This window comes from Acinetobacter sp. YH12205, assembly GCF_013418125.1.
GTDB lineage: Bacteria > Pseudomonadota > Gammaproteobacteria > Pseudomonadales > Moraxellaceae > Acinetobacter > Acinetobacter towneri.
Map to the genome: position 1 here is coordinate 173,015 of NZ_VPCQ01000004.1, position 57,671 is coordinate 230,685.

The following is a 57,671-nucleotide window of genomic DNA, read 5'->3' on the forward strand; positions in this document are numbered from 1 at the left end:
ATCTTGCATGTCACTGTTTCCAACGGTTTATGCGCAAGAGAGTGTGGATCAACTGCGTGAACAAAGCATTCTTGCGATACGTTCAGGGCAAATTGATGCTGGCTTTCAGCAACTTGAGTCCTTGCTGCAGCAATATCCACAAAATCAAAAGCTTTTAGCAGATTATATTGTAACTGCGTATAGTCACAATAAAATTGGTCTGCATCAGCTGCCATACTTGAACGCTATTCAGGCAGCACAATTTCCTGAATATGGGCAAGTGAGCGCGATTAAAACTTTGCGTGATTTAAAACAATATCCTGCCGCTTTGGCGTTGGTGCAACAGTTTCAACAGTTGAAACCTGCTGAGTCTTGGCAAGTTTGGCGTGCAGTATTACATGCAGAATCTAGTCAAATTGAACAAGCCCGTCAAGACGTGAAAAGTATCCATCTAGCTACGCTAAGTGCAGATTATTTAGCACAATTGTCTTATGTTTACAGACTCTTAGAAATGCCAGTCGAAGCCTTACAAGCAGCAGAGGCATCTTTGGCGAAACAGGTGACCAGCAACGCGCAAGAACAATATGTTTTAGCACTTATGCTGAATGGGGACTCCCCACGTGCTGAAGCTTATATGCAAGAACATCAACTGAATCAAAGTAATTTAGTATTTACTGCAAAATTACAAGAACTTTCACAGAAAATTTTAAATGCAGTGCAGTTCTATAAATCTGCCAGTTATCGGAATGAGGGCGAAAAAGCCTTTTATCCTTTAGATGCTGTATTGGCAGAAATGAAAGCCTTATCTGCGGAACTGCCAGAACAAGCAGATTTACAACGCCGCTTTTATTATGAATATATCTATGCGCTAAATCAGCGTAATCGCTCTAAAGAAGTGTTGCTTGCAGTTCAACAGCTCAACATGAATCCGCAAGAGATGCCAGCTTATGTACGTCATGCCATTGCCGATGCATATTTGAAACTGCAACAACCTGCTAAGGCTGAACCGCTGTATTTGAGTTTGTTTAAAGAAAAGAATTATGTCGATTATTCGGTATACGCAGGTTTGTATTATGCCTATATCGAGCAGGAAAAATTTAAACAGGCCAATCAGCTGATTCAAGAGATGGATAAAACGCTGCCGACCTTTAGTTATAGTGATGCCAAAGGTGTAGAGCGAACCACACATTCAGATCGTTTGGAATATTTGAGTTTGAAAGGTTTGAATTATGCCTATCGAAATCAACATGCCAAAGCCGAGCAGTATTTTCAAGATTTGGTTGAACATGCACCTAGCAATGTCGCTTTCCAAAATAATTTGGCACTCATTCAGCGTTGGCGTGAAAAACCTTTAGATGCCGAACACACGGTTTCTCAATGGAACGGCATGACGCCAATTAGCCAAACCACGCAAATCAATCAGATGCAAAATGCACAGATGTTGGGTGAAATTGAGCGTTGGCGTGCCATTAATCAATATTTATACCAAACCGTACCTGATGATACTGCGGTGCAACGTAGCCGCAAAGAGTTGAATGATCGGGAACATTTTTCGATTCAGCATTCAAGTACTTGGTCGGAAAGTAAGTCTGATCAACAACAACTTTTAAATCAGCTTAAAGGCAGCAATGAACAGAATCATTGGACGCGTCTTAATAGTCCGTGGATGAATGATCATTATCGTCTGTTTGCCGATCATGCTTATCGCTGGTCAAAATACCAAGAAGGGAAAATAGATGATCAGCGAGTTGGTTTAGGTTTAGAGTGGAACAAGCAACGTAAAGCAGCCAGCATTTTGTTGTCAGATAGTGTGGACGATAGCCGTTTTGGCGTTGAACTCGATTGGACGCATGCCTTAAATGATCATTGGCAATATCGTCTTAATTTTAATACGCAGGCAAATATTCCCTTACAAGCTATTCGGGATGGTTACGAGGGCGAGTCGTATTTGGTTGGTTTGAACTGGCAACAGAATGAATCACGCAAAGCAGGCTGGCAATACCAATTGACGGATATTGATGATGGCAATACACGCCATGAAACATCGGCATTTTTTAGCCAGCGAATTTATTCAGCTCCGCATCATTTAACCACAGCAACTGTTGCAGGTTATTACGGTCAAAACGATAACATTGCGACCAATTATTTTAACCCTGAACGAAGCCACAGTCTTGAATTGCGCTTAGCGCACGATTGGATGACGTGGCGTAATTATGAGCATCATTTGAATCAGCGTTTTGAAGCGACTGTCGGTACCTATCAACAAAAAGGTTATTCAAATGATCCGATTTATAACTTTTTTTATGGACATGAATGGCAACTTTCCAGAACTTGGAAGTTGAATTATGGAGTGGGGTGGGGAGTACATCCTTACGATGGTGAGGATGAAGAAAAAACCTATGCAGTTTTAGGTTTTGAGGGACGCTTCTAATGAAAAAACAAATCAGTATTTTAAGTGCAATGTGTCTGGCATTGCTCAGTGGTGGCGCAGCTTCGGCATTTGCTAATAGTGCAACACAGCCTCAACCCAATGCAACTGACGCAGCTGCAACCAATATAGACAACCAACAAGCTTATTCGTTTGTCACCCTGACTTTTCACGATGTCCGTGATGATGTCAAAAAAAGAGGTGATCGTGATGTGTATGCGGTAAGCACCAAAAATTTTGCCCAATTTTTAGCGTGGATTAAGAAAAATGGCTGGCAGCCAATTCGTTTAGAAGATGTATGGCAAGCGCGTCAGTTTAAAAAACCGTTGCCTGAAAAAGCCGTATTAATTACGGTAGATGACGGTGCGCTCAGCAGCTATACCAAAATTTTCCCATTGCTCAAGCTGTACCAAGTGCCTGCGGTTTTTGCCATTCCAACCAGTTGGATTAATGGTAATACCCAAGCTGCCTATGAGGCTTATGGTTCTGGCAACTTAATGAACTGGGATCAGATGCGTGAAATTCAGCGCTCTGGTTTGGTCGAGTTTGTGTCGCACAGTGACAACTTACACTATGGTATTTTGTCGAATCCGCAACAAAATAAGCAGCCTGCGGCAATTGCGCGTTTGTATGATGAAAAAACCCAAAGCTATGAAAGCGACGCAGCATATAAGCAACGTATTCTGGCAGATTTAAAACGCTCTAAACAGGTACTGGAAAAAGAATTAGGTGTAGAAAGCCGAGCAATTTTCTGGCCTTACGGTGCAGCGAGTAAAGAAACCGAAGATATTGCAATAGAAGCTGGTTTTCCAATGTCATTCAGTTTGGGGAGTGTTTTGACCCTCGCTGATGCAGAAAAGACCTATCAACGCGCCTTGATTATGGATAACCCAACGCCAGAAGTGATTCATGAAGGCATGCGTGAATTTTTAACTTATACCCGTGCGCCGTATAAGCAACGCAAAAGTATTTTACGCTATGACTTGGCCGATATGGCTGCTGTAAGTTATGACCAAGCCGATCAAAAACTGGGGCAGCTTTTAAATCAGGTCAATGCACTTAAAACCAATACCTTGTTATTAAAAGTGGTAGCAGACAGCAATGCCGATGGCAAGGTGGATGTTGCGTATTTTCCAAACCGCCAACTGAAAATGCAGCAGAATTTACTCAACCGTACCGTGTGGCAAGCACGCACACGGGTTGGGCATCGCGTATATGCCGAGTTACCGCTCAGTTTGCAAACCCAACAGGGCTATAGCTTGGCAGACTTCACTACAGATTTGGTGAAAAATAATAGCTCGATTGAAGGTTTAATGTTAGATACAGGCTCTAGTCTGAATTGTGCTTTGGCGCAAGAGAAATGGACAGCAGAATGCCAAGCCGCTGTGCAGCAGATTATCGACATTAAAAACCAGACTAAAAAAGCGGCTAAATATTACACCAATATCAGTAACAACTACCAAACAGCTTTAAAAGTAGATGGTAACCAAACCTCATTTAAAGGCTTAAAACAAGTGGTTCAGCTGATTCCAGATCATGCCGATTTTATCTATATCAGCATTGATCCTGTTCAAGCTGCATCGCATTTTTCAGACCTCAAACATGCAATTGCGCATTTGAATGAACAAGAAAGACAGCATTTGATGGTGACTTTTGAAGTGAATCCTCAAGCGACTGCGCATCAATGGCAGCATTATCAAAATGCTTATGCTGCGCTCAGACAGTTGTCTATACAGAAATTAGGAGTAGAAAATTACCATTTGAATATGGGAGAGCAGGTTCATCAACACCTTTATGCGCCGCTCAGTTTAAACGAAAGCCCTTTGGAATATCGCGACCTATTCCAGACCAGAACAGGACGTTGATATTATGATGAACTTTGCACAATTTGATCTGAGTGATTTATATTTTGGCTTTGCATTTTTCTATCCGCTGTTTATGGCGTGGTTATGGATTGCAGGCGGAATCTGGTTTTATTTTAAGCGCGAATATCGTCAAAATGATTTGCCTGAACCTAGTCAGGAAGGCTGTAGTATCATTATTCCTTGTTTTAATGAAGAAGAACAAGTCCGTGCGACTATTCGTTACGCCATGCAGACGCAATATCCACTATTTGAAGTGATTGCAGTCAATGATGGCAGTAGCGATAGAACAGCCGAAATTTTAGATGAACTGGCAGCACAATATCCAAAACTTCGTGTAGTCCATTTGGCTGAAAATCAGGGCAAAGCCTATGCCTTGCGGGCAGGAACGATGGTCAGCCAATATGAGTTTTTGGTGTGTATTGATGGTGATGCCTTACTGCATCCGCATGCAGTATTCTGGATGATGCACCAATTGACCAGTTATCCGCGTGTGGGGGCTGTGACAGGAAATCCACGTATTATTAACCGTTCTAGTATTTTAGGTAAGTTACAAGTTGGTGAGTTTTCATCAATTATTGGTCTAATTAAACGTGCTCAACGTACCTATGGACGTATTTTTACTGTGTCGGGCGTGATCGCAGGTTTTCGTAAAACCGCTTTAGACCGCATTGGCTATTGGCGCGATGACATGATCACTGAAGATATTGATGTATCTTGGCGTTTGCAGTTTGACCACTGGGATTTGCAATACGTGCCGAAAGCTTTGTGCTACATCTATATGCCCGAAACCTTTAAAGGTTTGTGGAAGCAGCGTCTGCGCTGGTCGCAAGGTGGGGTAGAAGTCCTGTTTGCCTATGTGCGTAAGATGTTCAAATGGCGTTTGCGCCGTATGTGGCCGATTGCGATTGAAGCCATAATCAGTATTACTTGGGCATACGTAATTTTCGGGATATTCCTGTTATATCTGTATGGCTTATTTTTTCCTGTACCAACAGAATGGTACATCCAGACTATTTTTCCACAGTGGTATGGTGTAGTTTTGGGTGTGACTTGTTTGATTCAGTTCTTTGTCAGCCTCTGTATTGACCATCAATACGATAAAAGCCGTACATTCAGAACCTACTTTTGGGTCATTTGGTATCCATTATTTTTCTGGATTTTAATGATGCTGACGACAGTGGTGGCATTGCCTAAAACCATTCTGAAAAAGAATAAACGTGCGCGTTGGGTCAGCCCAGACCGTGGTTTTAGAGGAGAAGATGAACATGCCTAAATATGAAATGATTCAGGATGAATCTCAGCTCGAAATTCCTCAATATATTGATGAGCCAAAATATGTGCGCAATAAAAGTGCGGGCTATGGTCTATTCTTTTTAGGATGGCTGGTCTGGATTTGGCTGTTCTTGCCGCTGATTACCTTGCTGTTGTGGTGGTATGAAGGTTATACCGTTTATCACCACTTAATTATTGGCAATGGCCCAGATGGCCCGATCAGTTTGTTGCATATTGCTTTAGCCATCGACATTTTTATTCTGTTCTTGTTGGTGTGGGCAAGTTACAACTGGATTCGCTTTCGTAATAAAGAGCGTCGTCATGCACCGATCCCTGTGACTGCGGAACACATGGCGAAAAGTTTTGCTTTACAAGTTACAGATATTGAAACTTTAAAACAGGCTAAAAATGTGACTTTGCATTATGACGAAGACGGTGTTTTGCAACAGTACGCCATCAACCAAACTTTGCCAGTAGCGTCTGTCGCTACTGGGCTGAATCAGGTTCAGCCTCAAGCTGAAAACTAAGCTGCATGGGTTTGACTTGTGGATGCTGTGCAACAAAGTCATCAGGATAATAACCAATATGTTTCACACCATGCTGCTCTAAAAGTTGGATGCTGTGCTGCAATTCTTGAGTTGAAATTTTCTGCTGGTTGCGCCAATTGACCGTTTGTAATTCAAAAATAGTACGATCCAAATTTGGGTCGTATTTTTTTGCATGCTGAATTAAATCCAAATAGAATTTTTTATGGTTTTTGGCTTGCTCCATATAGGGCATGGCCATGATGGCATTGTAGTCATAATAACGATAGGTACTTGGCATGGACTGTGCAAACCATTGTTCACTTTGGGGTTGCGTGACCACAGGTGCATACATATTACGTGCTACCAATAAATTGGGTTGGTATTGCTTGAGTACTTGAGTAATACCTGCTGCCAATTGATCTAAATAAGCGGTTTTATATTTGGCTAAACGTGCCTGTTTGGGATGTCTGAGGTCTTTAAAAATACGATGTGAAAACCCCCATTGCTGATAATATTTACGTGCCAAAGCCGAAGAATCTTCATAATCTGACAAGGTCACATCATCATGGTACAACACACCATCGACAGGATTGTGTTGAATGAAATCACGGTAAATATCTACAATAATTTCTAGGTTTTTCTGTTCAAAAGGTGAAAGGCGAATATAGCCTTTTTGACCACCTTGACGATGTTGTACATAATTGAATTGCTGATTTTTCGGCAATTCCCACGCCAAAACAGGCAGCCATGCATAGACGTGCTGCACTTGTGTGTTTTGACGAATTTGCTGCAGTAGCTGTGGAAATAAGTTGTCACGCACAGGCACATAACGGTTTTCGAAATACACCTGATCTGCAGAGCCGTTGGCATCTGGGTCGGCAAAGGCCTGTAAAAAAATCGTATTTGGTCGAATGTTTTGAATGCGTTGAATCAAGGCTTGAATATTACGTTGTTGCTGGGCTTTGTCTGTATCGAAAACATAATCTAAATCAATATGCATAATCCGCATTTGCGCAATAGGCTTAATCTGTTTTGCTTTTTGTTGAGTCTGTTGTGTAGCGGGTTGTTCCAAGTTTTTTAGGACATTTTCAATAGGATGTTGAGTAATCACGGGTAAGCTTTGTGCATGTACCGCCATAGGCAGGGTTAGGCTGAATAGTCCAATTTGACATACTCGGTTCAAGGCTTGGCTAAATTTTTTTGGAAATACAGACATAAGACTTTCATCAAGCAGCACAGAATAGATTTACTCTAATCACAATAGCGGATAGTTCAAGTAATTTTTTGCATCTCGGGAAATTATTTTTATTGTTGTACAAGCTGTATAAATAGCTGATTCAAATAAAAAAATACGCAATGATTGGGGTGATCATTGCGTATGAAAAACGAATCTGCTTTCACAGCTTCGATAACGGAGAAATGTTATGAAATTAGGATTGCTCCTAAAGCATGTAAGTATACTAAACTGAGAATGAATACTATTCCGCAGTATTCAGGTTACGTGATGTTAAATCACGTAAGTAATAAGTGTTTTTTGTGAGTCGAGTCAGCTTGTGTTGATTTTTCACTCAAATAAAAAGTCTCTTATTCATGTGAATAAGAGACTTTAAAATATTTGTATCTACAAAATGCTTAGAAGCGGAATACACCCAAGCCAGCTTTCACTTCCTCTAAAGTTTGCTGGGTAATATCACGGCATTTGTCGGTGCCTGTTTTCAAAATATCCATAATGTAGTCAGGATCTTTAGCAAGTTCGATACGACGTTCACGGATCGGCCCAATCAATTCTTTTAGAATGCCTTCCAAACGCTTTTTCACCGTACCATCGCCCAAACCACCACGACGATAATGCGCTTTCAGTTCTTCAAGTTCTTCTTTGTTGGTATCGAAGGCATCTAAATAAGTAAATACTACGTTGCCTTCAACCTGACCTGGGTCTTCGATACGCAGGTGATTTGGGTCGGTGTACATTGCATTGACAGCTTTTTTAATGTCTTTGTCTGTGGCATCTAACACAATGGTATTGCCCAGTGATTTTGACATTTTCGCTTTACCATCAAAACCAGGTAAACGTCCGACATTTGACAACAATGCCTGACATTCAGGTAGTAAGTCATGACCAATTTGACGATTCACCCGACGCACAATTTCATTGGTCTGTTCAATCATTGGAATTTGGTCTTCACCTACAGGAACGACCGTTGCTTTAAATGCAGTAATATCGGCTGCTTGAGCTACAGGGTAGCACAGGAAACCTGCAGGAATATCACGCTCAAAACCACGCATCTGAATTTCAGATTTAATGGTTGGGTTACGCTCCAAACGTGCCACAGTCACGAAGTTTAAATACAACATGGTGAGTTCGTTTAATGCAGGCAGGCAAGATTGCACGCAAATGGTGGTTTTTGTAGGATCAATCCCCACCGCTAAATAATCGGTTGCTACCTCAATAATATTACGACGGACTTTTTCAAAGTTATCGGCATTGTCAGTTAAGGCTTGAGCATCGGCAAGTAACAGGTGTTGATGATGTGAGTCTTGTAAACCTACACGTGAACGTAAAGAACCCACAAAGTGACCTAAATGTAGTTGTCCAGTTGGACGATCGCCTGTCAAAATCACAGGACGATTATCTTGATTACTCATTTTTTATTCCAAGTCGTATCTACGACATCTATGTACCGATGAATTGCTACATTGTAAGGCATAACATTTTTCAATGTCACTTCCTTAAGTGAGTTGAATAGAATTTGCTGTAAAAAATTTTGCTGTAAAAATTAATGAAGTAAATACAGACCCTATATAAATTCAGTTTTAAAATAACTTGAAAATCATATAAGGATAACAACGCAATGGCGAGCAGCTTATTACTTTTATTAGATGACATTGCAACAGTTTTAGATGATGTGGCAGTTATGAGCAAAATGGCTGCAAAAAAAACCGCAGGGGTTTTGGGCGATGATTTGGCGTTGAATGCGCAGCAAGTCAGTGGTGTACGTGCAGAGCGTGAGTTGCCTGTGGTATGGCGTGTGGCTAAAGGTTCATTCATCAATAAGCTAATTTTAGTACCGCTCGCGTTATTAATTAGTGTCGTTGCGCCGTGGTTAATCAATCCTTTATTGGTGGTTGGTGGTCTATTTTTAAGTTATGAAGGTGTGGAAAAAATCATGCACACCTTACAACACAAAAAAGCCCAAACGGCTAAAGAAGCGCAACTTGAGCTAATTCAAACTGAGCAAGACCTTGCGGCTTATGAAACCGAAAAAATTAAAGGTGCTGTGCGTACTGACTTTATTTTATCGGCGGAAATTGTGGTGATTTCTTTGGGGACTGTGGCTGCGGCAGGCTTTCTAACCAAAGTGACAGTATTAAGTTTAATTGCGATTGCCATGACGGTGGGTGTCTATGGGTTCGTTGCGTTAATTGTCAAAATTGATGACATTGGTTTATACCTCACAGAACAAGCTGCCAATTTTAAACAACGTATTGGGAGTGGTTTACTGGCATTTGCTCCAATTTTAATGAAGACTTTATCTGTGGTGGGTACTGCAGCGATGTTCTTGGTTGGTGGAGGAATTATCAATCATGCTATTCCTTTTGTGCACCATTTCACAGAAGATACGGTAGAGTATGTACAAGACATCCCAACGATGGGCAGTATTGTAGGTTCAGTCACGCCAATGTTGATGAACCTTGTCGTGGGTATTTTGGCAGGCATCTTGGTGGTGATTGTGGTCGCACTTGTTCAAAAAGTGTGGTCAAAGTCTAAATCGGCTTAATCTATTATCAGAGTTTAAGAGAAGGATAAGAATAATGCGTTGGAAAGGTCGTCGAGTTAGCACGAATGTAGAAGACCGCCGTGGTGGCGGTGGAGCAAAAGCGGGCGGTATCAGTATTTTGGGCTTAGTGGTGGCCTTTGTTGCATGGAAGTTCTTTGGCATCGATCCGCAATCGGCTTATCAAGCGACCAAGCAAGTCACCTCACATGCGCAAAGTGCTGAAACTAAAGGTTTAGATAATCCAACTCCTGAACAACAAGAGGCGATGGAGTTTGTGGGCACTGTTTTGGCCGATACAGAAGATACGTGGTCACAAGTGTTTCAGCAGCAGTTAAATAGCCAATATATACCACCTAAACTGGTGTTATTTACAGGTGTGGTCAATTCTGGCTGTGGTACGGCACAATCGGCAATGGGGCCATTTTATTGTCCTGCCGATCAAAAAGTATATATTGATACTTCATTCTTCCAAGCCATGCGTCAGCAAATGGGCATTGGTGGTGAACAAAATCAGACTGAATTAAGCCGAAATGATCAGGCGGGCGATTTTGCTCAAGCCTATGTGGTGGCGCATGAAGTTGGTCATCATATTCAGACCATTTTAGGGATTTCAGAACAAGTGCATAAAGCACGTCAGCAAGTCAGCGAAGTACAGGGTAATCAGCTTTCGGTACGTCAGGAATTACAAGCGGACTGTTTATCGGGAGTGTGGGCGCATCATAACCATCAACGTACTCAATTCCTCGAACAAGGTGATATTGAAGAAGCAATGGATGCGGCACATAAAATTGGCGATGACTATTTACAAAAACGTGCACGTGGGCAAGTCGTGCCTGATAGCTTTACGCATGGTACCAGTGCACAGCGCGTACAATGGTTCCAGACTGGCTTAAAATCAGGCTTGATCAGTGATTGTGATACATTCAATGCCGCAATTTAACTGACTTAAAAATCAAGTTTTATAAACAAAAGGAGTGCTGCCAGTCGCTCCTTTTTTATAGGCTAAATGAATGCGAGTGGATAGATGCAAACAACGTTAAGCCGTAAACTGAGTGATGAATTAGCACACATGATTTTGAACGTGGTGTGTTTGATTCCAGCAGGTCAGGTTGCGACCTATGGGCAAGTGGCACGCCTAGCGGGTCTGCCCAAACATGCACGTTTGGTCGGTTATGTCCTCAGGCATTTATCGGCAGAACATACTGTGCCGTGGCATCGGGTGATTAATGCGCAAGGAAAAATTAGCCTAAGCAAACTAAACGCCCAAGGAGAAAATATACAAACTTTAAAATTACAGGAAGAAGGGATTGTGGTAATTGCAGAAAAGGTGAATTTAAAACAATACCAATGGCAGAATTAAACTGAGCTGCTAAATCGAGCGTTTAATATTGAGATATGGTGATACTGAGAAAATTTGCTGAATAGAGTGCTGCAAATAAAAATTTTAGAACAAACAAAGAAATCTAAATGAGAGGGGAAGTTCCTCACTTCCGTAGAAATGAGGAACACGCAATCTTATTGACGTACAACCAATACAGGTGTTGTACCTTCACTTAGGATGCTTTGCGCAACGCTACCTAAGAATAATTTTTTCAAGCCAGTGCGGCCATGTGAACCAATCACGATAAGGTCAGCATTTAAGTCTTTTGCAGCATTGGTAATTTCGCGTGCAATTACTTGACCTTCAAGTAGTTTAGTTTCAGCTTCAACACCTTGTTCAGTGAATTTTTGCTTTGCTTCTTCTAAAGTTTTTACGATAGAAGCGCGAGCGCGTTCAATCAAGTCATTGGTTTGGTTTGCAGTGATGTATTCTGCAGCAATATACGGGTCAAGTGTAAGTACTTGTACCACAGTGATTTTACTACCAAATGCTTTTGCAAGTTCAGCAGCTTTTGCAACAGCGGCAAAAGAAGTTTCAGAACCGTCCACTGGTACGAGGATGTTTTGGTAAGCCATGAGTGTTTCTCCTTATTGTAATTTCAATACTTTAATAAAATATTCGCTCTGAGTCCTGTCTTATCTTACGCTGAATTCATATAGAATAAAACCCAGTAATTTCATAAAGATAATTGAGTGCTGTAAGTCCTTATTTCACCTTAATTTAGCATGAAATTATGAAGCTGTGCTTTCAATTCAACTAAAGTTTTAGTCATTTTTTGTTTGCGTGTTTGTCAAAAAATCGATCAGTTGATTGACATCATTACTCTGCAATTGTTCGCGGATTTTCAGTAAATATTTTTCATCAAAATCATACAGTTTTAGCGCCAAAAGTTGAGCAATCTCTGTTTCACTAAAGCGGTATTTAATTACTTTGGCAGGCACACCTGCCACAATAGCGTAAGGCGGTACATCTTGCGTAACCACTGCACCTGTCGCCACAATTGCACCTTCGCCTAGTTCAACACCTTGCATAATCATGGCGCGACTGCCAATCCAGCAGCCATCGCCAATTGTGGTATCACCTGCCGCAACAAAACTGCGAGTATCAAACGGAAAAGCCGAAACCCAGTCACTGCGATGCAATTGATTGCCACCCATCATAATCACGCATTCCGCACCAAAACAGACAAAATTGCCAATATGTAATTGATCAATTGGCTTGTCTGCTGTTGCAGGTTTGTCATGTAAATAACGCACCACACAACGTTCAAAACCCTGATCCCAATAGGCTGAATAATAAGAGTAATTGCCTTTGATGTGGATGTTGGGGTTTTTCACAGTTTTGGAGATGAACTCAAATTCGCACCAGTGTTTAACAGGGGAATTAATCAGCGTTTCGGACATGGTTTTTTCGTGTGGAGAGATGAGGGGATTATATCTGAAATTTTGAACCTCTCCCTAGCCCTTTCCTAGAAGGAGAGGGAATGTTCAAAATATTAGTTGACCACTACACTTTAGTGATTTGAAAGCTTAAAGTATCTATCTTAAAAAATTCCACAAATACATAAAAACATTTTTAACACTGTTTGGAAATAAGAATCCCCAAATAGCAAAAAAGAGTGATGATGCCAATACGATACTGACAGGACTGGTTTGTGGATTGATAAAGAGTCCCCAGACTGGAATTAAAATCAGTCCTAACACAGCCCCAGAAAGCGCATAAACAAATGCATGAATGATGCGATTTTCCATCTTATTTTCCTCTATTTTTATCGCAGTATAATCTATAAGCTCGGCTGTATGATTTATAGACAATAAAAAACCCCTCAAAGAGGGGCATCGCGTGTAGTCATCTTTATTAAAACTTAAAGATATTCTACATTCACAATTTCATATTCCACTTCGCCTTGCGGAGTGACAATTTTGGCTTCATCGCCTTCATTTTTGCCCAACAAACCGCGTGCAATAGGCGAATTCACTGAAATTTTATTGATTTTAAAATCAGCTTCATCATCACCTACAATTTTGTAGGTTTTTTGCTCTTCGGTGTCTAGGTTTTCAATGGTCACAGTCACACCAAAAACCACACGTCCGTTTTGTTCCAATTCTTTAACATCAATTACTTGGCAAGCGCCTAATTTACCTTCGATGTCTTGGATACGACCTTCGCAGAAACCTTGCTGTTCACGTGCGGCATGGTATTCAGCATTTTCTTTTAAATCGCCATGTTCACGCGCTTCTGCAATCGCTGCAGTAATACGTGGACGTTCAACCGATTTAAGTTGTTGTAATTCTTGCTCTAAAGCGTGTTTACCTTCAGGCGTCATAGGATAACGTTGCATGTTGTCCCTCTTTAAAAATATTGAAGTCTATAAATGAAAAAAGCCCGCCACCCGAAAGGTGACGGGACTTTATTGAAATGTATTAACCTACAGTAAGATCTTGCAGGCGATATACATCCATTGGTAATTTAATCGCTAAGGCTTGGCATACAGCATCTGCGCCATTCAAGGTCGTGGTGTAATACACTTTACCTTGCAATGCAGAACGACGGATTGAGAATGAATCCTGCTGAGCTTGTTTGCCTTCAGAAGTATTGATGATGAGGTGAATCTCACCATTTTTCAAGCGGTCTACAATGTGTGGGCGACCTTCAGTCACTTTATTCACACGTTCACACTCAATACCTGCATCGGTGATGACTTTATGCGTACCACCCGTTGCAACAAGTTTGAAGCCAAAATCAGCCAATTGTTTTGCAATACGCGCCACATGCGGTTTATCTGACTCACGTACAGATAAGAATGCATGTTTTACTTCGCCTTCAGTTGGGATTCCTGGTAAGCGATCATTCGAGCCTAACACAGCTTTATAGAATGCTTCACCAAAAGTTTTGCCCACACCCATCACTTCACCTGTAGATTTCATCTCAGGCCCAAGCACAGGGTCTACACCAGGGAACTTGTTGAATGGGAACACAGCTTCTTTCACAGAGAAGTGTTGCGGAATAATTTCTTTAGTAAAGCCTTGTGCTTCTAAAGATTGACCTGCCATACAACGTGCTGCAACTTTAGCCAATGATTCGCCAATACACTTAGAAACGAACGGAACAGTACGTGATGCACGTGGGTTCACTTCCAAGATATAAACGTCATTGCCTTTCACTGCAAACTGTACGTTCATTAGACCAATAACGCCCAACTCTTTTGCCATTGCAACAGTTTGACGACGCATTTCGTCCTGTACTTCATCTGACAATGAATAAGGTGGAATTGAACATGCTGAGTCGCCAGAGTGAATACCTGCTTGTTCGATGTGCTGCATAATACCGCCAATCACCACATCTTTACCGTCAGATACGCAGTCTACGTCAACTTCAATCGCATCATCCAAGAAACGGTCTAACAGTACAGGTGCATCGTTAGATGCTTGAACTGCATCACGCAAGTAGCGTTTCAATTCTTCTTCGTTATACACGATTTCCATTGCACGACCACCCAATACATAAGATGGACGAACAACGAGCGGGTAACCCACTTTCGCTGCTTCTGCGATACCTTCTTCAGCAGATTTTACAATGCTGTTGTTAGGCTGACGCAATTGCAGACGTTGAATCATTTGCTGGAAACGCTCACGGTCTTCTGCACGGTCAATTGCATCTGGTGATGTACCAATAATTGGCGCACCTGCCTCTTCTAAAGCGCGTGCCAATTTCAATGGAGTTTGACCACCGTACTGTACGATAATGCCTTTTGGCTTTTCAGTACGTACGATTTCAAGTACATCTTCCAAAGTAATTGGTTCAAAGTACAAACGGTCTGAAGTGTCGTAATCGGTAGATACTGTTTCAGGGTTACAGTTCACCATGATGGTCTCAAAACCATCTTCACGCATTGCAAGCGCAGCGTGTACACAGCAGTAATCGAATTCGATACCTTGACCGATACGGTTTGGACCACCGCCAATCACCATGATCTTGTCTTTCGCTGAAGGATTCGACTCACACTCTTCATCGTAAGTTGAATACATATATGCTGTGTCAGATTCAAACTCTGCAGCACAGGTATCTACACGTTTATAAACTGGGGTTACGCCCAAGTTCCAACGGTGTTTACGGAATTGCTTTTGTGAAATACCCATCAAGTTCGCAATACGTAGGTCAGATAAACCTTTACGTTTGAACGAACGGATGTTGTCAGCGTTTAGATCACCAAAACCTAAAGTTTTGATTTCATTTTCAGTGTTCACGATGTCTTGAATTTGAATTAAGAACCAACGGTCAATTTTGGTCGCTTCAAAAACTTCGTCCAAGCTAAAGCCATGACGGAATGCGTCAGCCACGTACCAAATACGCTCAGGGCCTGGAACTTTTAATTCAACTAAAATTTTGTCGTGTGCGCCTTCAGCACCCACTTCAATTTGTTCGTCAAAACCACACGCACCAGTTTCTAAACCACGAAGCGCTTTATTTACAGACTCTTGGAAATTACGGCCAATTGCCATGACTTCACCTACAGATTTCATCTGTGTGGTTAAAGTCGCGTCTGCTTGCGGGAACTTTTCAAAGTTGAAACGTGGAACTTTAGTGACAACGTAGTCAATTGATGGTTCAAATGCCGCAGGAGTGGTACCGCCTGTGATGTCATTTTTCAGTTCATCAAGGGTATAACCCACAGCCAATTTCGCTGCAACTTTTGCAATTGGGAAACCAGTGGCTTTAGATGCAAGTGCAGATGAACGAGATACACGTGGGTTCATCTCAATCACAACCATACGACCAGTATTCGGGCAAATGCCGAACTGAACGTTAGAACCACCTGTTTCTACACCAATTTCACGAAGTACCGCTAAAGATGCATTACGCATCAATTGGTATTCTTTGTCCGTCAAAGTTTGCGCAGGAGCAACGGTGATTGAGTCACCAGTGTGCACGCCCATTGGGTCAAAGTTTTCGATTGAACATACGATGATACAGTTGTCGTTTTTATCACGTACAACTTCCATCTCATATTCTTTCCAACCAATAAGTGATTCATCAATCAATAATTGTTTGGTTGGAGAAAGATCGAAACCGCGTTCACAGATTTCAAGGAATTCTTCTTTGTTATATGCGATACCGCCACCAGAACCACCCATGGTGAATGATGGACGAATAATCACAGGGAAGCCAAAGCGAGATTGAATCTCAAGTGCTTCTTCCATAGATTCAGCAATTGCTGCTTTTGGACACTCAAGACCAATTTTGCGCATTGCTTCATCAAACAATTTACGGTCTTCGGCTTTTTCAATCGCGTCTTTGGTTGCACCAATTAATTCAACATTGTATTTGGCTAAAATACCGTTGGCATCTAATGCAAGCGCACAGTTCAATGCAGTTTGACCACCCATGGTCGGAAGTACTGCATCTGGACGTTCTTTTTCAATGATTGCTGCAACAGTCTGCCAAGTGATTGGCTCGATATAAGTTGCATCTGCCATTGCAGGGTCAGTCATGATGGTCGCAGGGTTCGAGTTTACCAAAATAACGCGGTAACCTTCTTCACGCAGCGCTTTACATGCTTGAGCACCAGAATAGTCAAACTCACAAGCCTGACCAATAACAATAGGACCAGCACCAATAATTAAGATGCTTTTAATATCCGTACGTTTAGGCATTATTTCGCTCCTTAATTACTTCTTAGCGGCTTCAATAAGTTCGATGAAATGATCGAACAAGAGTGCGCAGTCATGTGGACCTGAACTTGCTTCTGGGTGACCTTGGAAGCTAAATGCAGGCTTGTCTGTACGATGAATACCTTGGTTTGTGCCATCGAACAATGAACGATGCGTTGAACATACATTGCTTGGTAAGGTGCTTTCATCTACCGCGAAGCCGTGGTTCTGAGAAGTAATCATCACTGTACCAGTTTCTAAGTTCTGTACAGGATGGTTTGCGCCGTGGTGACCGTGCGGCATTTTCATTGTTTTTGCACCTGATGCAAGTGCAAGAATTTGGTGACCTAAACAGATACCAAATACAGGAGTATTCGTGGTTTCTACAATTGTTTTTACAGCTTCAATTGCGTAGTCACATGCAGCAGGATCGCCAGGGCCATTTGACAAGAAAATGCCATCTGGGTTTAACGCAAGGACTTTTTCAGCAGGGGTTTGTGCAGGAACAACGGTTAATTTGCAACCGCGGTCTGCGAGCATACGCAGGATGTTGGTTTTGACACCGTAATCGTATGCAACCACATGATATTTAAGTTCAGGTTGAGTAAAGCCTTTGCCAAGTTCCCATGAACCTTCAGTCCATTCAAAACCTTCAGGGTCGCAGCATACTTTTGCAAGATCTAAGCCGTTTAAGCCGCCAAATGCACGTGCTTTTGCAATTGCTTCTTCTTCAGTGATATTTTCACCAGCAAGAATACAACCGTTTTGCGCACCTTTGGAACGTAAAATACGGGTCAATTTACGGGTATCAATATCGGCAATTGCAACAACATTGTGTTGTTGTAAGTATTCGCCTAAAGATTGAGTAGAACGGAAGTTACTGTGTAATAAAGGCAAATCACGGATAATTAAACCGTTTGCCCATACTTTATGAATTCGACCTGACTCAACATCTTCATCATTGCAACCAGTGTTCCCAATATGTGGGTAAGTTAAAGTCACAAGTTGTTGTGCATAACTCGGGTCGGTCAAAATTTCTTGATAGCCAGTCATGGCAGTGTTAAAAACGACTTCACCAGTCGTGCTTCCCGTTGCACCGATAGACGTACCTTTAAAGATTGTACCGTCGGCGAGGGCTAAAATGGCGGGGGTGCTCAAACCAAAGCTCCTGAACTAAAACCACAAAAATAGGGCTGTAAAAAAGCGAGTAGACGAAAAAAAAGGAAGGTCAATATTTAAACCTACCCTCCTATGTCTGCTCGCTTGAACTTAACATTGCATTATACGCATGAACTCGCCAAAAGTCCATTGTGAATCTAACGAATATGTAAGATAAAAGACTTGCTTTTTTTGCTAGGTTTATGTTTTAGCGTGTAGTCCAAATGTAAGCAATCTACGATTGTTAGACAATCCAAAACCCATTTGAGTCTAAATTGCCTTATGCTTAATTTATAGACAACAACGACCTTGGGTAAAAGCGAATGACTGAACAAGATAAATCAGCCACTGAACCACAAAACAGTGCAATCAAAGCAGTAAGTGAAGGCGCTGAAAAGCTTGAAAAAGTAACGCATGATGCCAAAGAGCAGGTGCTTGATGTGGTTGCAGAAACGCAAGAAAAACTTCAAGCCGAAGCAAAACAACTCAATGCCAGCGTGCAAGAGCAATTGGGTCAGTTAAAGCAAGATGTGTTGCAAAAAATTGAAGCTTTAAAAGCACAATTTGGCAGTTCACCTAAAGATTTGGGCGAATTAAAAGACTTTGTAAAAACTGAATTTAGCGCAATTATTGAAGATCTTTCTAAACTTGGTAAAGAGTTGAAAGAAGATGTCAGCAGCATTTCAGTGAAACACAAAGACCAATTGGCTGAAACGTTTAAGCGTTCTAAAGAGCACACACTAGAAGCGTGGAAAAAAGTAAATCCATCAAAAACTGAAACTAATGATGAAACTGATCAAGCATAATCCAGTTTAATCTGTTGCTGATTCAGCCATAAAAAAAAGTGAGGTCATGCGCCTCACTTTTTTATTTAAATTTCTTGCTCAAACCAAAAACTAGTTGTTTCAATCTAAACTACTATTAATCACAGTTAGAACTGATGTAGCCAATCGCGCTTATTGTGAAAATCGGCGGCAGGGCTGCTGTGTTGCATGGCATAAAACTGCTCGCCCTGACTGGTTTTTAATACAGCTGTGAGCCCAATAAACAAATCTGTCCATTTCAGTTTATGTTTCAGTATAAATTCGGTTAAATCCAAACTGACATTTAAACCGTAATGCGTACGTTTTAGCTGATTCAACTCAATATCATAAGCGGCCACAGGTGGCATTTGCTCAGGATAACGATATTCTTCAAAGGCATAGGCTTGCCAAGCTTGAGAAGGGGAGAGATTGATTTCACGATAAAAATCTTCGCCCTGAACGCCAATGAAAATTTCAAAGCAGGTCTGTTCCCACAAAAAGTCCTGACGCGGATGTGAAGCTACCAATGCAGGCCATTCGACCCACTGATTCGGATCACGCAGCCAATAACCTACATTTAAGCTAAACGGACTTTGTTGTTCAATTGCACCGACCAAAGAAATCGCTTGAAACTGACGATCAAAGGCGCTGAGTTCGTAACTTGCCATATAAGCTTAGTTAGACAAATGAGCGTGACGAACTAAATTTGACAACTTGGCATTTTGTTTTGCTGCTTTTTTATAAAGTAAAGCAATTTTACCAATTGTTTGTACCACTTCAGAACCTGTTGCTGCAGCAATTTCAGTAATTACAGCTGCACGTACTTCACGGTCTTCACCACCAATTTTAACTTTAATCAATTCGTGATCGTTTAAAGCACGGTTGGTTTCTTCAATTACATTTTCAGTCAAACCTTGACCGCCAACCATCACTACAGGGTTAAGTGCATGACCAATTTGACGTAAACGCTTGCGTTCCTGAATAGAGAGAGCCGCCATAAAGATAACCTAATTTTAAAAACGGCTTAGTATAACAAAAGCCAATTTGAAACGCTGTAAATTCTATGCAAATAATCCGCGATCTTGCAGCAGTACAAAAATATCAAAATTGAACATTTGCTTAGGTTTATCCATTAGTGATGAGTGTGGTTTTTTATGCCACAGTACAGAAATAAGCGATGGATTTAATAGAAAAAACTTGTCAGTTATTGGCATTTAGATACAGATGTCTACTGCAAGCTTGCTAATTTTCACGTACAATCGCAATTTAGATGGCTATTCGTTACTAAGAGAGTTATGGCAACACGCATTACCAACCAAAAGTTATCCAAAAGTAGTCGTGCGTGGATGAGAGAGCACCTAGATGATCCCTTTGTGAAAAGAGCGCAAAAAGAAGGGTATCGTGCACGTGCTGCATACAAACTACTTGAGATTCAAGAAAAATATAAACTGATCAAACCTGGCATGACGGTGGTGGACTTGGGAGCAGCACCAGGCAGTTGGTCGCAAATCGCAGGGAAACTTGTCGGCGACAAAGGTTTGGTGATCGCTTCCGATATTTTGGAAATGGACGCATTACCAGATGTGACCTTTTTACAAGGTGACTTCCGCGAAGAAGAAGTGTTCGAAAAATTGTTAAATATTTTAAACGGACGCACGGTAGACGTTGTAATTTCCGATATGGCCCCCAATACATCAGGTAATAAAGCTGTAGATCAACCGCGTCAAATTTACTTATGCGAGTTGGCGCTCGATTTTGCCAACCGTGTATTGGGACCCAATGGCCAGTTTGTGGTCAAAGTGTTCCAAGGTTCGGGGTTTGACGAATTTCGTAAACAGGTCGTGGACAGTTTTGATGTTCTAAAGACAGCAAAACCCGCTGCTTCACGGGCGCGTTCCAAAGAAGTATTCCTTATTGGACAAGGACGTAAAAAAGCGTCTAAATAAAGTTTACTTGCCAAGCCGTTAAAAATTGTGCATTTTGTACGTTTTTAATGAATTGTCTAGCTGATCTTCAGCTTTTTGAATGAAAGGTCACCCAGTAACGGGCATGATCAAATTAGATTGATATGGGAATAAAGCTTTGAGCGATCTCTTCAAGAATGCCGTATTGTGGCTGATTATACTTGGTGTGCTGATTCTAATTTTCAGCAACATCAATAACAGTGAAAAGCCAACTGCAATGAACTATTCAGAGTTCGTTACAGCGGTGAATGCTGGTCAAATTAAGCAAGTCACAATTGATGGCGAAAGAATTAGTGGCGAAAAAGTCAACGGCTCGTCCTTTGAAAGCATTCGTCCAGCAGTTCAAGATCCTGAACTGATGCCGAATCTGATTAAAAACAACGTTGTTGTTGAAGGTACTGCACCTCAACGTCAAGGTTTGTTAATGCAACTATTGATCGCAAGTTTCCCTGTACTTTTAATCATTTTGTTATTCATGTTCTTTATGCGCAACATGGGTGGCGGTGCAGGTGGTAAAAACGGCCCGATGAGCTTTGGTAAATCTAAAGCCAAAATGTTGTCTGAAGACCAAATTAAAGTCACATTTGCCGATGTAGCAGGTTGTGACGAAGCAAAACAAGAAGTGGTTGAAATTGTAGATTTCTTAAAAGACCCTGCTAAATTCAAGCGTTTAGGTGCAACTATTCCTAAAGGTGTGTTGATGGTAGGTCCACCGGGTACAGGTAAAACCTTATTGGCCAAAGCCATTGCAGGCGAAGCCAAAGTTCCATTCTTCAGCATTTCTGGTTCTGACTTCGTTGAAATGTTCGTGGGTGTAGGTGCTTCTCGTGTTCGTGATATGTTTGAGCAAGCTAAACGCCATGCACCATGTATCATCTTTATTGATGAGATTGATGCGGTAGGTCGTCACCGTGGTTCAGGTACAGGTGGTGGTCACGATGAACGTGAGCAAACACTTAACCAAATGCTTGTTGAAATGGATGGTTTTGAAGGCAATGAAGGCATTATTGTTATCGCTGCGACAAACCGTGCCGATGTACTGGATAAAGCTTTATTGCGTCCAGGTCGTTTTGACCGTCAAGTAATGGTTGGCTTGCCAGACATTAAAGGTCGTGAGCAAATTCTGAATGTTCACTTGAAAAAACTGCCTTCAGTTACAGGTGTAGATGTCAAAGTCTTGGCACGTGGTACACCAGGCTTCTCTGGTGCGCAATTGGCGAACCTTGTGAATGAAGCTGCATTGTTTGCTGCCCGTCGTAATAAAAATACGGTGGATATGCACGACTTTGAAGATGCTAAAGATAAGTTGTATATGGGCCCTGAACGTAAGTCGATGGTGCTGCGTGAAGAAGAACGTCGTGCAACGGCTTATCATGAAGCAGGTCATGCGATTGTTGCTGAAATGCTGCCGGGTACAGACCCTGTGCATAAAGTAACGATTATGCCGCGTGGCTGGGCATTGGGTGTGACATGGCAATTGCCTGAACATGACCAAACTAGCCATTATAAAGACAAAATGCTGAACGACTTGTCTATCTTGTTTGGTGGTCGTATTGCAGAAGAAGTCTTTATTAATCAAATGTCGACAGGTGCATCGAATGACTTTGAGCGTGCGACTAAATTAGCACGTGCGATGGTGACCAAATACGGTATGTCTGACAAGTTAGGCGTAATGGTCTATGAAGATGATACACAACAATCATTCATGGGTAGTTTAGGTAGCCGTACCATTTCTGAAGCCACCCAGCAACAAGTGGATGCTGAAGTTCGTCGTATTATTGATGAGCAATATAAAGTTGCCCGCGATATTTTGGAAAATAACCAAGACATTGCCCACGCAATGGTAAAAGCATTGTTGGAATGGGAAACCATTGATCGTGACCAAATCCGTGACATTATGGAAGGTCGTGAGCCACAGCCACCGAAGGTGTATATTGCAGACAATCCTGTGATTGATGTAACACCAACCGATGGTCCAAGCACACCGCCACCATTACCAGCGAGCTAATCAGCTCACATGATGTTAAAAAAGAGTCTTTGTATAAAGGCTCTTTTTTTATTCGTGTGGTTTATGTGCAGTTGTGACCGGAATATTAGGGTCTGTTGACGCTCATCGAAAAGAATTCCACATCTTTAAAATTAGCCTTGTTAAAATAAGCTTTTCAAATTGAAAGGAAGACCAGCATGCAGCTAATGCCATTACCCAAACGTGTATTGCAATGTGGACGTTTGCGTTTAGATTTATCTCAGCCGCATGTGATGGGAATTCTAAATGTGACACCAGACTCGTTTAGTGATGGTGGGCGACATAATGAAAAAGATGCTGCTGTGGCGCGTGCTTTGGAAATGATAGCCGAAGGTGCAACCGTGATTGATATTGGCGGAGAGTCAACACGTCCGGGAGCTAGTCCTGTGAGTGTAGAAGAAGAAATTCGTCGTGTGGTTCCTGTGGTAGAAGCCTTATCTGCTTATGATGTGGTACTTTCGATTGATACGTCACAGCCTGAAGTGATTCGTGCTGCCGTAGCTGCGGGGGCGCATATCTGGAATGATGTACGTGCGCTGACCCGCCCCAATGCGTTGCACACAGCTGCTGAGTTAAATATCCCCGTGATTATTATGCACATGCGTGGTGAACCGACCACCATGAACAATTTAGATCAATATGATGATGTCACTGCAGATGTGATTGCAGAATTGCAGCAACGTGTCGCTGATGCTTTGGCGGTAGGGGTTAAGCCTGAAAATATCATGATTGATCCGGGTTTTGGTTTTGCGAAAAATGCACAGCAGAACTTGAAATTGTTAAATGAGTTGCATCAACTCAATGGTATGGGGTATCCAATGTTATCGGCATTGTCTCGTAAACGCTTTATTGGTGAAGCTTTAGGCGGAGCAGAGCCAACACAGCGTGCAGTCGGTTCAGTAGCGGCTCATTTACTCAGTATTCAGCAAGGTGCATGTATTGTGCGTGCGCATGATGTTAAGGCTATGTCTGATGCCATTAAAGTCTGGCAAGCAATGCAGTTGGCAAATTAATTGCAGTTTATAGATTTAGGGTGAAGCTAGAATTAAAGCCGTGCTTATGCTATATAGGCACGCTTGAATCTCTGTATTTTTGAGTGCCTGTATGTTTGCAGATTTACTTCTCCCGATGTTTGATGATGAGTTTTATCCTGATATTTTAGTTGCTGAGTTAAAACAACTGATTCAACAGTTTGCAAAACACGTGTCTAAATCCAATTTATCTGAAACGGATATTTATCATTTTGCAGATCAGACCGTGCAAGCCATTAATAAAATGAAACCACAATTTGAAGATCTGGATTCAGATTTGGACGATACCGCAGCAGATTATATTGCTGAGGCGATGATGATGGTGTTGCAAGATCAAGGCTATTTCGAGATTGAAACGGAAGAGTTGATTGCAACGAGAGAGTGGTGATAGACACTCTCTTTCAGCTTTCACTTATAGATGATTTAACAAATCATCCAAAACATCATTCAAATGGCAACTTTGCTGTGTATGTAGTTCTGCAATTTCCCGAACATTTAGCGTGTATTGACCATTGTGTTCACTTGGCTGTGCAATTAAATTGACCCAAAACTTTGTATTTTGTTGCAGCAAAGTTTTGAGTTGCTTTTCTTCTTCAGGATTTTGGAAATTTAATAAATATAAATTGTTGCCTAAGCTGCAACGACGTAATTGTAATTCTTGATTTTTATATTGCAATGTTCCTGCAAAAACATCATAAAATTCTGCATCAGTTTCAATTGGGTTTACGGATTCGGTTGCTGACTCAAGGCTGGGATTTTGTGCATGGCTTGCAAAACTGAGCAAGCAGCATAAACAGATCACCCATTTGAAAGAGAGGATAAAGCGTTGTAGAGACATTTCAAATCATCGGCACATAAGTGTTATCGTTTTCAATATTATTTTTTAGGCATAAAAAAACCAGCTTAATGCTGGAGTTCTTTATTTGCACCATTTGAATGATTTGATTCATTAAAATGGTGCCCGAGGCCAGACTCGAACTGGCACGCTTTGAGGGCGGGGGATTTTAAATCCCCTGTGTCTACCGATTTCACCACTCGGGCATGTGCGCAATAATAGAGGACGAAATAAATCTTGGCAAGTAAATTTATTTACAATTGCTTTCTTTTCAATCAATTCAACTTATTAGCTTGAAAAAAGTTCGGTTTGCAGCATATTTCTGCTGTTTGTCATCAATATTTCATGAATTTGAGATCAAAGCGAAATCATAAATTTCTATGTTGAGCGTTCAAGAAAAATAAAAGGAATATTCATGAACATTCGCTTAACTCGCCGCGAGCTGATTCAAAAAAGTTTGGCTGGTTTTGGGGCATTGTCATTGCCAGTCGCATTAACTGCATGTGGCGATGACAATGAAAATACAGTAGAAAATGCTTTAAAAGTGCAGTTTTTGCATGGTGTCGCCAGTGGTGATCCGCTGCATGACCGTATCATTTTATGGACACGTGTAACGCCAAGTGACATGGCAGCATGCATTGAAGTGGTTTGGGAAATTGCCAGCGATGAGGCGTTTAAGCAATTGGTAAATACTGGCAAAGTACAAACCAGCGCAGCGCAAGATTTTACTGTTAAAGTGGACGCAGATCGTTTACAGGCAGGGACTAAATATTATTACCGTTTCCGCTTTGGTAATACGGTTTCTGCTATAGGACAGACCAAAACCTTGCCACAACGCAGCGATCAAGTGAAATTTGCGGTCTGTTCTTGCTCGAACTATCCCGCAGGTTATTTTCATGTGTATAAAGAAATGGCACAGGAAAACAATCTGGATGTGATTATTCACTTGGGTGATTATATTTATGAATATGGACAAGGTGGCTACGCGACTGACGATGCAAAACAGTTAGGACGTACCTTTGCTGCAGACAATGATAAAGAAATTATCAAGTTAGATGATTATCGTAAACGTTATGCTTTATATCGTACCGATGCTGATTTGCAGACTGCTCACCAACGCCATCCATTTATTGTCATTTGGGATGACCATGAACTCAGTAATGATACTTGGGAAGCGGGTGCAGATAATCATCAAGAAGGTGAAGGCAGCTTTATAGAACGTAAAATTGCGGCATTACAGGCTTATTTCGAGTGGATGCCAATTCGTCCAGTTGCAGAAAATGATCATTTGAATATTTATCGCCAGTTTGATTTTGGTGGTTTGGTGAATCTGATGATGCTGGATACGCGTATTTTGGCGCGTCATAAGCAATTAGATTATGCTAACTATATGACGGCAGAAGGTATTGATGCTGCTAAATTTCAGGCAGATTTATTTAGTGATCAACGCACATTGATGGGTGGAGTTCAACGAGAATGGTTGCAAAAGCAGTTGGGGCAGTCTAGGGCTACTTGGAATGTTTTGGCTCAACAAGTGTTGATGGCGAAAATACTGATTCCACAAGAACTGTTATTGCCTTTAGCGAAAATCACCAATGGTGATCAGCAACCTGAAACACTTGCACAAATGAAGCAGAAAATTACAGAATTGGTCACGCTGAAATTGCGTTTAAAAGCGAATGATCCAACTTTGACAGCAGTAGATAAGGCACGTTTGTATGCGGTTGCACCTTATAACCTCGATGCTTGGGATGGTTATGCCTACGAGCGAGAAGTTGTGTATGGGACATTGCAGCAACTTGGGAAAAAAACAGTGGTGTTGGCAGGTGATACTCACAATGCTTGGGCTGCAACCTTGCATACACATGAAACAAATCATGAGGTTGGGTTGGAATTCGCGACCAGCTCGGTATCATCGCCCGGAATTGAGTATTACTTAAATGTGCCTGCAGACGAAATGGCAGCGTTGGAATATGCCTTTCAAGAACTGATTGATGAACTGGATTATTGCAACTTAAATCAACGTGGTTATTTAACGGTGACTTTTGATCGTGCGCAAGTGGTTGCAGATTGGAAGTTTATAGATACGGTTAAGGCACGTGAATACAAACTCGATGATACGCGTGGTCATCAACAGAAGTATGGTGTAGACTTAAAACCAATCATTGATGTCGCTAAAACTGCTTAAAATCAGTCTGATACTTACAGAAAACCGAGCCTAAGTTGCTCGGTTTTTTGATAATCTTTCTGATGTTTGGCGTGATGTTTTAATCGAGTTTATCTTGAATATAACTATCTAAATCTATGTACTTAATCCTTTTACATAAATTGTGTTCAGCCTGCATCAGTTGTTGATGTAACTGAATTGCATGTTGATATTGCTGATTCAATTGGGCAAAACGAGGGCTATTTTTATTGGAAAAATACATCCGATATTGAATTTTAGCAGCTTGACGATATGACCAATACGCAGCACGGCGAAATTGCGTTAAGCAATATTTTTGTTCAAGGCTTATGTGGTCACGGAACATATTCTCTTTATAGAAACGTACAAAACCAAAACTGATGCAGAAAAAGAATAAAATCCCTTGCAGAATTGCACTCTGAAAATAGGCGAAATTTACCGCTTGTAGCAGAATCAATACTGCTATTTTTATGGTGGCATGTTGCTGTAGTTGATACCACGATGCCGAACTGTGTTTAATTTGATACAACACATAAGGTAGAAGCAGCATAAAACCTAACATGATGGCTAAAATCGCCAATGCCTTGGCTTGAAAGGCATCGTACTGCGGTGCAAAGTTTTGAATCCCGTGCGCCAGACTGATTGAAATAGGAATAAAAATCAGGCAGGCCAAGACCCATGGAATCATTTCTTTCCAATCATCCAGCATGCCTTTGCTTTGAATAAAACCATAAAACAAAATATTTCTTTTAAATGCAGCAGGGTATTGTTTTTGCAATTGCTGCAAATCAAGAAGCGCTTGTTTAGGGTTCATAGAGGCATCATTGAATATTGAATAAAGAGGGGAAAACCTAAAATTTAGGCATAAAAAAACCAGCTTAATGCTGGGTTCTTTATTTGCACCATTTTAATCTATTTTAAAATGGTGCCCGAGGCCAGACTCGAACTGGCACGCTTTGAGGGCGGGGGATTTTAAATCCCCTGTGTCTACCGATTTCACCACTCGGGCATAGTTTTACAAGATTGGAGGCGGAGGTCGGAATCGAACCGGCGTCCACGGAGTTGCAGTCCGCTGCATGACCACTCTGCCACCCCGCCGCGTCTTGTGATGCGTATATTAGCAAGCTCTGAAAAAAAAACAATACTATTAAATGAGCAGATGCACATTAATTCGACATATAGAATAAAATAGTCTAAATAATCATGTATTATTTGCAAAATTGATTCATATCAACATTTGGAGATGTGCCGTGGCATTAATTTTAGACGGTCGTGCATTGGCAAAACAAATTGAAGCTGATCTGTTAACACGTGTAGAAGCGTTAAAAGCAAAATCAGGTCGTACCCCAATTCTAGCGACTATTTTGGTCGGTGATGACGGTGCATCTGCAACTTATGTACGCATGAAGGGCAATGCTTGCCGTCGTGTGGGCATGGATTCTTTAAAAGTAGAATTGCCAACAGAAACCACCACAGAACAATTATTGGCAGAAATTGAAAAATTGAATGCCAATCCTGATGTGCATGGTATTTTGTTGCAACACCCAGTTCCTGCGCAAATTGATGAGCGTGCTTGTTTTGATGCGATTTCACTTGCAAAAGACGTAGATGGTGTGACCTGTTTAGGTTATGGTCGTATGGCAATGGGCGAAGCTGCATATGGTTCTGCAACACCTGCAGGCATTATGACCATTCTTAAAGAAAAAAACATTGAAATTGCAGGCAAACATGCCGTTGTTGTGGGGCGTTCGGCAATTTTAGGTAAACCAATGGCTGCGATGCTTCTTGAAGCCAATGCAACAGTAACCATTTGCCATTCACGTACCCAAGATCTTGCAAGTTTTGTGAAACAAGCGGACATTATTGTTGGTGCGGTTGGTAAAGCTGAATTGATTCAAAAAGACTGGATCAAACCAGGCGCTGTGGTTGTTGATGCAGGCTTCCATCCACGTGATGGCGGTGGTGTTGGTGATATCCAATTGCAAGGCATTGAAGAGATTGCTTCTGCATATACGCCTGTACCAGGTGGCGTTGGCCCAATGACCATTACAACTTTGATTCGTCAAACGGTTGAAGCGGCTGAGAAAGCGTTAGGTTGATGAAGACCTCTCCCTAACCCTCTCTTGCGCTTCAATTTAAAAGCAGTGCTTTAAATTTTGCTCAGGAGAGGGGAAATTCATTGTGAAAATAATGGATGCTCCTTCTCTTGCGCCGTATACGGCTCAGGGAGAAGGCTGGGATGAGGGCTTAAAAATTCTCTCCCTAACTCTCCTAAAAAAGAGTGGGGAATTCATTGTAAAAATAATGAATGCTCCCTCTCCTTTAAAAAAGCAGAGGGAACTTTTTAAATTAGAACGAATAAAAATCCAATGAGCTGTACCTTTCAATTTCCTAAAGCCCCTGAACATCTTTTAGATGCTTTACATGATGTAATTCCAAATTGTGAATTACTGGCACAGCAATTGCCTGAAACGCCTATTTCACTTTGGCTTATTCCACCAGTATTTCCTACCGACAAGCTAGATGATGAAGTGATTCGTCGTATTTGGAATGATACGCCGTACTGGATTTTCTGTTGGGCTTCAGGACTTGCAATGGCGCAATGGTTATTGGCAGAACCGCAGCAAGTAAAAAATAAAGTCGTTTTAGACTTTGGTGCAGGTTCGGGCGTGGTGGCGATTGCTGCAAAAATGGCAGGTGCCAAACGGGTAATTTGTTGTGATATTGACCCCATTAGCCTTGCAGCCTGTCGAGCCAATGCTGAATTGAATGATGTGGTGCTTGAATATTTAGATGATCTATACAAAGCAGAACAAGTGGATGTATTGTTGGCTGCCGATGTACTTTATGATCAATGCAATCGCTTTTTTTTAGATGAGTTCTTAAAGTTCGCCCCAGAAGTTTGGGTGGCAGACAGCCGAGTGAAAAACTTTAGTCATCCACAATATATAAAAATAGATGAACGCAGCGCGACCACATGGCCAGATTTGGATGAAGCCAAAGAGTTCCGTAATGTGAGTTTTTATAAGACGCGATAACTCATCACGTCTTATAGGAAGCCAGTTTTGTGGCGCGAATTAATTGCAGCTATAACGCACAATGCGCAGTGTGCTTGGGCGAGCATCTAAGGCCTGACGTGTAGCATAGTTTTCACTGCTATGTAGCTCAGGTGTGTTCGATAAGCCAATAGAGGTGCGGCTTTGCCCAAGTTGGCGACCATACGGGTCTTGTTGGTTGGCTGCAGGATTCACCACTTCATTAATACTTAAAATCCGCAATTGATAAGTTTTATGCGCACCAAGTTCTTTTTGGCAGGCACGCTGTAATTTACTTTCATCGCGCTGTTGGTTTTGACGTCCTGCAAGCGTATAAGCCAATACGGCAGTGCGATCAGTTTTGCTTTCGACTTTATAGCCAACAAAACTATTCTCGTTTTGCTCTGGCAAACTTTGACAAGCGGATAAACCTAACCCAAGTCCCGTCATAGCCAAAATAATCATTGTATTCTTCATGGTTTTATTCATGATCATGTCCCATGTTTTTGATGTCATTTCATTCTTGTTTTAAGTATGCCATAGCTGAGAGGACAAAGCATGGCTTTGTTGGCGGTGTAGCAGGCTGTCTATATTTGAGCTGATAAGCGTGTGCTTGTGATGTCATGTTTTTACCTTGAATCTTCGTATTATTTAGTATTTACACATCAGGTGGGATTGTTGAAGAGCGGATTTCGGTGCTTTTAACACATAAAATATTAGGGCAATAAAAAAGGTCACCGAAGTGACCTTTTTTTAGCCATCAGCGTTGAATTACGCAGACTTAACCGCTTCAAGTAAAGCAGCTTGACGTGCTTTCAATGCAGCAGGTAAGCGCTCACCAAGTTTGTTGAATAACTCAGTGTGGCTTTCTAACTCTTTGATCCATTGTTCTTTGTCTTGCGCTGTTACAGTTTCAAATTGCTCTTTAGAGAAATCTAAACCAGTCCAGTTCAATTGCTCATACGTTGGAACAAAACCAATTGGAGTTTCAACAGCTTCTGCACGACCTTCGCAACGATCAATGATCCACTCAAGCACACGCATGTTTTGACCAAAACCAGGCCATACGAAGTTGCCTTCTGCATCACGACGGAACCAGTTTACGTTGTAAATACCTGGTAATTTGTTGCCTGCAGCTTTTGCTTTTTCGCCAACTTTCTCACCCATTTCTAACCAGTGAGAGAAGTAGTCTGCCATGTTGTAACCAGCAAATGGAAGCATTGCAAATGGGTCGCGGCGTACAATACCTTGTTGACCAACGGCTGCTGCAGTCGTTTCAGAACCCATCGTTGCAGCTTTATATACGCCATCTACCCAGTCAAATGCTTCTGAAATTAGAGGCACTGTGTCTGCACGACGACCACCGAAGATGAACGCTGAAATTGGAACACCTGCTGGATTTTCCCAGTCAGCATCAATAGAAGGACATTGACCTGCTGCAACAGTGAAGCGCGCATTTGGATGAGCTGCTTTTTCTGCGCCAGTGTGTGGTTGACCTTTCCAGTTGGTTAGGTTTGCAGGAACTTCTTTAGATAGACCTTCCCACCATACTTCGCCGTTGTCAGTCACAGCAACGTTGGTATAAATCACGTCTTTGTGCAGAGTTGCCATACAGTTCGGGTTAGTCTTGGTGTTTGTACCAGGAGCAACACCGAAGAAACCAGCTTCAGGGTTAATTGCATATAAGCGACCATCTTCACCTGGTTTGATCCAAGCAATATCGTCACCTACAGTTTCAATTTTCCAGCCTTCGTAACCTGCAGGTGGAATTAACATCGCAAAGTTGGTTTTACCACATGCAGAAGGGAATGCTGCTGCGATGTAGTGTTTTTCGCCTTGTGGGTTGGTCACGCCTAAAATTAGCATGTGTTCTGCTAACCAGCCTTGTTCACGGCCCATTGCAGAAGCAATACGAAGCGCTAAGCATTTTTTACCCAATAATGCGTTACCGCCGTAACCAGAACCATACGACCAGATTTCACGAGTTTCTGGATAATGTACAATGTATTTTTCTTTGTTACATGGCCAAGCAACGTCTTTTTCGCCTTCAGCCAATGGTGCGCCCACAGTGTGTACGCAAGGAACAAATTCGCCATCTGTGCCCAATACGTCATAAACAGCTTTACCCATACGAGCCATTTTAGACATGCTGACAGCAACATAAGGAGAGTCAGTTAATTCAATACCGATGTGAGCAATGTGGCTACCTAATGGGCCCATAGAGAATGGAACCACATACATGGTACGACCAGCCATTGAACCGTCGAATAAACCGTTTAATTTAGCGCGCATTTCAGCTGGCGCTTCCCAGTTGTTCGTCGCACCAGCATCTTCTTTGTTTTCAGAGCAGATGTAAGTACGGTCTTCAACACGAGCAACGTCAGAAGGATCTGAATTTGCAAGGTACGAACCAGGGTGTTTTTCTTGGTTTAATGCTTGCATGGTGCCGTTAGCGATCATCAAGTCGATTAGACGTTGATATTCTTCTGCGCTACCGTCACACCATTCAATTTTTGCTGGTTTCGTTAACTTTGCAATTTCTTCAACCCATGCAATAAGCTTAGGGTGACGAACGAATTCTGGTGCGTTCACTTGGGTCATGGTGAGGCCTATCTTAAATGTGTACAAATCGTGTACAAAGTACAATCTGAACGATGGGGTACATGGTTCAGATGAAATATGAAAAAAAAGTGGCTGTATTAAAGCACAAAAACATAAAAAAAATAAGACATAGGCTTGATTTAGCTTTATGTGAAAAATACCCATATAAATAATGAATAACATATATGAAACATGGGCTTACAACTTTTTTGTGTTCCATTTATCATTATTTAAAAAAATTATGGGCATTATTTATTTTAATTATTTTTAATTAAAACATGTACTTATATCTTAAATTTTATAAAGAATGATTATTGATTTAATGAATGGTCGTCATTCGATTTTTACATAAAGCTGCTTTTCATTCTGCATCAATTGGTTGAAATTAGAGCAAAAGCTTTAAAATGATTGAAGAAAATGTCGACAACATTACAGCCTTTATCTCTTATTTATAATCAAAAATCAGGATTTCATGCCACACAGCAAGAAGGTGTATATGAAGAACTGTTGCATGTTTTGTCACAGCATGGTTTTGAAATCCAATTGTTTGAAATGGGTGAAATCGCCAATTTTGATCAACTGATGCAACAGGTGTTAGCACGGCATCAAGCAGCGCAGTTAAGCGGTGTTGTGGTTGCAGCGGGTGGAGATGGTACTTTAAATGCGGTTGCTGCAAAGTTAAAAGGGACATCTATCCCCATGGGTATTTTGCCTTTGGGCACGTTTAATTATGTGGCGCGCTTACTGAATATTCCGCTAGATTTAATTGAAGCCGCACAGGTCATTGCCACAGGCACGACGCGAGCTGTGCATGTGGCACAAATCAATCAACATATTTATTTAAACAATGCCAGTTTGGGGTTGTATCCTTTATTCATTCAAAAGCGCGAGCGTTATAACCAATATTTAGGACGTTTACCTTTGCATGCCTATACTTCAGGTTTGGATGTGCTGATTCGTGACCGTAAAGAGTTAAAATTAAAAATTGCAATCGATGGCACACTTTATCCCTTAAAAACCCCGTTGATTTTCTTTGGCAATAATCAATTGCAATTATCTGAAATGAATTTACGTATTGCGCAAGCGGCAGAACAGGGCAAAGTTGCGGGTGTCGTGGTTGCCAAAAGCGATAAGCTGACTTTATTTAAAATTTTATGGCAAATGATTCAGGGCAAACTAGATCAAGCCAGTGATGTTTATAGTTTTGCTGCAGATCAGGTGGTAATTCACAGTACACAGACGCAGCTGACCGTGGCGATAGATGGGGAAATTGTCAAAATGCGTCCGCCATTACATATTTCGGTGCAGAAGAATGCACTCAACATTAAGGTGCCGCATGTTATTGCATCTGTCTGATTTGCATTTCGGCACCGAAAATATCGCGTGTATGCAGGCGATTCAACAGTTGTGTGCATCATTGCAGCCTGAAGCGGTAGTGGTGAGCGGCGATTTAACTCAACGCGCACGTTATGCACAATTTTATGCCTGTAAGCATTTTTTAGACAGTTTAGATGTGCCGTATTTGGTAGTACCAGGTAATCACGATATTCCGCTGTATCATCTCTGGAAAAGGTTTTTGAGTCCATTCGCCCGTTATCAGTTGTTTTTTGGGCGCATGGAAAGTGTGTTGGAAACGCAACATTTTTATCTGATAGGCGTAAATAGTATTCGACGCCGTTTTCATACTCGCGGGCATATTTCTTTAAGTCAAATTCAGGAAGTTGAAGCTTTGCTACAAGTTGCGCCAAGTAATAAGTTTAAAATTTTGGTGGCGCATCAACCATTTTATACACCACCAGATGATCGCCACAGCATTAAAGATTGCCCAGTGTTGGGGCGAATTGCCTTAGAGCAGTGGAGTAAAAATGGTTTATATGCCTTGCTGCATGGGCATTTACACCAACCCGCAGTATATGACTTAAATCAAATTTATGCCTTAGGCGCAGCGCATCCTGTGCTGGATATTCATGCGGGTACTGCAATTTCATATCGTTTGCATCAAGGTATGCCGAATAGCTTAAATGTATTGTGTAACAATGGTGATGTGCAGCATTACATTTTTGATGCTGAAAAAAAGCAATTTGTGTTGTGGCAACAAAATGCAGAATAAATCACCGATCTAGCCAACTTGTCTAAAAAAACAACAAAAATTGAAAAATTTTTAGCTTTTCCCCTTGAAGCGTTTTTTTCCATCCCCACAACTGTGTCATCTAAAATTTATTTTGATGATGACCAAAGGAATAAATAAGTCGTCATCAGGAATCTGTACATAGACCTAGTCTGATGGAGTTATTTATGAGCAACATTCGTCCATTACATGACCGCGTAGTTATTCGTCGTGTTGAAGAAGAAACAAAAACAGCTGGCGGTATCTTGCTTCCAGGTTCTGCTGCAGAAAAACCAGCGCAAGGTGAAGTGATTGCAGTAGGTAATGGTCAAATTACAGACAATGGCGTACGCGCTTTAGACGTAAAAGTGGGCGACAAAGTCTTGTTTGGTACTTATGCAGGCACCACAGTTAAAGTAGACGGTGAAGAACTTCTAATTATGAAAGAGTCTGATATTTTAGCGGTACTTGAAGGCTAAGTTTAGAACTCATATTCAAAGCAAATTTGAACATTATTTAAAAATATTTGGAGTTAAACATGTCAGCTAAAGACGTAAAATTTGGTGATTCAGCTCGCACAAAAATGATCGCAGGTGTAAACGTACTTGCAGACGCAGTTAAAGTAACTTTAGGCCCTAAAGGTCGTAACGTAGTGATTGACCGTTCTTTCGGTGCGCCGCACATCACTAAAGATGGTGTATCTGTTGCGAAAGAAATCACCTTGAAAGACAAGTTTGAGAACATGGGTGCTCAGCTTGTACGTGAAGTGTCTAGCAAAACCAATGATATCGCAGGTGACGGTACGACCACTGCAACAGTACTTGCACAAGCCATTTTAAATGAAGGCATCAAATCTGTAACTGCGGGCATGAACCCAATGGATTTGAAACGTGGTATCGACCTTGCTGTAAAGGCAGTCGTTGCAGACATTAGAGCAACGGCTAAACCTGCTTCTGACACGAAAGCGATTGAGCAAGTAGGTTCTATTTCTGCAAACTCGGACACGACTGTGGGCAAGTTAATTGCAGAAGCAATGGAACGCGTTGGTAAAGAAGGCGTAATCACTGTTGAAGAAGGTTCAGGCTTTGAAGATTCGCTTGACGTTGTAGAAGGTATGCAGTTTGACCGTGGTTATATCTCGCCATACTTCGCCAACAAACAAGACACGTTGACTGCAGAACTTGAAAATCCGTTCATTCTTCTTGTTGATAAAAAAATCGGCAACATTCGTGAATTGATTAGCGTGCTTGAAGCGGTTGCAAAAACAGGTAAGCCTCTTCTGATCATCGCTGAAGATGTTGAAGGCGAAGCGCTGGCAACGCTTGTTGTGAACAACATGCGTGGCATCATCAAAGTATGTGCGGTGAAAGCGCCTGGTTTTGGTGATCGTCGTAAAGCAATGCTTCAAGATATTGCAATCTTGACAGGCGGTACGGTTATTTCTGAAGAAATTGGTATGTCTTTGGAGCAAACATCACTAGAGCATTTGGGTAGCGCGCACAAAGTTACAGTCTCTAAAGAAAACACCGTGATTGTGGATGGTGCTGGTGATGCAAATCAGATTTCTGAGCGTGTTCAGCAAATCCGTGCGCAAATCGAAGAATCTACTTCTGAATATGACAAAGAAAAACTTCAAGAACGTGTTGCTAAATTAGCAGGCGGTGTAGCAGTCATCAAAATTGGTGCTGCAACTGAAGTTGAAATGAAAGAGAAGAAAGACCGTGTGGATGATGCGCTTCACGCAACTCGCGCTGCGGTTGAAGAAGGTGTTGTTGCAGGTGGTGGTGTTGCACTGGTGCGTGCTGCATCTGCACTTGATGGTCTGACTGGTGCTAACGATGACCAAAACGTAGGTATCAACATTCTTCGTCGTGCAATTGAAGCTCCGCTTCGTCAAATCGTAGCCAATGCTGGTGATGAGCCATCTGTAGTAATCAATGCTGTGAAGAACGGTGAAGGTAACTATGGTTATAACGCTGCGACTGGTGAATATGGCGACATGTTGGAAATGGGTATTCTTGACCCTGCAAAAGTAACTCGTTCTGCACTTGAGCATGCAGCGTCTGTTGCTGGCCTGATGTTAACAACAGAATGTATGATTACTGAAATTCCAGAAGACAAGCCAGCAATGCCAGATATGGGTGGCATGGGTGGTATGGGCGGTATGATGTAAACCTCAGCGTACCCAAACTTCAAAAACCTCGTATCGTCAGATACGGGGTTTTTTTTATGGCGTAGTTTTTGTAATGTAGAGATTGCACACATGAAAAGACAAAATCACCTAGCTATTTTTTATTTACACATTAAATGTGTAATATGTATCTAAACTCCTTTTTTTTGTGAATAAAACTCATTATTCTTTTTAGAACAATAAGAAAAACAAATGATTAAATAAATGTAATGCAGATTGGAGTAGGCATAAAGGGGATAAAAATGGATAACCGAGAACACGAAATTATAGGCAGTATTTATGATGCCGCTGTAGATGTGAATTTATGGCCGCAAGTAATTGAAAAAATTGTTCAATATACAGACAGTAAAACCGCCATTTTTACTGCCTTAGATCAATTTAGTCCAAGTTACGATTTTTTATTTAGTCACAATATTCCAGATGAAGCTTTGCATGCCTATCGTGATGAGCGGATTCGTGTGATTGACATGCAGTTACACCGAGTATTGTGGGAAAATTTAGGTGTGGGCCAAGTAGCGAGCTCGGATTTATCGCATTATGGGGAAAACCCTGAAAGTGATGAATATATCTTTTATGAACGGTGTTTGAATCCGACGGGAATTAGTTATATCTCGGCTGTTTTGCTCGATCAGGGTTCACATCGCTGGGCGGTTTTAGGGTTACACCGTGCGCCTGATGCAGCGCCGTATCAACAAAAAGAGTTGGATTTTTTAAAGCAATTGGGGGTGCATTTGCGCCGTGCTTTACAAATCCATCGTCAGTTTAGTTTGGTTAAACAAGAAAATTTAAGTTTGTATAGTGTGCTCGATCATTTAAAAACAGGTGTAATTTTGCTTGATCATCAGCTGAGTTTGACTTATTCAAACCCTTTAGCTCAAAGCATGATTGAACACGATTCATGTTTAGATTTGGATTTGTATAATCGCTTAAAAACCCATGCTTATGATCAAAGTCGTTTAGATCAATTATTAAATTCAGCCTTATTAGGACAGTCTGCATTAAATGCAGATGTAGGCGGTGTATTGGCTTTGTCAGATCTGAAAGGACGAGAATTAATGCTGACTATCGTGCCTTTTTCTAAATTAAAAAATATGCAGCATCAAGATGCAGGACAACATCAAATAGCGGTATTTCTGACCGATAAACATCAACTCTACGCCTTGTCAAAAGCCTATTTGCAGCAAGCTTATCAATTGTCTAAACGTGAGTTTGAGCTGTGTGAGTTGTTGTTGAATGGTTGTAAGTTAGAAGAAATCGTTGAACATTGTGGAATTACCCTCAGTTCGGTGCGCACTTATTTTAAAAATATTTATGAAAAAACCCAATGCAACTCGCAGATTGAACTTATGCATTTATTAATGGGCTGTACCATTCATTTTGAGCATATTGGTTAAAGCAGCCTAAGTCGGGCGTAGGCTGCTTCTGAGTATTTTAGTTACTACGTTGTAGTGTAACAGGGTCTTCGCCTTGCGGATGCAAGGTCAGGCTTGTTCCTGAGATGCTGTAAGTTGCATTCACTTTACTGCCATCCCAAGAGTCTTGTAAGCCACCGCAATCGTTGGTGTCATATAACACTTCTGTTGCGGCAAGTGTATTGGCTGTCATTGAATATTTGCCATATTCAATACCTGGGTTAGCGCAATCATCATCGCCTTCAGTGTCTAACAAGAAATAGAATCCTGTGTCAAAGAAAGCAAATAAATGAGTTTGATTAAATTGCCAAGTGCCGACTAAACCTGATGATTGTTTGACTTTAGTTAAAATATAGGTGCTATTACTTCCTACATCAGTCAGCACTAAATCTGTACCGTTATAACTTAGGCGGTAATGACCATCATTGTCTGGATGTGAAAGCCCGTAGTCTCCATTAGTATCTACTGAGATCACAGGGCTCAGCGCTGAAGTTAAAGCATTCCAATTTAGTCGTCCTGTTTCGATACCAGACTTCCCTGTTTCATCAGCTACATCTGCTTCACCTAGCGCATAACGTCCGTCTGCTAAAATATGTAATAAAACAGCAGATGTGTTGGTGCGTCCAATTTCCCAAGTTCCAGCAATATCTTTATAAAAGGTGGCTTGGAAGTTTTCTGCAGCTTTTTCTGGTGTCACGATTCGATCTAATGGGATATCGGTTTTAGGGATCACTTCATTGACAAACGTAGTTGAAAACTCTGCGGGTGCTTGCTCGAAATTCATATTCACAGCGGTTAAGGCTGTTTGAATATCTGGTTTAATTTCGATCCCATTACTATGGTCGCCATCATGATCTAACGTTTGTAAAAACACCATTAAATTTGTTCGGGCATTTTCTGATTCGGCTAAATCTAGTGGTGTAATACGTGCTTTGGCTTCAATCGCTTCACCCAGTTGGACATCGCCAATAAAGAAGCGGACAGTATCACCCTCTGCATATTCAAACTCACCTTTATCATTGGTGAAGTCTTCAATACTTTCACCTGAACTCGAGGTTCTGAGATATTTAACCCCAGTTACAGGTCCATCGGTTAGTACACCAATTTGTGTTGTTGAACTCGGTGGAGGATTAGAATTGCTATCAGAATCATTGTCTGAACCGCCACATGCACTGAGTAAGCCTGCTAAAGTTAAGCATAATAAAGTTTTTTTCATCACGAATTCCTTGTTATTCAAATTGTCATGTCTGCAGTATAGAAATTAGATGAGTTTTGGTGCTATCCCAAAATTGGGAGGGTAAACACAAAAATCTGTGAGAAAAAATGAAGACCAATCAACATTTTTGTGACAAAACTAGATTTTTTGATGTGCAGTCATCCAAGTTCTATTTTGCTGTGTTAATTTGAAACACGGTTTCAAGTTTTTTTGATGATCTTCATCCACTTGATTCATTTCATATTTAAATATCAACATTGCCATCTATAAGTGATCCAGTTTTATGCTGTCTAAATTTTTTATTGAACGTCCTATTTTTGCAGGTGTGCTCGCTATTATAGTGATGGCACTCGGGATTTTTTCAGTATTAAATTTACCAGTAGAACGCTATCCAGACATTGCACCACCTCGTATCACTGTCAGCGCAACGTATACGGGAGCTTCGGCAGAAACGGTTGAAGAAAGCGTCACACAGGTTTTAGAACAGCAAATTAAAGGCTTAGATCACTTACTGTATTTTAGTTCTAGCAGTGATTCTTCAGGACGAAGTCGAATCAGCATTAGCTTTGAAAATGGTACCAACCCCGATACCGCACAAGTCCAGGTACAAAATGCGATTAATGGCGCAATTAACCGCTTACCTGAAGATGTACAGCGTCAGGGGGTAAATGTCTTTAAATCATTGGGTGATACCCACATGGTCATTGGGCTGTACGATGCCACAGCCAAAAGCAGCAATATTGCCTTGTCTGACTATATGATGAGTCATTTAGAGCAAGAGTTGGCACGCATTGAAGGTGTGGGTGAGGTCGATGTTTTTGGTGCACAATATGCAATGCGGATTTGGCTGAATCCGTTAAAGTTAAAACAATACGCACTCATGCCAAGTGATGTACGTGCTGCAGTATTGGCACAAAATACCCAAGTCGCAGCAGGCGCAATTGGTGAATTACCCATAGCACAAGAACAATATCTCAATGCCAAAGTCACCTCAGGTTCACGCTTAAAAACGGTAGAAGAATTTGAAAATATTATTTTAAAAGCAGATCAGGCAGGTGGCTTTGTTTATTTAAAAGATGTGGCACGTATTGAACTTGGTGCAGAAAATTATCAAAGCTTTAATACCATTAATGGTTTTCCATCGGCAGGGATGGGGATTTCATTATCTTCTGGTGCCAATGCGTTACAAACTTCAGCCTTAATTCAAAAACAAATTGAGCATTTAAAACAACAATTGCCCGAAGGTTACCAAATTGTCTATCCACGAGATAACACGCCTTTCGTGCAGGAATCAATTAATGAAGTGGTGAAAACTTTAATTGAAGCGGTGATTTTAGTTGTCATTGTGATGTTCTTGTTTTTACAAAACTGGCGCGCGACGCTCATTCCTACCGTAACCGTGCCTGTGGTGATTTTAGGCACTATGGCCGTGTTGCAACTCTTTGGCCTAAGTATTAACACGCTGACCTTATTCGCTTTGGTTTTAGCCATTGGTTTGTTGGTGGATGATGCGATTGTCGTGGTCGAAAACGTCGAGCGTTTAATGCACGAACAGCAGCTCTCGGCTAAACAGGCATCCATCGCATCAATGCAGGAAATTAGCGGTGCTTTGGTCGGCATTACCTTAGTTTTGACCGCAGTATTTATTCCTATGGCATTTTTTGGTGGTTCGACTGGGGTGATTTATCGCCAGTTTTCCATCACCTTAGTCACTGCGATGGTGCTGTCTTTAGGTGTGGCCTTAATTTTAACGCCTGCCTTGTGTGCCTTGATTTTAAAACCCAATCCACAACCAGCCCAATGGGCCATCTGGTTTAATCAAAAACTGGAACGCTTAAAACAACACTATCTCAAATTATCAGGCTGGACGATTCAGCATAAAGCGGTGTGTCTGGTTATTTTTGCAGGTTTACTGACGGTGTTTGCCTTGTTTTACCGTGCCTTACCTACCAGTTTTATCCCGAATGAAGATCAGGGCATGTTGTCGGTGCAATTTAAATTACAGGAAGGTGCGCCGTTGTCTAAAAGTCGTGAAGTGGGCGAAAGCATACGTGAATACTTTATGCAGCATGAAGCCCACAATGTTGATTTGGTGATGATTCGTTATGGACGTAATTTTTCGGGAACAGGGCAGAATTTAGGGCAGGGTTTTATTGCGCTAAAACATTGGGATGAGCGTCAAGGGCAACAGCATACCGCACAAGCTATTCGTGAACGTGCCATGCAGCATTTTCGACAGCATCCCAATGCACAAATTACCATTGGCATGCCCGCAGCAGTTCGTGGTTTGGGGCAAACCGATGGCTTAGAGTTCTGGATGCGCGATGTGAATGGTACAGGACGCGATTTTTTAATTCAGCAATTTCAAAATTTACAGCAGCAAGCCGCTCAATATCAAAGCTTTAAAAATTTAGATCAACGTGCCAATCCTGAAAAAGCGGAGTTAAACGTCACGATTGATCAGAAACAGGCGATGGCAGCAGGTTTAAATCAAACGGCTATTAACAGTACCTTAGCGGCAGCTTGGGGCGGTAGTTATATCAACGACTTTATTGACCGTGGTCGAATTAAACGTGTGATTATGCAGGGTGATGCCGAATTTCGTGGTAAACCTGAAGATTTGAATCAATGGTCGGTACGCAGTCAGCAAAATCAAATGGTACCTTTTAGCCAGTTTGCTCAACTCAGTTGGAGCGGTGGGCCAGAAGTCGTCAATCGTTTTATGGGGTATAGCGCCGTGCAAATGGAAGCCGATACTGCCGAAGGATATAGCTCAGGGCAGGCGATGCGTGATTTAGAACAGATGGTGGCACAGCAGCAGGGCATTGACTTGGCATGGAGTGGGTTGTCTTTTGAAGAAAATCAGTCTAGCAATCAGGCTTTGTTACTGTATTTGGTTTCCATCGGGTTTATTTTCTTGTGCCTTGCGGCCTTGTATGAAAGTTGGAGTATTCCAACAGCCGTGATGAGCGCCATTCCTTTAGGGATTGGTGGAAATATTATTTTCAGCTATTTGGCAGGTTTCCCGAACGATATTTATTTCCAAATTGCCTTGCTTACCACCATTGGTTTGTCATGTAAAAATGCCATCTTAATTGTGGAATTTGCTTCGGCTGCGCAGCATCAAGGCAAACAAGTCATCCAAGCCGCTTTGGAAGGTGCGAGTTTGCGGCTTAGACCAATCTTAATGACCTCATTGGCATTTGGTGCAGGTATTTTACCGTTGGTATTTGCGTATGGTGCAGGTGCAGCAAGTCGTCAGGAAATTGGGGTGAGTGTTTTGGGTGGGGTAATTTTTGGCACAATTTTAGTGCTCGTTTTTATTCCATTTATGTACGTGCTGATTCGTTCTATATTTCAAGTGAATCGTTCATCACCCATAAACTAAAGATGTTTTTTATTAGGCACTTAGCAAGATTATAGGCTATGATATGAAACGCTAAAAATCTTGCATAAATCTACAGATTTTCGGTTTTTTAAGGGTTGGTTTGGGCCGAGACACTGCGCCCATTCTTCATTTTACGTTTTTGGAATGATGGAGTGGGTGAGAGCAATGACCAATCTGCACGCTGAACAGTTAGAACAAGCCTTACAATTGCATCAGCCAAGCACAGTACACAGCCTGATCGACAGTATCAATCCTGCCGATTTAGCCGACTTGATGCAGTATTTAAGCCTGAAAGCACAGCTGAGTTTAATTGAACAAATTGACAGTGCTGCCTTGGTGATGGAATTTTTACCACTGCATTCACAACTTCAAATTGCCGAAGCGATTGCACCGCAGCAATTGGTCAAACTGATTTCAGCCATGCATTCAGATGACCGCACCGACTTATTTAAGTTACTTTCTCCGCATTTACAGCGTTTTGTCAGCTTACACATTACGGAAGAAAAACGCGCACAGATTCAGACTTTAGCGCGCTATCCTGAAGAATCTGCGGGCGCGATTATGAGTTCGGATTTCGTGGTGCTCTCGCCAGAACTGAACATGCAGCAAGCTATAGATGAATTGCGCAGAATGACCACAGATCGGGAAACTTTGTACCTGATTTATATTGTCGATGAACTAATGAAACTATTGGGGGTTATTTCTTTAAGGGAAATTATTCAAAACCCGCCTGAACAAAAAATTAAAAATGTGATGTGCACCGATTTGGTCACAGGTTTGGTGACTGAAGATCAGGAAAGTATCGCGCAAAAACTCAGCCATTATGATTTTTTGGCCTTACCGATTGTAGATGATGCACAGCATTTACTGGGGATTGTCACCTATGATGATGCGATGGACGTGGTACAGGCAGAAACTACAGAAGACTTTTTAAAATCCAGTGCGGTAGCGTCTTCACCTGGCATGAGTATAAAAACTGCGCCAATTTTATTTTTATATCGCAAACGTGTGTTTTGGTTGGTGATTTTGGTATTTGGCAGTTTATTGTCTGGAATTGGCATTGCGCATTATGAAGACATTATTGCAGCACATATTGTACTGGTTTTTTTCTTGCCGCTTTTGGTCGGTAGTGGTGGTAATGCGGGTTCTCAGTCTGCGACCTTAATGGTACGGGCACTGGCTACAGGTGATGTGCAATTTAAAGATTGGCTGCATTTACTCGGACGTGAAAGTTTGGTGGCGCTATGTTTGGGTGGAACTATGGCTTTTGCGGTTTCAATTTTAGGCTATTACCGTGGCGATATGATGGTGTCTGTGGTATTGGCACTGAGTATGCTGGGCATTGTGCTGATGGGCTGTTTAATTGGCATGAGTTTGCCTTTTATTTTGCATCGCCTGAAACTAGACCCTGCCAGTGCCTCTGCGCCTTTGGTAACCTCGATTTGTGATGCAACGGGCGTGGTGGTGTACTTATTTATTGCTTCACAGTTGTTACTTTAAACACTGTCGGTGATGATGACTTATTCAAGACCTCATCTTAAACTTTTTGCATTGATCAAAATTCTGTTTATAAAATCATAACAGACCTGAGTAAAAAACTGCTTTATTCTCAAGTAGATTGCATTTACCCAACGATACGTTTTCTATGCCAGAACCTGCATCTTCAAAAAAACTTAGCCAGCAAGAGGTGATTCGCTTAGAGCGCGATTTAGCCAAGTTTGCCAATATGATGGATTCTGTGGTGCGTATTCCATTTACCAAGCAGGGCGTGGGAGCAGATGCCGCATTAGGCACTGTACCTGTCGCGGGGGATGTCGCAGGTTTTGCACTGACCTGTTATGCGATTTATAAAGCCAAACAAATTGGTGTACCACAAACCAAACTCACTCCCGTGATTAAACTTGCTGTGATGGATGCAGTAGTTGGTTTTGTGCCAATTGTCGGCACAGTATTTGATGTATTTATTCGTCCAAGCCGTAAAGCTTTAGATGTAGTGCATACGCATATCCGTGAAGAATATCAGATTCACAGTGAGCATCATGTGGTACATCCTTTTTTACATGAGCGATTGGAACGTAAACAGCAGCAGTCAGCATTTTGGCGTAATCCTGTAGTGGCATGGCTGTGGCTACATTTGCCTGATTTGCTTGGTGTGATTTTTCTTATTTTCTTTATTTGGGCAGCATGGCTCGGTGCAAGTTGGTTGTGGCACTGGTCACAAAGTTTTGCTGTTTAAATGAACCTGTTTAAAGTACAAAACCATCTGGCAGATCTAATTTACAGACATGAAAAAAGCTTCCCTGAGGAAGCTTTTTGGTGTCGCTGTTACAATATCTTGCTAGCAGTATTAAGGTAAATTTAATTGCTGTAAAGCTGCAACACGTTGTTCAATGCTTGGGTGAGTTTGGAATAACGCTGCCAAGCTAAAACCTTCTTCTTTACCTGCAGAAATCGCAAAAGCTTTCATTTCTTTTGGCATTGCATCTGGCATTTCAGATTCTGCTTGTAAGCGTAATAATGCAGAAATCATGGCTTGTTTACCTGCCAAACGTGCACCTGCTTCATCGGCACGGTATTCACGTTGACGCGAGAACCACATCACGATTGAAGAGGCCAAAATACCAAATACGATATCCAGTACAATGGTAATTGCAAAATAAGCCAAGCCTGGTGCTTCGCCATCTTCACGACCAAATACGTTACGGTCAATGAAGTCACCTGCAACACGGGCAAAGAACATGACGAATGCGTTGACCACACCTTGAATCAGTGCCAAGGTCACCATGTCACCATTGGCAACGTGACCAATTTCGTGTGCCAAAACTGCACGTAATTCATCTTTGTTCATACGCTCAAGCAGCCCTGTAGATACAGCCACTAAAGCATCGTTTTTATTCCAACCTGTTGCAAAAGCATTCGATTGGTAAGAAGGGAAAATACCCACTTCTGGCATTTTGATACCAGCACGCTGCGACAATTGCGCAACTTCATTTAATAACCACGCTTCAGCTTGGTTACGAGGGGCATTCGGGTCAATTAATTCAGTCCCAGTTGTTTTTTTCGCCATCCATTTAGACATGAATAGTGAAATTAAAGAGCCAACCATACCAAAGACAAAACAGATGACCAACAGGTTGCCTAGGTTTAAGCCACCCGCGCCATGGTAACTACCGACACCGAAGAGTGACAAAATTATGCCAGCTACAACCAGTACCGCGAGGTTGGTTAGCAAGAACAAACCAATCCGCATCATTGAGTAAATCCTCTTATATTAAAAATGTAATCTGATTTATTAATAAACCATGCCGTAAATATGCGGTGTATGTATTAAAAATTCAAGAAAAAATAATAAAACTGTACTAAAAATATTTTGCGCTGATACTGCAATTGGCATTTCAAAAAGGCTTGCGTTGCCGCAAGCTCAAATGAAGCGCTTTAGCTTTTATTCTGAAATAAAAATACGTGCCGAAGCTGTGGCATTCCCTGTCGCGTATGAACCTGCAGGTGCATCGGTAAAGCGACCATCGGCAGCCATAATAATTTGACGTGGTGGACGTTTGTTTGCTGCGACTTGATGATTACTGGCAGTGTAATTGTCTGACTGCGCAATCACTTGGGTATTTTGACTCTGAGTATTGCTATTGTTATTTGCCGTAATCGCATTGTTATTAGCACTTGCACTAACACCGTTGGCATACAGGTTGCTATAACGACTGGTCACACGACGTACATAGTCCTGAGTTTCACGAAAAGGTGGTACACCGCCGTATTTTGCAACATTGCCTTCGCCCGCGTTATAACCCGCCAAAGCTAAAGTGGTGTTGCCATTAAAGCGTTTGAGTAACCAAGCCAAGTATTTTGCACCCGCCATAATGTTTTCATGCGGGTCATAAGCGTTGCTGACATTAAAACGTCGTGCTGTCGCAGGCATGAGCTGCATTAGACCTTGTGCACCGACAGGCGAGCGGGCGTTGACATTAAAACCTGATTCGGTATGCATCACTGCTTTAATTAGACCTTCTGAAACACCGTGTTGTTGTGCTGCTTGCTGAATAATGTGGTCAAAGGCGTTTTTATTGCGGCTATAACTTGGCAATACCGACGCTTCGGAATTGCCCCAGTTGCGATAACTGTGAATATTGCTGTCTGGATAATATGTGACTTTTACTTTTGTCAGTGAACGATCTGCACTTTTGCGGTTAGTCAGCAAGGTACTGCCATTGCTGTCCTTATACATATAAATTTGACCTGCGTGCGTTGTCGTTGCCAAAGGCATGATGCTGGCAGTCCCCAAAATATACAGTAAAAAGGCATTAATTTTATTGTTCATGCTGTGAATACACTAAAAGCTGTCCCCAAACAGTTATGAGGAGTTTAACAAAAATCTCACAGATGAAAAGGCTTTGTACAAATTCATTTACAGTAGTGTCGAAAAAAATCAAGCTTAATTGCTGACAGAGTAATCAAAAAAAATATTTATTTTTTTTTAATTGGATCAGCTTGACACACTTAAGTGTATGATTTTGAATTAAAATAAAATAGATCAAAAAGTGATCAATTTAAAGAGAAGCCTTAGAATAACGGCAAGAGGCGTTGTCAAGTTGTTTTAAATCCACAAAGTTATCCACAGCTTTTGTGGAAAACTGTGGAAAAGTCCAAAAGATAAGCATCTTGGCGAAAAAGTGAACCTGAGGGTTCAAACTTGCCGCAGAAAAAAACGATCTGCGCAGATAGAAATAAAGTGTGTAAACAGAAATGAACGCGCAGTCAGAAATTAAGTTCTTTGACGAAAAGGAAGATTGCGATGAAATTACATTCTTTTGATGCGGGATTGGTCTGAATCGGCTAAAATTGCGCGGTAATTTTTTTCATGGGTTAATCGCGTCTATGTTCTCACCAGTTGAGTCCGATCAAGGCTTTAATTTCAAACCAGAACTTCCAACCAGCTCTGCGTATTATCGTTTGTTGAAAAAGCTGCGTCGCCAAGTCGGGCATGCGATTCGTGACTTCAACATGATTGAAGATGGCGATAAAGTCATGGTGTGTATTTCTGGTGGTAAAGACAGTTATACCTTGCTGGACATTATGTTGCAGTTCAAGCGCATCGCACCCATCAATTTTGATGTGGTGGCTGTGAACTTAGACCAAAAGCAACCGGGCTTCCCTGAAGATGTATTGCCGCGTTATTTAGAAGAAAATAACATCCCATATTACATATTAGAAAAAGACACCTATAGCATCACCAAGCGTTTAACGCCTGAAGGTAAAACTTACTGTGCAGTGTGTTCGCGTTTGCGTCGTGGTTCTTTGTATGGCTTTGCGCAGGAAATAGGGGCAACCAAAGTGGCGCTTGGGCATCACCGTGATGATATTTTGGCGACTTTTTTCTTAAACTTGTTCCATGGCGGTAGCTTAAAAGCCATGCCACCGAAGTTGTTGTCATCAGACAAGAAAAATATGCTGATTCGTCCACTGGCTTATGTGGAAGAAAAAGACATCATTAAATATGCAGAAATGCGTAAATTCCCAATTATTCCGTGTAACTTGTGTGGTTCACAGGAAAACTTACAGCGTGCCATTATTAACGACATGTTACGTGAGTGGGATAAAGCACATCCTAAGCGTTTGCACAGTATTTTTGGCGCATTACAGAATGTATCGCCATCGCAGTTGGCAGACCGTGAATTATTCGACTTTGAAGCGTTAGACAGCCAGCGCGTATTTGATTTTGCCGATCAGGCCGAACAAAACGCAGCAGAGCAAAACAAACGCATCAATATGGTCAATTTAGGCTACGCTGCAGACTAAGCGATAACAGCCTGTCAATCCCTTTAAAATGTAATCAACACCAAGCCAGAGCTTGGTGTTTTTTTATGAATTTGATTTATTTGAGAAAGTCGTCATTTCGACTAAAAATACAAAAACTGAACGTCCCGTACAAAATTTCTTAGCCTTTCACGAAAGGTTCATGCTATAACAATCAGCAAGCAAAACAGCTTAATAATGATGGTGTCTGGATAGACAACACACATGCACAAATATATTGAGGAAAAATCATGCCTGCTTTTTTAACTGATGATTGGTTTGCAACTGTAGAAAATCTAACGGCTCAAGCTGGTGATTTAAACCTACCTCCAGCACTTGCAAATCTGGCAATTAACTTAGTGGTGACTGATGCTGCAGGCAACACAGAATTGTCTTTAGATGGCGGTAAAATCCAAAAAGGTTTGGCGGACAACGCAAAAACAACATTAAATATGGATGCGGAAACTTTACGTAAAGTATTCCTAGAGTTTGACATGGCGGCTGCTATGCAAGCCTTTATGACAGGTAAAATCAAAGTACAGGGCGATATGTCACAATTAATGGCATTACAAACTGCAAAACCAAGCCAAGAACAAAAAGACTTATTTAAGAAGATTCTTGAGCAATCTGCTTAATTCAAGCGATTTACGCTGTAGCAGGCGAATTTCCCGCTATAGTACAAAAAAGCCTAGCTGAAGTATCAACTAGGCTTTTTTATGCACTGCAGCTTTAACAGCGCATTATTCATGTTTGAATTGCAGCTGATATACACTGCAACTCAATCACGCGAGGTAAATTTTAGATATTCACCAATTGCGGTGTGGTCTTAATATGCTCAAGGTAGGCGCGAATACGAGTCACATATTGCACTGCTTGACGATAACGACCGTTGCTCGCTTTGTTACGGTCTAAATACGCATATAGGTTAACCCAATTGTTCGGGTTTTTGCCTTGTGAGCGAATACGCTTCTGAATTTGACTGACTGCACCAGGACCCATGTTATAAGCGACTAGGGCATACCAGTTACGATCAGGAAATGGAATATGCTCATAACGGCTCAGCATTTGGTCATAATACTTAGCACCACCCTGAATACTTTGTGCAGGATCGGTACGGTTGCTTACGCCCATTGCTTTGGCTGTATTATTGGTCAGCATCATAATACCGCGCACACCTGTTGGCGAAACCGAGTTGGGTTTGAGGTAAGATTCCTGATAACCAATTGCCGCCAAAAGATGCCAGTCTAAATCGTACTGTGTAGCAGTCTTTTTAAAGTTGGCCTTATATAAAGGTAAGCGATTACGCAAATCACGCTGGATTACATCCCACGATTCTTGTTTGACCACATTACGATTATAAAATGAAGCCAATTGGGTAATTGAGCCGTTTTGCTTGCCACGACAAACAAAGTTGCTTGCGGTTTGGCTAAGAGGATCATCTGCGTGTTTAAACACCCAGTTCAGCTCACTATTTAAACCATTACGCTTTAAAGTATTTAAATCGCCACAACTGGCAGAAAATGCCGTGAGTTGCTGCTTTTCGATGCTTTGGATACTCGACGTGGTCATGGCAAAGTTCGCTTTACCAGAAGACACCCATTTTAAAGCGGTCGCATTGTCGCTTACCGTTTTAAATTCGAGTTTCACATTCATGCTGTCGGCATAGTTACGCACAAGGTCATAACCAAAGCCATGTAAATGTTGTCCATCTTTAAACACTGTGGTTGGATTTTCCACAGACACAACGGTCAATTTGTTCTGATTGACGACACTGTCAAATTGATGAACGGCTTTGCCTGCGTTAATACTGTGGAATGGGAGAAGAACAGTACTGAAAGCGAGGACTTTGAATGGGAGGCGATTAAAAAATGAGTGAAGGCTAAGCCTAGACCCAGACGTTGAACTACTGTGCATGTTGGCTCCGCTACAAGTAATTTATGCCCTAAAAAGCAAAGGCAACACACCTTAAACTTTTTCAAGTTTGATAAATTCAATAAGGGTTGGGCAGTCATGACGTCATTCAAAATGACTTGGGATTAAAGGGGAAATGTGTAAAATTTATACACAGGTTAAAAAGTGATCAAAACTAAAAGATGTGCGAATAATAAAGATGAAAATTTTGGATGTCAAATTTTGTACATAAATTTTTTGAAAAATGTAACATAAGATATTCATTTCATTGAGAAATAAATTTTATAAATTTTTATTGTGTATAAAAATGCAATAAAATATAGGATTGATGTTAACCAAATGTAAAAAACCGGCTGCAAAAACACCATGAAATCTAACTTAATTACACGTTCTGGACACGATAAACTCGTGGCAGAGTTACAGCATTTGTGGCATGAAGAACGCCCTGAAATCACCAAAAAAGTAAACTGGGCGGCAAGTCTCGGCGATCGCTCTGAAAACGCAGATTACCAATATAACAAACAGCTTTTGCGTAAAATTGACCGTCGGGTACGTTATTTGGGCAAGCGTTTAGAAGAGCTGCGTATTGTCGATTTTGCACCAGAACAAGAGGGTAAAGTATATTTTGGCGCATGGGTCGAAATTGAAAATGAACAAGGCGAGCAAAAGACCTTGAGAATTGTGGGCGTGGATGAAATTTATGATCATCATCCACAACATATTTCGATTGATTCACCTATGGCTCGAGCTTTGTTGTCTAAACAGGTAGATGATGAGGTGGAAGTGCAGACGCCGTTAGGCAAAAAGAGCTGGTTTATTAATTCGATACGCTATGAAAAGCCTGAAATTGCAGAAAATGACTGATTTTTGATTTTATTTTGAACATTTGGATCATAATTTTTAGAAAATATTTGCCAAGCTGAATTTTTCTTTATATGATAGCCGCCATTGGAAGCGTGGCAGAGCGGTTTAATGCACCGGTCTTGAAAACCGACGAGGGTGTGAGTCCTCCGTGAGTTCGAATCTCACCGCTTCCGCCAAATATCAATGACTTAGCCCTGACATCCTCGGGGCTTTGTTGTTTTTGGGGTTTATGCAAGGTAAGCCTGTAGTAAGCATAAAAATAAAACCACATAGCCTTATTGAAATTAAAAATTTTAGCTCTATTAAACTTTAAATATTAGTAAAAAGTTTTGGAATAATGAGCTTAGAATCAGAACAACAAGATTATGAAGAAAGATTAAGGTATAGACTTAAAATTCTTTCAGAACAGTTAAAAGCCGATAAAGTAAAAATCGCTTCACACCTAGCTGAAGGTTTCGAAGAGAGTTTTCGAAATATCAAATATGATGAAAGTGGCGAGATCATTTTAGAGTCTGTTGATGGGCGAATTCGTTCAATGGCTTTGGCTATAGAACATTTCGACACAAGGGAAAAATTAAAAAAAGAAATTTCTTTAGTTGAAATTCAAAAATTATATTTTGACCTGATAGAGCATAATTTTGATTTTATCTATCAACAAATGCTTAAGGCGAACTCTACGCCTCACCATATTGCGGAATTTTTATCAACAAAAGCCGATTTTGTTGACAATATGTTTGAACAAATTCCTGGTTTTATGGATGCAATTATATCATTTTGGAAACAAGTAGGTGATATAGGTTATTGGCATTTAGAAGACAATCACTCAAATCTTACTGGTGTATATGGAGGAGATTTATTTCCTACCCACGATGAAAATATTGCTTCAAAATGTGGTATTTACACGGACACAATTGTTCTACCAGATCCTTATGTACGATCACAGCATATATTTGAATTTTATCCAAAAGAGAAAGCTGTCTTTTTCTTAATAAAGCATGCTATGAATATTCTCAAATATAAAAATTTAGCATGTGTTGAAGATGGAATGCCAGTGGTTGTAATACTCCCTGATTTATCAAATTTGGAAGAGGGTGGTAAAGATTTTATCTATAACTTTTCCCAAAATGATGCATTAATTCATGGTAGTAAATTATTCGGTCAAAATTTTGAGAGTATTGAGGAATTTAATGAGTTTTGTTTAAGCCTTAATACTGTAGAAAAAACAATTCGAGCAATTAAAGATAAGAATAGGGTCTTATTTGATACAAATTGGAAAGGTTCTTTAGAGGAACAAATAAATAGGGCTTTAAATGGAGATGAGCTAAAAGCTCTTAATAGAACAGAGCCAGGTTTGTTACTCCAAATGCAAGCTGTTGGCAGAATGTCGGTGAGTAATGAATTATTACTCAAAGCACGACAGCTTTCAGGAACCCCAATTATTGAAGCTGAAACATCGTGGCAATATTTTAACTGGAAATTAGAATATGATGCCGATAAGGCTCAAGAATATTACGGTTCTGAAAATTTGCACATAATGAAAGGACTAACAGATTTATCTCAAACGGATTTACCTTGGTTAGGCAATATTCCTCCAGAATCATTGTTGGAGCTTAGAAAGCAAGGAGCTTTAGAAGAAATCCGCAATATTTTAGGAAATAATATCAAGGAATTAGTAGAAACTAATCCTACTAATTGTTTTAGAACTAGAGATCAAATATTAGAAAATATTGAGCAAAGTTTTGATAAACATCGTAAAAAACTTGATGAGTTGAAAGCTAAAAATTGGAAATTTGCTGGATTCGATATTGGATCTTGGATTGTTTCTGGAGGAATAGAAATAGGGGCAGCTTTAACTGGAACACCTACATGGGGATTAGCAGTATTAGCAGCTGATCAATTACTTGATGCTCCTAAATTGAGAGAAATACCTGAAAGATTTCGTGATTTGGTTGATCAGAATAAACAAGTTAAGCAATCTCCAGTTGGAATGCTTTTCAAGGTAAGTAAAAAGTTGATTAATTAATTCCTAGTATCGTCAACTAATTGTTGTTGATGTAATACAGCAATCGCTTCCCATTCATCATAAGACAAAATAGGCGGAAAAGCGGCTACTAACAACTAAATAGTAGTCGCTTTGTTCTTTCTATGGGTTTCGTTTAGCTGAATACCTTTCCCATAGAGGTGAGAAAACACCTTTAACAGTCAAATTACTCAACAAATTTAGATTAAGTAACGAACTGTCCCATTAAACAAAAAACCAGTGAATTTTACAATTCACTGGTTTTTGAAATGACATTATGTAGAGCGCATGGGCAGATGAACCACCCATGCAGCGCAATGCACTTAATTAATCGAATCATCCAAGTTTGGAGCTAACCAACGCTTCGCTTCATCTAAACTCCAGCCTTTACGCTGTGCATAATCTTCAAGCTGATCTAACGAGATTTTACCCGCGTTAAAGTACTCAGAAGCAGGGTTGGCATAGTAGAAGCCGCTCACAGATGAAGGCGGCCACATTGCAAAGCTGCTCGTAAGCTGTGTGCCAATCTTTTCAGTCGAACCTAACCAGTTAAACAGTGTGGCTTTTTCAGAGTGCTCAGGGCACGCAGGATAGCCCGGTGCAGGACGAATCCCTACATATTTCTCTTTAATCAGCTCTTCATTGCTTAGCTGCTCATTCGGCTGATAGCCCCAGAATTCTTTACGAATACGCTCATGCAAATGCTCTGCAAATGCTTCTGCAAAACGGTCACCCAAAGACTGCACCAAAATGGCAGAATAGTCATCGCCTTTGGCTTTAAACTCATTGGCCATTTCTTCCGCACCAAAAATCGACACGGTAAAGCCGCCCAAGTAATCTTGCCCTTGCTCTGTAGTTGCGACAAAGTCTGCCAAAGACAAGTTTGGTTTACCTGTGACTTTGTCTGACTGTTGACGAATATGATGGAAGGTATGCGTTACTTGATTACGTGCTGCATCATATACTTGTACTGAATCTGCCGCAGAACGGTTGGCAGGGTAAATCCCAAAGACTGCACGTGCATCAAAGCGATTATTTGCAATAATATCTTTGAGCATGGCTTGCGCTTGGTTATATAAGTCGGTTGCAGCTTCGCCCACCACTTCATCTTCCAGAATTTTCGGGAATTTGCCCGCCAAACTCCAAGAAATAAAGAATGGTGTCCAATCAAAGTATGGCAACAAGGTTTCAAGCGGATAATTAGTCAGCACTTGAGTTCCAATTAAGTTTGGTACTGCAGGCGTATAGTTGTCCCAATCAATTTTTAAACCATTGTCGATGGCTTCTGCATACGACAATTTCGCAGCTTTTGGTTGCTTATTGGCAATACGTTCACGAATTTTAGCGTATTCCGCACGATGCTCTGCAACAAAAGCAGGTTTCATTTCAGGGGAGAGTAAGGTTGTCGCAACACCAACGGCACGCGAAGCATCGGCAACATAAATGACAGCATCGTTTGAGAACTGTGGATCAATTTTAACTGCAGTATGTGCTTTAGATGTGGTTGCGCCACCAATCAACAATGGAATGTTAAAGCCTTTACGCTGCATTTCTTTGGCAACAAAAACCATTTCATCTAAAGATGGGGTAATCAGACCAGACAAGCCAATGATATCGACTTTTTCGTCAATGGCAGTTTGCAGGATTTTTTCTGCAGGTACCATCACACCGAGATCGACAATATCGTATCCATTACAGCCCAAGACTACGCCCACAATATTTTTACCAATGTCGTGAACGTCGCCTTTTACCGTTGCCATCAAGACTTTACCTTTAGACTGACCTTCGGTTTTTTCAGCTTCGATGTACGGGTTGAGCCATGCAACGGCTTGTTTCATCACACGGGCAGATTTCACCACTTGTGGCAGGAACATTTTACCTGCACCAAACAAGTCACCGACCACGTTCATGCCATCCATCAACGGGCCTTCAATCACATCTAATGGACGTTTGGCTTTCAGGCGCGCTTCTTCGGTGTCTTCATTAATAAAGGTGGTGATGCCTTTAACTAAAGCGTACTCAAGACGTTTTTCGACAGATTCACTACGCCATTCTAAGTTTTCTTCGGCTTTTTGTGCGCCTGATTGACCACGATATTTTTCTGCCACTTCTAGCAGTTTTTCTGTGGCATCCTGACCGCTTTCACCTTGGTTCTGGTTCAGAATAACGGCTTCAACTGCTTCTTTCAGTTCTTTCGGGATGTCATCGTAAATTGCCAACTGACCTGCGTTGACAATCCCCATGGTCATGCCTTGCTGAATAGCGTGATATAGGAATACCGCGTGAATGGCTTCACGTACAGGTTCGTTACCACGGAATGAGAAAGATACGTTCGATACACCGCCTGAAATCATGGCATGCGGCAGGTTTTGTTTAATCCAGCCTGTGGCTTCAATAAAATCGACTGCGTAGTTGTTGTGTTCTTCAATACCTGTCGCAACTGCAAACACGTTCGGGTCAAAAATAATGTCTTCGGCAGGGAAGCCAACATCATTGACCAAAACGTCATAAGAGCGTTTACAAATTTCGCGCTTACGTGCCACAGTATCGGCTTGTCCGACTTCGTCAAAGGCCATAACAATGACAGCTGCGCCGTATTGGCGGCAGAGGCGGGCTTTTTCGACAAACTCGTCATAACCTTCTTTTAAGGAAATAGAGTTGACAATGGCTTTACCTTGTACGCATTTCAAGCCTGCTTCAATGATTTCCCATTTAGAGGAGTCAATCATGATGGGTACGCGAGAAATATCAGGCTCAGATGCTACCAAGTTCAAAAAGTGCACCATAGCACCTTCTGAATCGAGCATGCCTTCATCCATGTTGATGTCGATGATTTGCGCACCGCTTTCTACCTGTTGACGAGCAACATCTAAGGCTTCGGCAAAGTTTTCTTCACGAATTAAACGCAGGAATTTTTTAGAACCTGTGACGTTGGTACGTTCGCCCACGTTTACAAATAAAGAGTCATCATAAATGTTAAATGGTTCTAAACCACTTAAACGGCATGCAGGTTTAATCTCTGGAATTTTACGCGGTGGAATGTCTTTTACCGCATTGTAAATCGCGCGGATATGATCAGGCGTTGTACCACAGCAACCGCCTGTAATATTGATCAAGCCGCTTTCAGCAAATTCTTTGAGGAAAGCTGCGGTTTCTTCAGGCGTTTCATCATAACCACCAAATGCGTTGGGTAAGCCCGCGTTCGGGTGTGCAGAAACAAACACATCGGCAACGTCTGAAACGGTTTTAACGTGTGGACGCATGGCATCTGCGCCCAAAGCACAGTTAAAACCAATTGAAAGTAAATCGCCATGACGTACCGAGTTCCAGAAAGCTTCTGCAGTTTGACCCGTTAAGGTACGTCCTGAAGCATCGGTAATGGTACCTGAAATCATCAACGGCAATTCACGCCCGAGCTGTTTAAACACTTCTTTGACCGCAAAAATCGCAGCTTTACAGTTTAAGGTGTCAAATACAGTTTCAATGAGCAGGATATCTGCACCACCTTCAATTAAGGCATGCGCAGCTTCAATATAGTTTTCTTTGAGTGCATCAAAGCTAATGTTACGAAATGCAGGGTCGTTTACATTTGGTGAAATTGAACAGGTACGCGATGTTGGCCCAAGTACACCTGCCACAAAACGTGGTTTGTCTGGTGTTGAATATTTTTCACAGGCAGCTTTGGCTAAACGCGCTGCTTCGCGGTTAATTTCTGGAACCAAATCTTCCATGTGATAGTCAGACATAGAAACGCGTGTGCCGTTAAAGCTGTTGGTTTCAATAATGTCTGCACCCGCATCTAAGTAGGCTTCGTGAATACCCTGAATAATGTGCGGTTGGGTCAGTACCAATAAATCATTGTTGCCTTTGAGGTCATGTGCCCAATCTGCAAAACGTTCACCACGATAATCGGCTTCTTCCAATTGATGGCGTTGAATCATAGTACCCATAGCACCATCGATAATTAAAATTCTTTGGGCAAGAAGCGCTTTCAGGGTGGTAAGCGTGGACATAAAAAACCCTTTATGACTGAATCCGAAATGAGCGCTATTTTAGCAGAGTTCGCACGGCTTTCGTGCACTTGAAGCGACCAGAGAGAGTGGAAGTCGTAAAAATAGTGCATAAAGCAGTATTTTTAGGATTTTGCTGTAGCTTTTGAACCTAAATAAAAGTTGTGATGAGGAACATTCTAATTTTGATTTTACTTTGATGCGTCATCGCTTTGTCATATTGCTCA

General features: G+C 41.4%; 46 protein-coding genes and 4 tRNA genes. 28 read left to right on the forward strand and 22 right to left on the reverse strand.

Translation table 11 applies throughout. The features are described from left to right. The first annotated feature begins 7 nt into the window (after positions 1-7). From pgaA to pgaD, 4 genes are read left to right on the forward strand one after another with little or no spacing between them, the layout of a single operon-like run. Positions 8-2,410: a poly-beta-1,6 N-acetyl-D-glucosamine export porin PgaA gene (gene pgaA, locus FTU92_RS06965; RefSeq protein WP_180095968.1), complete on the forward strand. Its 2,403-nt coding sequence runs from the start codon at positions 8-10 to the stop codon at positions 2,408-2,410. After that, complete coding sequence (gene pgaB / locus FTU92_RS06970; protein ID WP_180095970.1) at positions 2,410-4,272, forward strand: poly-beta-1,6-N-acetyl-D-glucosamine N-deacetylase PgaB; 1,863 nt, start codon at positions 2,410-2,412, stop codon at positions 4,270-4,272. Before pgaA ends, pgaB (FTU92_RS06970) begins: the two co-directional genes overlap by 1 nt. Before the next feature lie 4 nt (positions 4,273-4,276). Continuing rightward, entirely contained in the window at positions 4,277-5,545 is a 1,269-nt protein-coding gene (pgaC, locus tag FTU92_RS06975; protein ID WP_180043617.1) for a poly-beta-1,6-N-acetyl-D-glucosamine synthase, read from the forward strand. Further along, positions 5,538-6,071, forward strand: coding sequence for a poly-beta-1,6-N-acetyl-D-glucosamine biosynthesis protein PgaD (gene pgaD, locus FTU92_RS06980; RefSeq protein ID WP_180043619.1), 534 nt, complete (start codon positions 5,538-5,540; stop codon positions 6,069-6,071). The genes pgaC and pgaD overlap by 8 nt, the downstream gene beginning before the upstream one ends. On the opposite strand, the gene pgaB (FTU92_RS06985) is transcribed toward pgaD, so the two are convergent. Both pgaB (FTU92_RS06985) and trpS read right to left on the reverse strand, forming a co-directional pair. Beyond that, on the reverse strand, positions 6,031-7,287 hold the full coding sequence (gene pgaB / locus FTU92_RS06985) for a poly-beta-1,6-N-acetyl-D-glucosamine N-deacetylase PgaB (RefSeq protein WP_180043621.1): 1,257 nt from the start codon (positions 7,285-7,287) through the stop codon (positions 6,031-6,033). The genes pgaD and pgaB (FTU92_RS06985) overlap by 41 nt on opposite strands. A 416-nt stretch (positions 7,288-7,703) precedes the next feature. Then, positions 7,704-8,717 (reverse strand): tryptophan--tRNA ligase, encoded by a 1,014-nt coding sequence (trpS, locus tag FTU92_RS06990; RefSeq protein ID WP_180095972.1) that lies wholly within the window; start codon positions 8,715-8,717, stop codon positions 7,704-7,706. 206 nt (positions 8,718-8,923) lie between these two features. On the opposite strand from trpS, the gene FTU92_RS06995 reads away from it, so the two are divergent. From FTU92_RS06995 to FTU92_RS07005, 3 genes are all read left to right on the forward strand, one after another. Next, on the forward strand, positions 8,924-9,850 hold the full coding sequence (locus FTU92_RS06995; RefSeq protein ID WP_004972181.1) for a DUF808 domain-containing protein: 927 nt from the start codon (positions 8,924-8,926) through the stop codon (positions 9,848-9,850). 34 nt (positions 9,851-9,884) lie between these two features. Further along, positions 9,885-10,790 carry a neutral zinc metallopeptidase gene (locus FTU92_RS07000; protein WP_104853154.1) on the forward strand — a complete coding sequence of 302 codons (906 nt, stop codon included), beginning with the start codon at positions 9,885-9,887 and terminating at the stop codon, positions 10,788-10,790. A gap of 84 nt (positions 10,791-10,874) precedes the next feature. After that, a complete protein-coding gene (locus tag FTU92_RS07005) occupies positions 10,875-11,210 on the forward strand; it encodes an MGMT family protein (RefSeq protein ID WP_167845850.1) in 336 nt (111 codons plus the stop codon). A 155-nt stretch (positions 11,211-11,365) separates the two neighbouring features. On the opposite strand, the gene FTU92_RS07010 is transcribed toward FTU92_RS07005, so the two are convergent. From FTU92_RS07010 to carA, 6 genes are all read right to left on the reverse strand, one after another. Next, on the reverse strand, positions 11,366-11,806 hold the full coding sequence (locus tag FTU92_RS07010; RefSeq protein ID WP_004972175.1) for a universal stress protein: 441 nt from the start codon (positions 11,804-11,806) through the stop codon (positions 11,366-11,368). Positions 11,807-11,995: 189 nt separating this feature from the next. Continuing rightward, positions 11,996-12,634 (reverse strand): CatB-related O-acetyltransferase, encoded by a 639-nt coding sequence (locus FTU92_RS07015; protein ID WP_096901002.1) that lies wholly within the window; start codon positions 12,632-12,634, stop codon positions 11,996-11,998. Between the two features lie 135 nt (positions 12,635-12,769). Then, positions 12,770-13,045 (reverse strand): hypothetical protein, encoded by a 276-nt coding sequence (locus FTU92_RS07020; protein ID WP_257218771.1) that lies wholly within the window; start codon positions 13,043-13,045, stop codon positions 12,770-12,772. A 50-nt stretch (positions 13,046-13,095) separates the two neighbouring features. Then, positions 13,096-13,572: a transcription elongation factor GreA gene (gene greA, locus FTU92_RS07025; protein ID WP_004972169.1), complete on the reverse strand. Its 477-nt coding sequence runs from the start codon at positions 13,570-13,572 to the stop codon at positions 13,096-13,098. 82 nt (positions 13,573-13,654) lie between these two features. After that, entirely contained in the window at positions 13,655-16,885 is a 3,231-nt protein-coding gene (gene carB, locus FTU92_RS07030) for a carbamoyl-phosphate synthase large subunit (protein WP_180095974.1), read from the reverse strand. Between the two features lie 15 nt (positions 16,886-16,900). Next, positions 16,901-18,040: a glutamine-hydrolyzing carbamoyl-phosphate synthase small subunit gene (gene carA, locus FTU92_RS07035; RefSeq protein WP_154320968.1), complete on the reverse strand. Its 1,140-nt coding sequence runs from the start codon at positions 18,038-18,040 to the stop codon at positions 16,901-16,903. 323 nt (positions 18,041-18,363) lie between these two features. Here carA and FTU92_RS07040 point away from each other — a divergent pair, with 323 nt between their 5' ends. Continuing rightward, positions 18,364-18,846, forward strand: coding sequence for a hypothetical protein (locus FTU92_RS07040; protein ID WP_004972162.1), 483 nt, complete (start codon positions 18,364-18,366; stop codon positions 18,844-18,846). Positions 18,847-18,971: 125 nt separating this feature from the next. Here FTU92_RS07040 and FTU92_RS07045 read toward each other — a convergent pair whose 3' ends face one another. Both FTU92_RS07045 and yhbY read right to left on the reverse strand, forming a co-directional pair. Continuing rightward, complete coding sequence (locus FTU92_RS07045; RefSeq protein WP_131260669.1) at positions 18,972-19,511, reverse strand: DOMON-like domain-containing protein; 540 nt, start codon at positions 19,509-19,511, stop codon at positions 18,972-18,974. Positions 19,512-19,517: 6 nt separating this feature from the next. Then, positions 19,518-19,841, reverse strand: coding sequence for a ribosome assembly RNA-binding protein YhbY (gene yhbY, locus FTU92_RS07050; RefSeq protein ID WP_004972158.1), 324 nt, complete (start codon positions 19,839-19,841; stop codon positions 19,518-19,520). A gap of 297 nt (positions 19,842-20,138) precedes the next feature. Here yhbY and rlmE point away from each other — a divergent pair, with 297 nt between their 5' ends. From rlmE to FTU92_RS07070, 4 genes are all read left to right on the forward strand, one after another. Beyond that, a complete protein-coding gene (rlmE, locus tag FTU92_RS07055; RefSeq protein ID WP_004972157.1) occupies positions 20,139-20,789 on the forward strand; it encodes a 23S rRNA (uridine(2552)-2'-O)-methyltransferase RlmE in 651 nt (216 codons plus the stop codon). A 136-nt stretch (positions 20,790-20,925) separates the two neighbouring features. Beyond that, positions 20,926-22,815: an ATP-dependent zinc metalloprotease FtsH gene (ftsH, locus tag FTU92_RS07060; protein ID WP_004972155.1), complete on the forward strand. Its 1,890-nt coding sequence runs from the start codon at positions 20,926-20,928 to the stop codon at positions 22,813-22,815. Between the two features lie 176 nt (positions 22,816-22,991). Next, positions 22,992-23,846 carry a dihydropteroate synthase gene (folP, locus tag FTU92_RS07065; protein ID WP_218944540.1) on the forward strand — a complete coding sequence of 285 codons (855 nt, stop codon included), beginning with the start codon at positions 22,992-22,994 and terminating at the stop codon, positions 23,844-23,846. Between the two features lie 91 nt (positions 23,847-23,937). After that, on the forward strand, positions 23,938-24,252 hold the full coding sequence (locus FTU92_RS07070) for a DUF5713 family protein (protein WP_096900998.1): 315 nt from the start codon (positions 23,938-23,940) through the stop codon (positions 24,250-24,252). 24 nt (positions 24,253-24,276) lie between these two features. On the opposite strand, the gene FTU92_RS07075 is transcribed toward FTU92_RS07070, so the two are convergent. Next, on the reverse strand, positions 24,277-24,702 hold the full coding sequence (locus FTU92_RS07075) for a hypothetical protein (protein ID WP_180095976.1): 426 nt from the start codon (positions 24,700-24,702) through the stop codon (positions 24,277-24,279). 117 nt (positions 24,703-24,819) lie between these two features. Then, positions 24,820-24,905, reverse strand: a tRNA-Leu gene (locus tag FTU92_RS07080). A 209-nt stretch (positions 24,906-25,114) separates the two neighbouring features. Here FTU92_RS07080 and FTU92_RS07085 point away from each other — a divergent pair. Beyond that, on the forward strand, positions 25,115-26,887 hold the full coding sequence (locus FTU92_RS07085) for an alkaline phosphatase (RefSeq protein WP_180095978.1): 1,773 nt from the start codon (positions 25,115-25,117) through the stop codon (positions 26,885-26,887). Positions 26,888-26,966: 79 nt separating this feature from the next. Here FTU92_RS07085 and FTU92_RS07090 read toward each other — a convergent pair whose 3' ends face one another. The 3 genes from FTU92_RS07090 to FTU92_RS07100 form a co-directional block, all read right to left on the reverse strand. Then, positions 26,967-27,698, reverse strand: a complete 732-nt coding sequence (locus FTU92_RS07090) for a hypothetical protein (protein ID WP_180095980.1) — start codon at positions 27,696-27,698, stop codon at positions 26,967-26,969. A 109-nt stretch (positions 27,699-27,807) separates the two neighbouring features. Then, positions 27,808-27,893: transfer RNA gene (locus tag FTU92_RS07095), tRNA-Leu, on the reverse strand. A 15-nt stretch (positions 27,894-27,908) separates the two neighbouring features. Next, positions 27,909-27,982, reverse strand: a tRNA-Cys gene (locus FTU92_RS07100). A gap of 152 nt (positions 27,983-28,134) precedes the next feature. Here FTU92_RS07100 and folD point away from each other — a divergent pair. Further along, a complete protein-coding gene (gene folD / locus FTU92_RS07105; protein ID WP_004972142.1) occupies positions 28,135-28,983 on the forward strand; it encodes a bifunctional methylenetetrahydrofolate dehydrogenase/methenyltetrahydrofolate cyclohydrolase FolD in 849 nt (282 codons plus the stop codon). A gap of 270 nt (positions 28,984-29,253) precedes the next feature. Further along, entirely contained in the window at positions 29,254-29,922 is a 669-nt protein-coding gene (locus tag FTU92_RS07110) for a methyltransferase (protein ID WP_004972140.1), read from the forward strand. Between the two features lie 39 nt (positions 29,923-29,961). Here FTU92_RS07110 and FTU92_RS07115 read toward each other — a convergent pair whose 3' ends face one another. Together FTU92_RS07115 and FTU92_RS07120 are read right to left on the reverse strand one after the other, a co-directional pair. Further along, entirely contained in the window at positions 29,962-30,396 is a 435-nt protein-coding gene (locus FTU92_RS07115; protein WP_026438295.1) for a hypothetical protein, read from the reverse strand. A gap of 294 nt (positions 30,397-30,690) precedes the next feature. Next, entirely contained in the window at positions 30,691-32,520 is a 1,830-nt protein-coding gene (locus FTU92_RS07120) for a phosphoenolpyruvate carboxykinase (GTP) (RefSeq protein WP_004972137.1), read from the reverse strand. A gap of 417 nt (positions 32,521-32,937) precedes the next feature. Here FTU92_RS07120 and FTU92_RS07125 point away from each other — a divergent pair, with 417 nt between their 5' ends. From FTU92_RS07125 to FTU92_RS07145, 5 genes are all read left to right on the forward strand, one after another. Continuing rightward, on the forward strand, positions 32,938-33,876 hold the full coding sequence (locus tag FTU92_RS07125; protein WP_180095982.1) for a diacylglycerol kinase family protein: 939 nt from the start codon (positions 32,938-32,940) through the stop codon (positions 33,874-33,876). Further along, a complete protein-coding gene (locus tag FTU92_RS07130; protein WP_180095984.1) occupies positions 33,857-34,630 on the forward strand; it encodes a metallophosphoesterase in 774 nt (257 codons plus the stop codon). Before FTU92_RS07125 ends, FTU92_RS07130 begins: the two co-directional genes overlap by 20 nt. Before the next feature lie 185 nt (positions 34,631-34,815). Continuing rightward, positions 34,816-35,106, forward strand: coding sequence for a co-chaperone GroES (gene groES, locus FTU92_RS07135; protein ID WP_004972131.1), 291 nt, complete (start codon positions 34,816-34,818; stop codon positions 35,104-35,106). A gap of 59 nt (positions 35,107-35,165) precedes the next feature. Beyond that, the gene (gene groL / locus FTU92_RS07140; RefSeq protein ID WP_180095986.1) at positions 35,166-36,800 is read left to right on the forward strand and encodes a chaperonin GroEL; all 1,635 of its coding nucleotides are present in this window, start codon (positions 35,166-35,168) and stop codon (positions 36,798-36,800) included. A 260-nt stretch (positions 36,801-37,060) separates the two neighbouring features. Beyond that, positions 37,061-38,212 (forward strand): helix-turn-helix transcriptional regulator, encoded by a 1,152-nt coding sequence (locus FTU92_RS07145; RefSeq protein WP_180095988.1) that lies wholly within the window; start codon positions 37,061-37,063, stop codon positions 38,210-38,212. Between the two features lie 37 nt (positions 38,213-38,249). Here the strand turns inward: FTU92_RS07145 and FTU92_RS07150 are convergent, their stop codons facing one another. Beyond that, positions 38,250-39,446: a hypothetical protein gene (locus tag FTU92_RS07150; protein ID WP_180095990.1), complete on the reverse strand. Its 1,197-nt coding sequence runs from the start codon at positions 39,444-39,446 to the stop codon at positions 38,250-38,252. 283 nt (positions 39,447-39,729) lie between these two features. Here FTU92_RS07150 and FTU92_RS07155 point away from each other — a divergent pair, with 283 nt between their 5' ends. From FTU92_RS07155 to FTU92_RS07165, 3 genes are all read left to right on the forward strand, one after another. Continuing rightward, positions 39,730-42,834: a multidrug efflux RND transporter permease subunit gene (locus FTU92_RS07155; RefSeq protein WP_180095992.1), complete on the forward strand. Its 3,105-nt coding sequence runs from the start codon at positions 39,730-39,732 to the stop codon at positions 42,832-42,834. Between the two features lie 165 nt (positions 42,835-42,999). Then, the gene (gene mgtE / locus FTU92_RS07160) at positions 43,000-44,334 is read left to right on the forward strand and encodes a magnesium transporter (RefSeq protein ID WP_075175071.1); all 1,335 of its coding nucleotides are present in this window, start codon (positions 43,000-43,002) and stop codon (positions 44,332-44,334) included. 145 nt (positions 44,335-44,479) lie between these two features. Then, the gene (locus FTU92_RS07165) at positions 44,480-45,070 is read left to right on the forward strand and encodes a DUF4112 domain-containing protein (RefSeq protein ID WP_004972119.1); all 591 of its coding nucleotides are present in this window, start codon (positions 44,480-44,482) and stop codon (positions 45,068-45,070) included. Positions 45,071-45,181: 111 nt separating this feature from the next. Here the strand turns inward: FTU92_RS07165 and htpX are convergent, their stop codons facing one another. Together htpX and FTU92_RS07175 are read right to left on the reverse strand one after the other, a co-directional pair. Further along, the gene (gene htpX / locus FTU92_RS07170; RefSeq protein WP_004972117.1) at positions 45,182-46,087 is read right to left on the reverse strand and encodes a protease HtpX; all 906 of its coding nucleotides are present in this window, start codon (positions 46,085-46,087) and stop codon (positions 45,182-45,184) included. 189 nt (positions 46,088-46,276) lie between these two features. Continuing rightward, entirely contained in the window at positions 46,277-47,164 is an 888-nt protein-coding gene (locus tag FTU92_RS07175) for a lytic transglycosylase domain-containing protein (RefSeq protein ID WP_218944542.1), read from the reverse strand. Positions 47,165-47,721: 557 nt separating this feature from the next. On the opposite strand from FTU92_RS07175, the gene ttcA reads away from it, so the two are divergent. Then, positions 47,722-48,642 carry a tRNA 2-thiocytidine(32) synthetase TtcA gene (gene ttcA / locus FTU92_RS07180; RefSeq protein WP_104853169.1) on the forward strand — a complete coding sequence of 307 codons (921 nt, stop codon included), beginning with the start codon at positions 47,722-47,724 and terminating at the stop codon, positions 48,640-48,642. Positions 48,643-48,890: 248 nt separating this feature from the next. Next, positions 48,891-49,274, forward strand: coding sequence for an SCP2 sterol-binding domain-containing protein (locus FTU92_RS07185; RefSeq protein ID WP_004972111.1), 384 nt, complete (start codon positions 48,891-48,893; stop codon positions 49,272-49,274). Between the two features lie 163 nt (positions 49,275-49,437). Here the strand turns inward: FTU92_RS07185 and FTU92_RS07190 are convergent, their stop codons facing one another. Next, a complete protein-coding gene (locus tag FTU92_RS07190) occupies positions 49,438-50,553 on the reverse strand; it encodes a transglycosylase SLT domain-containing protein (RefSeq protein ID WP_004972108.1) in 1,116 nt (371 codons plus the stop codon). Between the two features lie 363 nt (positions 50,554-50,916). Here FTU92_RS07190 and greB point away from each other — a divergent pair, with 363 nt between their 5' ends. The 3 genes from greB to FTU92_RS07205 all read left to right on the forward strand — a co-directional run bounded on the left by greB (position 50,917) and on the right by FTU92_RS07205 (position 53,437). Then, positions 50,917-51,414: a transcription elongation factor GreB gene (gene greB / locus FTU92_RS07195; RefSeq protein WP_004972106.1), complete on the forward strand. Its 498-nt coding sequence runs from the start codon at positions 50,917-50,919 to the stop codon at positions 51,412-51,414. An 86-nt stretch (positions 51,415-51,500) separates the two neighbouring features. Continuing rightward, a tRNA-Ser gene (locus tag FTU92_RS07200) sits at positions 51,501-51,590 on the forward strand. 161 nt (positions 51,591-51,751) lie between these two features. Continuing rightward, entirely contained in the window at positions 51,752-53,437 is a 1,686-nt protein-coding gene (locus FTU92_RS07205; RefSeq protein ID WP_154320950.1) for a hypothetical protein, read from the forward strand. 320 nt (positions 53,438-53,757) lie between these two features. On the opposite strand, the gene metH is transcribed toward FTU92_RS07205, so the two are convergent. Next, positions 53,758-57,447, reverse strand: coding sequence for a methionine synthase (gene metH / locus FTU92_RS07210; protein ID WP_180051638.1), 3,690 nt, complete (start codon positions 57,445-57,447; stop codon positions 53,758-53,760). Positions 57,448-57,671: the final 224 nt, after the last annotated feature.

Bases quoted from the DNA above. Each gene is read 5' to 3' on its own strand.
- FTU92_RS07190 (WP_004972108.1), bottom strand. From the start codon at position 50,553: ATGCACAGTAGTTCAACGTCTGGGTCTAGGCTTAGCCTTCACTCATTT.
- FTU92_RS07130 (WP_180095984.1), top strand. From the start codon at position 33,857: ATGTTATTGCATCTGTCTGATTTGCATTTCGGCACCGAAAATATCGCG.
- trpS (WP_180095972.1), bottom strand. From the start codon at position 8,717: ATGAGTAATCAAGATAATCGTCCTGTGATTTTGACAGGCGATCGTCCA.
- ttcA (WP_104853169.1), top strand. From the start codon at position 47,722: ATGTTCTCACCAGTTGAGTCCGATCAAGGCTTTAATTTCAAACCAGAA.
- FTU92_RS07040 (WP_004972162.1), top strand. From the start codon at position 18,364: ATGACTGAACAAGATAAATCAGCCACTGAACCACAAAACAGTGCAATC.
- FTU92_RS07165 (WP_004972119.1), top strand. From the start codon at position 44,480: ATGCCAGAACCTGCATCTTCAAAAAAACTTAGCCAGCAAGAGGTGATT.
- FTU92_RS07150 (WP_180095990.1), bottom strand. From the start codon at position 39,446: ATGAAAAAAACTTTATTATGCTTAACTTTAGCAGGCTTACTCAGTGCA.
- yhbY (WP_004972158.1), bottom strand. From the start codon at position 19,841: ATGGCGGCTCTCTCTATTCAGGAACGCAAGCGTTTACGTCAAATTGGT.
- mgtE (WP_075175071.1), top strand. From the start codon at position 43,000: ATGACCAATCTGCACGCTGAACAGTTAGAACAAGCCTTACAATTGCAT.
- FTU92_RS07145 (WP_180095988.1), top strand. From the start codon at position 37,061: ATGGATAACCGAGAACACGAAATTATAGGCAGTATTTATGATGCCGCT.
- FTU92_RS07085 (WP_180095978.1), top strand. From the start codon at position 25,115: ATGAACATTCGCTTAACTCGCCGCGAGCTGATTCAAAAAAGTTTGGCT.
- FTU92_RS07155 (WP_180095992.1), top strand. From the start codon at position 39,730: ATGCTGTCTAAATTTTTTATTGAACGTCCTATTTTTGCAGGTGTGCTC.
- metH (WP_180051638.1), bottom strand. From the start codon at position 57,447: ATGTCCACGCTTACCACCCTGAAAGCGCTTCTTGCCCAAAGAATTTTA.
- FTU92_RS07185 (WP_004972111.1), top strand. From the start codon at position 48,891: ATGCCTGCTTTTTTAACTGATGATTGGTTTGCAACTGTAGAAAATCTA.
- FTU92_RS07205 (WP_154320950.1), top strand. From the start codon at position 51,752: ATGAGCTTAGAATCAGAACAACAAGATTATGAAGAAAGATTAAGGTAT.
- FTU92_RS07120 (WP_004972137.1), bottom strand. From the start codon at position 32,520: ATGACCCAAGTGAACGCACCAGAATTCGTTCGTCACCCTAAGCTTATT.
- greB (WP_004972106.1), top strand. From the start codon at position 50,917: ATGAAATCTAACTTAATTACACGTTCTGGACACGATAAACTCGTGGCA.
- FTU92_RS07000 (WP_104853154.1), top strand. From the start codon at position 9,885: ATGCGTTGGAAAGGTCGTCGAGTTAGCACGAATGTAGAAGACCGCCGT.
- FTU92_RS07010 (WP_004972175.1), bottom strand. From the start codon at position 11,806: ATGGCTTACCAAAACATCCTCGTACCAGTGGACGGTTCTGAAACTTCT.
- FTU92_RS06995 (WP_004972181.1), top strand. From the start codon at position 8,924: ATGGCGAGCAGCTTATTACTTTTATTAGATGACATTGCAACAGTTTTA.
- pgaA (WP_180095968.1), top strand. From the start codon at position 8: ATGTCACTGTTTCCAACGGTTTATGCGCAAGAGAGTGTGGATCAACTG.
- FTU92_RS07090 (WP_180095980.1), bottom strand. From the start codon at position 27,698: ATGAACCCTAAACAAGCGCTTCTTGATTTGCAGCAATTGCAAAAACAA.
- FTU92_RS07070 (WP_096900998.1), top strand. From the start codon at position 23,938: ATGTTTGCAGATTTACTTCTCCCGATGTTTGATGATGAGTTTTATCCT.
- folP (WP_218944540.1), top strand. From the start codon at position 22,992: ATGCAGCTAATGCCATTACCCAAACGTGTATTGCAATGTGGACGTTTG.
- FTU92_RS07075 (WP_180095976.1), bottom strand. From the start codon at position 24,702: ATGTCTCTACAACGCTTTATCCTCTCTTTCAAATGGGTGATCTGTTTA.
- FTU92_RS07005 (WP_167845850.1), top strand. From the start codon at position 10,875: ATGCAAACAACGTTAAGCCGTAAACTGAGTGATGAATTAGCACACATG.
- FTU92_RS07045 (WP_131260669.1), bottom strand. From the start codon at position 19,511: ATGGCAAGTTACGAACTCAGCGCCTTTGATCGTCAGTTTCAAGCGATT.
- FTU92_RS07115 (WP_026438295.1), bottom strand. From the start codon at position 30,396: ATGAAGAATACAATGATTATTTTGGCTATGACGGGACTTGGGTTAGGT.
- carB (WP_180095974.1), bottom strand. From the start codon at position 16,885: ATGCCTAAACGTACGGATATTAAAAGCATCTTAATTATTGGTGCTGGT.
- groES (WP_004972131.1), top strand. From the start codon at position 34,816: ATGAGCAACATTCGTCCATTACATGACCGCGTAGTTATTCGTCGTGTT.
- htpX (WP_004972117.1), bottom strand. From the start codon at position 46,087: ATGATGCGGATTGGTTTGTTCTTGCTAACCAACCTCGCGGTACTGGTT.
- FTU92_RS07125 (WP_180095982.1), top strand. From the start codon at position 32,938: ATGTCGACAACATTACAGCCTTTATCTCTTATTTATAATCAAAAATCA.
- rlmE (WP_004972157.1), top strand. From the start codon at position 20,139: ATGGCAACACGCATTACCAACCAAAAGTTATCCAAAAGTAGTCGTGCG.
- pgaD (WP_180043619.1), top strand. From the start codon at position 5,538: ATGCCTAAATATGAAATGATTCAGGATGAATCTCAGCTCGAAATTCCT.
- pgaB (WP_180095970.1), top strand. From the start codon at position 2,410: ATGAAAAAACAAATCAGTATTTTAAGTGCAATGTGTCTGGCATTGCTC.
- greA (WP_004972169.1), bottom strand. From the start codon at position 13,572: ATGCAACGTTATCCTATGACGCCTGAAGGTAAACACGCTTTAGAGCAA.
- groL (WP_180095986.1), top strand. From the start codon at position 35,166: ATGTCAGCTAAAGACGTAAAATTTGGTGATTCAGCTCGCACAAAAATG.
- pgaC (WP_180043617.1), top strand. From the start codon at position 4,277: ATGATGAACTTTGCACAATTTGATCTGAGTGATTTATATTTTGGCTTT.
- FTU92_RS07015 (WP_096901002.1), bottom strand. From the start codon at position 12,634: ATGTCCGAAACGCTGATTAATTCCCCTGTTAAACACTGGTGCGAATTT.
- pgaB (WP_180043621.1), bottom strand. From the start codon at position 7,287: ATGTCTGTATTTCCAAAAAAATTTAGCCAAGCCTTGAACCGAGTATGT.
- FTU92_RS07110 (WP_004972140.1), top strand. From the start codon at position 29,254: ATGAGCTGTACCTTTCAATTTCCTAAAGCCCCTGAACATCTTTTAGAT.
- FTU92_RS07175 (WP_218944542.1), bottom strand. From the start codon at position 47,164: ATGAACAATAAAATTAATGCCTTTTTACTGTATATTTTGGGGACTGCC.